Origin of the sequence: Streptomyces lothianensis (genome assembly GCF_047779955.1) — a bacterium.
In the GTDB taxonomy this organism is placed as follows: Bacteria; Actinomycetota; Actinomycetes; order Streptomycetales; family Streptomycetaceae; genus Streptomyces.
In genome coordinates this window covers 1-57017 of the sequence record NZ_JBLMKT010000023.1, presented here as the reverse complement: position 1 = coordinate 57017, position 57017 = coordinate 1, and the positions used below count along the sequence as shown (strand labels likewise).

General features: G+C 71.6%; 54 protein-coding genes (1 of these 54 running past the window's edge). 42 read left to right on the top strand and 12 right to left on the bottom strand.

What is annotated here, in order from left to right; translation table 11 throughout:
- The 12 genes from ACLF6P_RS06250 to ACLF6P_RS06195 form a co-directional block, all read left to right on the top strand.
- Positions 1-342: the end of an SseB family protein gene (locus tag ACLF6P_RS06250; protein ID WP_415948714.1), read on the top strand. 438 nt of this gene lie to the left of the window's left edge; 342 of the gene's 780 nt are visible here — the last part of the coding sequence; its start codon lies beyond the left edge, outside the window; it ends in the stop codon at positions 340-342.
- A gap of 78 nt (positions 343-420) precedes the next feature.
- Positions 421-786 (top strand): DUF1844 domain-containing protein, encoded by a 366-nt coding sequence (locus ACLF6P_RS06245; protein ID WP_415948713.1) that lies wholly within the window; start codon positions 421-423, stop codon positions 784-786.
- Between the two features lie 375 nt (positions 787-1161).
- A complete protein-coding gene (gene infC / locus ACLF6P_RS06240; protein WP_415948711.1) occupies positions 1162-1836 on the top strand; it encodes a translation initiation factor IF-3 in 675 nt (224 codons plus the stop codon).
- 100 nt (positions 1837-1936) lie between these two features.
- Positions 1937-2131 (top strand): 50S ribosomal protein L35, encoded by a 195-nt coding sequence (gene rpmI / locus ACLF6P_RS06235; protein WP_007829094.1) that lies wholly within the window; start codon positions 1937-1939, stop codon positions 2129-2131.
- Between the two features lie 124 nt (positions 2132-2255).
- Complete coding sequence (gene rplT / locus ACLF6P_RS06230) at positions 2256-2642, top strand: 50S ribosomal protein L20 (protein ID WP_093608609.1); 387 nt, start codon at positions 2256-2258, stop codon at positions 2640-2642.
- Between the two features lie 246 nt (positions 2643-2888).
- Entirely contained in the window at positions 2889-3731 is an 843-nt protein-coding gene (locus tag ACLF6P_RS06225) for a TrmH family RNA methyltransferase (RefSeq protein ID WP_415948710.1), read from the top strand.
- A 165-nt stretch (positions 3732-3896) separates the two neighbouring features.
- Positions 3897-5027: a sensor histidine kinase gene (locus ACLF6P_RS06220; RefSeq protein WP_415948709.1), complete on the top strand. Its 1131-nt coding sequence runs from the start codon at positions 3897-3899 to the stop codon at positions 5025-5027.
- Between the two features lie 216 nt (positions 5028-5243).
- Positions 5244-6383: a phenylalanine--tRNA ligase subunit alpha gene (pheS, locus tag ACLF6P_RS06215; RefSeq protein ID WP_415948708.1), complete on the top strand. Its 1140-nt coding sequence runs from the start codon at positions 5244-5246 to the stop codon at positions 6381-6383.
- Positions 6383-8911: a phenylalanine--tRNA ligase subunit beta gene (pheT, locus tag ACLF6P_RS06210; protein ID WP_415948707.1), complete on the top strand. Its 2529-nt coding sequence runs from the start codon at positions 6383-6385 to the stop codon at positions 8909-8911. Before pheS ends, pheT begins: the two co-directional genes overlap by 1 nt.
- A gap of 249 nt (positions 8912-9160) precedes the next feature.
- Positions 9161-10300 carry a PP2C family protein-serine/threonine phosphatase gene (locus ACLF6P_RS06205; RefSeq protein ID WP_415948705.1) on the top strand — a complete coding sequence of 380 codons (1140 nt, stop codon included), beginning with the start codon at positions 9161-9163 and terminating at the stop codon, positions 10298-10300.
- Between the two features lie 510 nt (positions 10301-10810).
- The gene (locus ACLF6P_RS06200) at positions 10811-12151 is read left to right on the top strand and encodes a transcriptional regulator (protein ID WP_415948704.1); all 1341 of its coding nucleotides are present in this window, start codon (positions 10811-10813) and stop codon (positions 12149-12151) included.
- Positions 12152-12242: 91 nt separating this feature from the next.
- Entirely contained in the window at positions 12243-12773 is a 531-nt protein-coding gene (locus ACLF6P_RS06195) for an NUDIX hydrolase (protein ID WP_415948702.1), read from the top strand.
- Positions 12774-12779: 6 nt separating this feature from the next.
- Here the strand turns inward: ACLF6P_RS06195 and ACLF6P_RS06190 are convergent, their stop codons facing one another.
- Positions 12780-13055: a hypothetical protein gene (locus ACLF6P_RS06190; RefSeq protein WP_415948701.1), complete on the bottom strand. Its 276-nt coding sequence runs from the start codon at positions 13053-13055 to the stop codon at positions 12780-12782.
- Positions 13056-13328: 273 nt separating this feature from the next.
- Complete coding sequence (locus ACLF6P_RS06185; protein WP_415948923.1) at positions 13329-14186, bottom strand: 3-hydroxybutyryl-CoA dehydrogenase; 858 nt, start codon at positions 14184-14186, stop codon at positions 13329-13331.
- 242 nt (positions 14187-14428) lie between these two features.
- Between ACLF6P_RS06185 and ACLF6P_RS06180 the strand changes: the two genes are divergently transcribed.
- On the top strand, positions 14429-15640 hold the full coding sequence (locus ACLF6P_RS06180; protein WP_415948700.1) for a glycoside hydrolase family 10-like protein: 1212 nt from the start codon (positions 14429-14431) through the stop codon (positions 15638-15640).
- A 118-nt stretch (positions 15641-15758) separates the two neighbouring features.
- Here ACLF6P_RS06180 and ACLF6P_RS06175 read toward each other — a convergent pair whose 3' ends face one another.
- Positions 15759-15950, bottom strand: coding sequence for a DUF1918 domain-containing protein (locus ACLF6P_RS06175; RefSeq protein ID WP_415948698.1), 192 nt, complete (start codon positions 15948-15950; stop codon positions 15759-15761).
- Between the two features lie 89 nt (positions 15951-16039).
- Complete coding sequence (locus tag ACLF6P_RS06170; protein ID WP_415948697.1) at positions 16040-17065, bottom strand: DMT family transporter; 1026 nt, start codon at positions 17063-17065, stop codon at positions 16040-16042.
- Here ACLF6P_RS06170 and ACLF6P_RS06165 point away from each other — a divergent pair.
- The 4 genes from ACLF6P_RS06165 (at position 17064) to ACLF6P_RS06150 (ending at position 22114) form a co-directional block, all read left to right on the top strand.
- Positions 17064-18506: an aminotransferase-like domain-containing protein gene (locus tag ACLF6P_RS06165; RefSeq protein ID WP_415948696.1), complete on the top strand. Its 1443-nt coding sequence runs from the start codon at positions 17064-17066 to the stop codon at positions 18504-18506. The two genes, ACLF6P_RS06170 and ACLF6P_RS06165, sit on opposite strands and share 2 nt — an antisense overlap.
- Before the next feature lie 118 nt (positions 18507-18624).
- Positions 18625-19041, top strand: coding sequence for a GNAT family N-acetyltransferase (locus ACLF6P_RS06160; RefSeq protein ID WP_415948694.1), 417 nt, complete (start codon positions 18625-18627; stop codon positions 19039-19041).
- Positions 19042-19099: 58 nt separating this feature from the next.
- Positions 19100-19678 carry a histidine phosphatase family protein gene (locus tag ACLF6P_RS06155; RefSeq protein WP_415948692.1) on the top strand — a complete coding sequence of 193 codons (579 nt, stop codon included), beginning with the start codon at positions 19100-19102 and terminating at the stop codon, positions 19676-19678.
- Between the two features lie 216 nt (positions 19679-19894).
- A complete protein-coding gene (locus ACLF6P_RS06150) occupies positions 19895-22114 on the top strand; it encodes an NADP-dependent isocitrate dehydrogenase (RefSeq protein ID WP_415948691.1) in 2220 nt (739 codons plus the stop codon).
- A gap of 198 nt (positions 22115-22312) precedes the next feature.
- On the opposite strand, the gene ACLF6P_RS06145 is transcribed toward ACLF6P_RS06150, so the two are convergent.
- Both ACLF6P_RS06145 and ACLF6P_RS06140 read right to left on the bottom strand, forming a co-directional pair.
- Positions 22313-22819: a hypothetical protein gene (locus tag ACLF6P_RS06145; RefSeq protein ID WP_415948689.1), complete on the bottom strand. Its 507-nt coding sequence runs from the start codon at positions 22817-22819 to the stop codon at positions 22313-22315.
- A 3-nt stretch (positions 22820-22822) separates the two neighbouring features.
- The gene (locus tag ACLF6P_RS06140) at positions 22823-23653 is read right to left on the bottom strand and encodes a LysR family substrate-binding domain-containing protein (RefSeq protein ID WP_415948922.1); all 831 of its coding nucleotides are present in this window, start codon (positions 23651-23653) and stop codon (positions 22823-22825) included.
- A gap of 115 nt (positions 23654-23768) precedes the next feature.
- Between ACLF6P_RS06140 and ACLF6P_RS06135 the strand changes: the two genes are divergently transcribed.
- Entirely contained in the window at positions 23769-24170 is a 402-nt protein-coding gene (locus ACLF6P_RS06135) for a DUF5997 family protein (protein ID WP_415948687.1), read from the top strand.
- A gap of 206 nt (positions 24171-24376) precedes the next feature.
- Here ACLF6P_RS06135 and ACLF6P_RS06130 read toward each other — a convergent pair whose 3' ends face one another.
- Together ACLF6P_RS06130 and ACLF6P_RS06125 are read right to left on the bottom strand one after the other, a co-directional pair.
- Complete coding sequence (locus ACLF6P_RS06130) at positions 24377-25081, bottom strand: DUF6215 domain-containing protein (protein WP_415948686.1); 705 nt, start codon at positions 25079-25081, stop codon at positions 24377-24379.
- Between the two features lie 191 nt (positions 25082-25272).
- Positions 25273-25848 (bottom strand): hypothetical protein, encoded by a 576-nt coding sequence (locus ACLF6P_RS06125; RefSeq protein ID WP_415948685.1) that lies wholly within the window; start codon positions 25846-25848, stop codon positions 25273-25275.
- A 275-nt stretch (positions 25849-26123) separates the two neighbouring features.
- Between ACLF6P_RS06125 and argC the strand changes: the two genes are divergently transcribed.
- The 8 genes from argC to ACLF6P_RS06085 all read left to right on the top strand — a co-directional run bounded on the left by argC (position 26124) and on the right by ACLF6P_RS06085 (position 34810).
- On the top strand, positions 26124-27152 hold the full coding sequence (gene argC, locus ACLF6P_RS06120; RefSeq protein ID WP_415948683.1) for an N-acetyl-gamma-glutamyl-phosphate reductase: 1029 nt from the start codon (positions 26124-26126) through the stop codon (positions 27150-27152).
- Complete coding sequence (argJ, locus tag ACLF6P_RS06115) at positions 27149-28300, top strand: bifunctional glutamate N-acetyltransferase/amino-acid acetyltransferase ArgJ (RefSeq protein WP_415948681.1); 1152 nt, start codon at positions 27149-27151, stop codon at positions 28298-28300. The genes argC and argJ overlap by 4 nt, the downstream gene beginning before the upstream one ends.
- Positions 28297-29220: an acetylglutamate kinase gene (gene argB / locus ACLF6P_RS06110; protein WP_415948680.1), complete on the top strand. Its 924-nt coding sequence runs from the start codon at positions 28297-28299 to the stop codon at positions 29218-29220. The genes argJ and argB overlap by 4 nt, the downstream gene beginning before the upstream one ends.
- A complete protein-coding gene (locus tag ACLF6P_RS06105) occupies positions 29217-30416 on the top strand; it encodes an acetylornithine transaminase (protein WP_415948678.1) in 1200 nt (399 codons plus the stop codon). The genes argB and ACLF6P_RS06105 overlap by 4 nt, the downstream gene beginning before the upstream one ends.
- A gap of 21 nt (positions 30417-30437) precedes the next feature.
- Positions 30438-30971, top strand: coding sequence for an arginine repressor (locus tag ACLF6P_RS06100; RefSeq protein ID WP_415948676.1), 534 nt, complete (start codon positions 30438-30440; stop codon positions 30969-30971).
- A 191-nt stretch (positions 30972-31162) separates the two neighbouring features.
- A complete protein-coding gene (argH, locus tag ACLF6P_RS06095; RefSeq protein ID WP_415948675.1) occupies positions 31163-32596 on the top strand; it encodes an argininosuccinate lyase in 1434 nt (477 codons plus the stop codon).
- Between the two features lie 115 nt (positions 32597-32711).
- Positions 32712-33257, top strand: a complete 546-nt coding sequence (locus ACLF6P_RS06090; protein ID WP_415948674.1) for a TetR/AcrR family transcriptional regulator — start codon at positions 32712-32714, stop codon at positions 33255-33257.
- Between the two features lie 2 nt (positions 33258-33259).
- Positions 33260-34810, top strand: coding sequence for an MFS transporter (locus tag ACLF6P_RS06085; protein WP_415948673.1), 1551 nt, complete (start codon positions 33260-33262; stop codon positions 34808-34810).
- Between the two features lie 106 nt (positions 34811-34916).
- Here ACLF6P_RS06085 and ACLF6P_RS06080 read toward each other — a convergent pair whose 3' ends face one another.
- Positions 34917-35588 carry a lysophospholipid acyltransferase family protein gene (locus tag ACLF6P_RS06080; protein ID WP_415948672.1) on the bottom strand — a complete coding sequence of 224 codons (672 nt, stop codon included), beginning with the start codon at positions 35586-35588 and terminating at the stop codon, positions 34917-34919.
- 324 nt (positions 35589-35912) lie between these two features.
- Here ACLF6P_RS06080 and ACLF6P_RS06075 point away from each other — a divergent pair, with 324 nt between their 5' ends.
- From ACLF6P_RS06075 to ACLF6P_RS06065, 3 genes are all read left to right on the top strand, one after another.
- Positions 35913-37094, top strand: a complete 1182-nt coding sequence (locus tag ACLF6P_RS06075; RefSeq protein ID WP_415948670.1) for a glycerophosphodiester phosphodiesterase — start codon at positions 35913-35915, stop codon at positions 37092-37094.
- Between the two features lie 179 nt (positions 37095-37273).
- The gene (locus tag ACLF6P_RS06070; RefSeq protein WP_415948669.1) at positions 37274-37783 is read left to right on the top strand and encodes an RNA polymerase sigma factor; all 510 of its coding nucleotides are present in this window, start codon (positions 37274-37276) and stop codon (positions 37781-37783) included.
- A gap of 109 nt (positions 37784-37892) precedes the next feature.
- Positions 37893-38396 (top strand): GNAT family N-acetyltransferase, encoded by a 504-nt coding sequence (locus ACLF6P_RS06065; RefSeq protein ID WP_415948668.1) that lies wholly within the window; start codon positions 37893-37895, stop codon positions 38394-38396.
- 71 nt (positions 38397-38467) lie between these two features.
- Here the strand turns inward: ACLF6P_RS06065 and ACLF6P_RS06060 are convergent, their stop codons facing one another.
- Both ACLF6P_RS06060 and ACLF6P_RS06055 read right to left on the bottom strand, forming a co-directional pair.
- A complete protein-coding gene (locus tag ACLF6P_RS06060; protein ID WP_415948667.1) occupies positions 38468-38899 on the bottom strand; it encodes a hypothetical protein in 432 nt (143 codons plus the stop codon).
- Positions 38900-38924: 25 nt separating this feature from the next.
- Positions 38925-39284, bottom strand: coding sequence for a hypothetical protein (locus tag ACLF6P_RS06055; RefSeq protein WP_415948665.1), 360 nt, complete (start codon positions 39282-39284; stop codon positions 38925-38927).
- 541 nt (positions 39285-39825) lie between these two features.
- Here ACLF6P_RS06055 and ACLF6P_RS06050 point away from each other — a divergent pair.
- The 9 genes from ACLF6P_RS06050 to ACLF6P_RS06010 all read left to right on the top strand — a co-directional run bounded on the left by ACLF6P_RS06050 (position 39826) and on the right by ACLF6P_RS06010 (position 52872).
- Positions 39826-40899: a methionine ABC transporter ATP-binding protein gene (locus ACLF6P_RS06050; RefSeq protein WP_415948663.1), complete on the top strand. Its 1074-nt coding sequence runs from the start codon at positions 39826-39828 to the stop codon at positions 40897-40899.
- Entirely contained in the window at positions 40896-41660 is a 765-nt protein-coding gene (locus ACLF6P_RS06045; RefSeq protein WP_415948661.1) for a methionine ABC transporter permease, read from the top strand. The genes ACLF6P_RS06050 and ACLF6P_RS06045 overlap by 4 nt, the downstream gene beginning before the upstream one ends.
- Before the next feature lie 72 nt (positions 41661-41732).
- Positions 41733-42563, top strand: a complete 831-nt coding sequence (locus ACLF6P_RS06040) for a MetQ/NlpA family ABC transporter substrate-binding protein (protein WP_415948660.1) — start codon at positions 41733-41735, stop codon at positions 42561-42563.
- 179 nt (positions 42564-42742) lie between these two features.
- Positions 42743-43390, top strand: coding sequence for a GNAT family N-acetyltransferase (locus tag ACLF6P_RS06035; protein ID WP_415948659.1), 648 nt, complete (start codon positions 42743-42745; stop codon positions 43388-43390).
- A 200-nt stretch (positions 43391-43590) separates the two neighbouring features.
- Positions 43591-44823 (top strand): precorrin-6y C5,15-methyltransferase (decarboxylating) subunit CbiE, encoded by a 1233-nt coding sequence (cbiE, locus tag ACLF6P_RS06030; protein ID WP_415948658.1) that lies wholly within the window; start codon positions 43591-43593, stop codon positions 44821-44823.
- Positions 44824-45267: 444 nt separating this feature from the next.
- Positions 45268-49767 (top strand): nicotinate-nucleotide--dimethylbenzimidazole phosphoribosyltransferase, encoded by a 4500-nt coding sequence (cobT, locus tag ACLF6P_RS06025; RefSeq protein WP_415948656.1) that lies wholly within the window; start codon positions 45268-45270, stop codon positions 49765-49767.
- Between the two features lie 144 nt (positions 49768-49911).
- Positions 49912-51153, top strand: coding sequence for a uroporphyrinogen-III C-methyltransferase (gene cobA, locus ACLF6P_RS06020; protein WP_415948655.1), 1242 nt, complete (start codon positions 49912-49914; stop codon positions 51151-51153).
- A 64-nt stretch (positions 51154-51217) separates the two neighbouring features.
- Positions 51218-52036: a TrmH family RNA methyltransferase gene (locus ACLF6P_RS06015; RefSeq protein WP_415948653.1), complete on the top strand. Its 819-nt coding sequence runs from the start codon at positions 51218-51220 to the stop codon at positions 52034-52036.
- 89 nt (positions 52037-52125) lie between these two features.
- A complete protein-coding gene (locus tag ACLF6P_RS06010) occupies positions 52126-52872 on the top strand; it encodes a hypothetical protein (protein WP_415948652.1) in 747 nt (248 codons plus the stop codon).
- 70 nt (positions 52873-52942) lie between these two features.
- Here ACLF6P_RS06010 and ACLF6P_RS06005 read toward each other — a convergent pair whose 3' ends face one another.
- The gene (locus tag ACLF6P_RS06005; RefSeq protein WP_415948650.1) at positions 52943-54244 is read right to left on the bottom strand and encodes a serine/threonine-protein kinase; all 1302 of its coding nucleotides are present in this window, start codon (positions 54242-54244) and stop codon (positions 52943-52945) included.
- Between the two features lie 202 nt (positions 54245-54446).
- On the opposite strand from ACLF6P_RS06005, the gene ACLF6P_RS06000 reads away from it, so the two are divergent.
- The 4 genes from ACLF6P_RS06000 (at position 54447) to ACLF6P_RS05985 (ending at position 56904) form a co-directional block, all read left to right on the top strand.
- Complete coding sequence (locus tag ACLF6P_RS06000) at positions 54447-54737, top strand: hypothetical protein (protein ID WP_415948648.1); 291 nt, start codon at positions 54447-54449, stop codon at positions 54735-54737.
- Between the two features lie 188 nt (positions 54738-54925).
- Complete coding sequence (locus ACLF6P_RS05995) at positions 54926-55132, top strand: hypothetical protein (RefSeq protein WP_415948646.1); 207 nt, start codon at positions 54926-54928, stop codon at positions 55130-55132.
- Positions 55133-55455: 323 nt separating this feature from the next.
- Positions 55456-56532 carry an aminoglycoside phosphotransferase family protein gene (locus tag ACLF6P_RS05990; protein WP_415948645.1) on the top strand — a complete coding sequence of 359 codons (1077 nt, stop codon included), beginning with the start codon at positions 55456-55458 and terminating at the stop codon, positions 56530-56532.
- A gap of 69 nt (positions 56533-56601) precedes the next feature.
- Positions 56602-56904 carry a TFIIB-type zinc ribbon-containing protein gene (locus ACLF6P_RS05985; RefSeq protein ID WP_415948643.1) on the top strand — a complete coding sequence of 101 codons (303 nt, stop codon included), beginning with the start codon at positions 56602-56604 and terminating at the stop codon, positions 56902-56904.
- Positions 56905-57017: the final 113 nt, after the last annotated feature.

Genomic DNA, 57017 nt, shown 5'->3' with positions numbered 1-57017 from the left:
CTGTACGCGCTCGCTGAGGGCCGTACCAGCACGGATCCGCTGACGGACCCAGCCGTCACCGGGGCGGTACGCGCCGTCGTCGCCGCGGAGCCCGCAGTCCTACGGGCGCACCTCGGCGCGGCCGCGCAGTCCGACGGCACCCTGGCCCTGGTCCTCGACCCCACCGCCGCCCCCGCGCAGGTGGCCCAGCGCATCGCGCGCGCACTCGCACACGACGAAACTCTCCGCGCCCGCCTGATCCGAGGTCTCGACCTGGCACTGCTGCCGCCCGAGGCGGCACCGCCCGCGGGAGAGCCGCTGTACCTGCGCCAGGGGCCGCCAGGGGATGTCCGACGGGATTGATCCGCCGGAGACCTCTGGCCCCTACCCGGTTGTGGGCCCGGGCACGACCACCCAACCCCGGCCCGTAGGCTGAGAGGCATGACTGACGCAACCCCCGCCGGACAGACCTCCCCCGACTTCGACACCATGGCCCGAGACATCGCAGAGGTCCCGGCCGTCGAAGTCATCGTCACGGTGGCGGTGAACCTGATGAGCGCCGCCGCAGTGAAGGCGGGCCTGACCGAGGACGGCGCCGAGCACAAGGACCTCGACGAGGCCCGCAAGCTGATCCACGCCCTGGCCGGCCTTCTGGACGCCAGCGCCACGGAGATCAGCTCCTTCCACGCGGCCCCGCTCCGCGACGGCCTGAAGTCGCTGCAGCTCGCCTTCCGCGAGGCCTCCCTCGTCGCGGACGAGCCGGGCCAGGGCCCCGGCGAGAAGTACACCGGCCCGGTCTTCGGCTGAACCGCCCCGGCCCCGGCCGCCCACGGCCCAGGTCGAGAGCCCAGGCCGAGGGCCCGGCCCTCGGGCCCGGCCCCCGGGCCCGGCCCGAGGGCCCAGGCCGTTAGCAGCACCCCCGAACCTCTGCTAACCTTGTGTAACGACCGGCCGGACACCCCTGCTGCAAGCAAGGAGCCCGGCCCACAAGTGGAGGCTCCGATCTCCCACCTGGCTGCCCGTAAGGGTGGCGGGTCACCGGTCCGACGGACACCTCGCGTGTTCCCGTCGCCCTGCGCCCCGTGTACATCGCGGTGGTGCTCCGGTTTGGAGCCCCGCCTGTGATCGTCCGGGGCATTTTTCATGTACCGGCGCGGTTAGGTCTCACAACACAGACGTTACGTGGCGGTCCGCCAGACCGTCGCGTGGTGCTACCGAGGAGGATCCATCAGCGCCGAGCCCCGCATCAACGACCGGATTCGCGTTCCCGAAGTGCGACTTGTCGGTCCCAGCGGCGAGCAGGTCGGGATTGTTCCGCTTGCCAAGGCCCTTGAGCTCGCTCAGGAGTACGACCTCGACCTGGTCGAGGTGGCGGCGAACGCCCGTCCGCCCGTCTGCAAGCTCATGGACTACGGCAAGTTCAAGTACGAGTCGGCCATGAAGGCCCGTGAGGCGCGCAAGAACCAGGCGCACACGGTCATCAAGGAGATGAAGCTCCGGCCGAAGATCGACCCGCACGACTACGACACGAAAAAGGGTCACGTCGTCCGGTTCCTCAAGCAGGGCGACAAGGTCAAGATCACGATCATGTTCCGTGGTCGCGAGCAGTCCCGGCCGGAGCTCGGCTACCGACTGCTGCAGCGTCTCGCGGAGGACGTCCAGGACCTCGGCTTCATCGAGTCGAATCCGAAGCAGGACGGCCGAAACATGATCATGGTTCTCGGTCCGCACAAGAAGAAGACCGAGGCCATGGCCGAGGCCCGCGAAGCACAGGCCGCCCGCAAGGCGGAGGCGCCGACGAGCGAGAGCCGTCGTGACCGTGCCGCAGCGGACGCCGAGGAGCCTGCCGAGGCCTGATCCGGGGCGCACACCCCGGATCGCCAACCGATACAACTGACGCTCCCGCCTGCCGGTTTCATGCCGGGGGGAGCGCCACTGACGAGGAGAGAACGGCGCTATGCCGAAGAACAAGTCGCACAGCGGTGCCAGCAAGCGCTTCAAGGTCACCGGCTCCGGCAAGGTGCTCCGTGAGCGCGCCGGCAAGCGCCACCTGCTCGAGCACAAGTCGTCGCGCCTGACGCGTCGCCTCACCGGCAACGCCGAGATGGCCCCGGGCGACGCCAAGAAGATCAAGAAGCTTCTCGGCAAGTGACGTCACGGCCCCCGCTGTGACATCGGCGGCCCTGCCGCCGGCGGGGGCCGGGCGCCTGGACCGGGACCTATTCGAACTCGGGCCGTGTGAAGACAACCACGGCCCCGCTACAAGGAGTTAACAAGTGGCACGCGTCAAGCGCGCGGTAAACGCGCACAAGAAGCGTCGGGCGATCCTCGAGCAGGCCTCTGGCTACCGCGGTCAGCGTTCGCGCCTGTACCGCAAGGCCAAGGAGCAGGTCACCCACTCGCTGGTCTACAACTACAACGACCGCAAGAAGCGCAAGGGCGACTTCCGTCAGCTGTGGATCCAGCGCATCAACGCCGCTGCCCGCGCGAACGGGATCACCTACAACCGCTTCATCCAGGGTCTGAAGGCCGCGAACATCGAGGTCGACCGCAAGATCCTGGCGGAGCTCGCGGTCAACGACGCGAACGCGTTCGCCGCGCTGGTCGAGGTCGCGCAGAAGGCCCTTCCGGCCGATGTCAACGCGCCCAAGGCCGCGGCCTGAGTGTTGCGCTTCTGAGCGCCCCTGATCGGACCCGCGGACCGTTTCGGTCCGCGGGTCCGATTGCGTTTTCGGGGCACGTTTCTGCCCCTGGTCCGTTGTCTGCCGACTGCGGCTCCGTCGTGGCCGGGCGCGCCCACCCGGCGGAGCCGCACATGTATACAGTCCCCCGCCCCTGCTCGGCCCGCTTCGCGCGCCCCACTTCGCGCAGTTCCCGCGCCCCTGACCTGAGTGCCTAAGGTTGATTTCATGGTTTCCGCTCCTGAGCTGATCTCGCCCAAGTCCTCCCGTGTCGCCGCCGCGCGGCGGCTCGGGAAGCGGAACTTCCGGACGAAGGAGCGGCTGTTTCTGGCCGAGGGGCCGCAGGCCGTGCGGGAAGCGGCCGGGCACGGCGTCAAGGGGGAGGCGACGCTCGTCGAGCTGTTCGCGACCGCCGAGGCCGCCGAGCGGTACGCGGAGATCATCACGGTGGCGCGGAAGGCCGGTGCCCGGGTGCATCTGGCCGACGAGGCCGTGATCGCGGATATCTCGACCACCGTCACACCCCAGGGGCTCGTCGGGGTCTGCCGGTTCCTGGACACGCCGTTCGTGGAGATTCTCGCCGCGCGGCCCAAGCTCGTCGCCGTACTGGCGCATGTGCGTGATCCCGGGAACGCCGGGACCGTGCTGCGGTGCGCCGACGCAGCCGGTGCGGATGCCGTCGTGCTGACGGACGCGTCGGTGGACCTCTACAACCCGAAGGCCGTACGGGCCTCGGTCGGCTCGCACTTCCATCTGCCCGTCGCCGTCGGGGTGCCGGTCGAGGAGGCCGTGCGCGGGCTACAGGACGCCGGGGTGCGGATCCTCGCCGCGGACGGGGCCGGCGAGGACGATCTCGACGACGAGCTGGACAAGGGCACCATGGGCGGGCCCACCGCCTGGGTCTTCGGCAACGAGGCCTGGGGCCTGCCCGAGGAGACCCGTGCGCTCGCCGACGCGGTGGTCCGCGTGCCCATCCACGGCAAGGCGGAGAGCCTCAACCTCGCCACGGCCGCCGCGGTCTGCCTGTACGCCTCGGCGCGCGCCCAGCGCGACCGTGCGCGCAGGGGCTGAGCCGGATCCTTCCCGAAGTTCTCCGCTTCACCGGTACACGGGGCACCCCCACCGTCACCCTCAGCTAGTAGTGTGCAGGCCCTAGGGGGCCCTCCCCCGAGGACCCGGCTGTGCTGGGACAGGGGGCAACCCCCTGGGGCCAGTCGAGAGGCGGGATACGGGGATATGACTGTCGGTATCAGGGGACAGGCCGGAGCGCACCGCGCCGTGCCGCAGCCCGCCGGGCCCCGTACCGGCGCACCGCTCGCCGAGCTCGGGCTGCACCCCGACGACCTGCCCGACGGTCTGGTCGTCGCCGACGAGAAAGGGCGGGTCGTCTGCTTCAACGCGGCGGCCGCAAGGATCACCGCGATATGCGCCGACGACACCCTCGGACAGTCCATCGAGGACGCCCTGCCGCTGGAGGACCTCGAAGGCCGGCGCTGGTGGCAGCTCACCGATCCCTACGGCGGTCTCGCGATCCGGACCGGCCAGCCCGAGCGCAATCTGCTGCTTCCCGGCGGCCGCGAAGTGCTCGTCTCCGCCCGTTACGTACGGGCGTGGCCCACCGGACCGCTGCACCGGCTCGTCGTCAGCATCCGGGACACCGAGGCCCGGCGGCGCACCGAACGCAACCACGCCGAGCTCATAGCCACCGTCGCCCATGAACTGCGCTCGCCGCTGACCTCGGTGAAGGGTTTCACAGCGACGCTGCTCGCCAAATGGGAGCGGTTCACCGACGACCAGAAGAAACTCATGCTGGAGACGGTCGACGCCGATGCCAACCGGGTCACCCGGCTGATCGCCGAGCTGCTCGACATCTCGCGGATCGACTCCGGGCGCCTGGAACTGCGGCGCCAGCCCGTCGATCTGCCCGCGGCCGTGGGCCGCCACATCCAGTCGCACATCGCCGCCGGGCAGGTGCCGGACCGGTTCCTCGTACGCCTGCAGCAGCCGCTGCCCGCACTGTGGGCGGATCCCGACAAGATCGACCAGGTGCTCGGCAACCTCCTGGAAAATGCCGTGCGCCACGGGGAAGGGACTGTCACGATCGACGTGGCACCCCAGAGTGGCCCCCTGGAAGGAACGGCAGTCACCGTGAGCGACGAAGGCCCCGGCATCCCCGAGGAGTCGATGGGCCGTGTCTTCACCCGCTTCTGGCGGGGAAGCAAGCGCGGCGGCACCGGCCTGGGCCTCTACATCGTCAAGGGCATCGTCGAGGCGCACGGCGGCACGATCACCGTCGGCCGTGGACCCTCCGGTGGCGCCGAGTTCCGATTTACGTTGCCCGTGGGCACCCCGGCGTATCTGCTCTAGGCAGCAAGGCCCTTCCCACGGGCGTCACCCGCACCGTCCGCCCACGGGCGTCACCTGCACCATCCGCCCACGGGCGTCACCTGGACGCCCCCACCACGGGCGTCATCCGCCACCCTGGCACCCCGTTAGACTCGACCCTTGGCGCATTTGTGTCTGCGTGGTCGCGGTCCGCGGTCCCGGGAGAGACCAGCCAGCCAATCGGAAGCACGGGAAGAGATGTCGGCACCGAATAAGTCGTACGACCCTGTTGAGGTCGAAGCCCTGAAACCGGAAGAGATCGAGCGCATGCGGGACGAGGCGCTCGCCGCCTTCGCGGCCGCGGGCGACCTCGACGCGCTCCAGGAGGCCAAGGTCGCCCATACCGGCGGCACCTCGCCCCTCGCGCTCGCCAACCGCGAGATCGGTGCGCTGCCCCCGCACGCCAAGGCGGAGGCCGGCAAGCGCATCGGCCAGGCGCGCGGCGCGGTCAGCAAGGCGCTCGCCGCCCGGCAGGCCGAGCTGGAGGCCGAGCGCGACGCCCGCGTACTCGTCGAGGAGGCCGTGGACGTCACGCTGCCCTACGACCGGGTACCGTCCGGCGCCCGGCACCCGCTGACCACCATGATGGAGCGCGTCGCCGACGTCTTCGTGTCCATGGGATACGAGATCGCCGAGGGCCCCGAGGCCGAAGCCGAGTGGTTCAACTTCGACGCGCTCAACTTCGTGCCCGACCACCCGGCGCGCCAGACGCAGGACACCTTCTTCGTCGAGGGTACCCGCGCGGACGGCAAGCCGACCGTCGACGACGAGTCCGGCATCGTCCTTCGCACCCACACCTCGCCGGTACAGGCCCGCGCGCTGCTCGGCCGCGATCTGCCGGTGTACATCGTCTGCCCCGGCCGCGTGTACCGCACCGACGAGCTGGACGCCACGCACACCCCGGTCTTCCACCAGATCGAGCTGCTCGCCATCGACGAGGGCCTGACCATGTCGGACCTCAAGGGCACCCTCGACCACATGGTCCAGGCGCTCTTCGGCTCCGACATGAAGACGCGGCTGCGCCCCAACTACTTCCCGTTCACCGAGCCGTCCGCCGAGATGGACATGCTCTGCTATGTGTGTCGCGGCGCGTCGGTGGGCAATGCCGCCAAGCCCTGCCGCACCTGCTCCAGCGAGGGCTGGATCGAGCTCGGCGGCTGCGGCATGGTCAACCCGCGGGTGCTCGTCGCCTGCGGTGTGGACCCCGAGAAGTACAGCGGATTCGCCTTCGGGTTCGGCATCGAGCGGATGCTGATGTTCCGCCACAACGTCGAAGACATGCGAGACATGGTCGAGGGTGACGTCCGGTTCACCCGGCCGTTCGGGATGGAGATCTGATGCGGGTCCCGCTTTCCTGGCTGCGGGAGTACGTCGACCTGCCGGGCGACGCCACCGGCCGGGACGTACAGGAGAAGCTGATCGGTGTCGGCCTCGAGGTCGAGACCGTCGAGCAGCTCGGCGCGGGCCTCACCGGCCCGCTCGTGGTCGGCAAGGTCCTCACCATCGAGGAGCTGACCGAGTTCAAGAAGCCCATCCGCTTCTGCACGGTCGACGTCGGCACGGCCAACGGCACCGGCGAGCCGCAGGAGATCGTCTGCGGCGCGCGCAACTTCGCCGAGGGCGACAAGGTCGTCGTGGCCCTGCCCGGCGCCGTGCTGCCCGGCGACTTCCGGATCGCCGAGCGCAAGACGTACGGCAAGATGTCGCGCGGCATGATCTGCTCCAGCGACGAGCTGGACATGGGCGACGACGGCACCAAGGGCATCATCGTCCTGCCGCGCGAACACGAGGTCGGCACGGACGCCACCAAGCTGCTCGAGCTGTACGACGAGGTCCTGGACATCGCCGTCACGCCCGACCGCGGCTACTGCCTGTCCATGCGCGGCGTGGCCCGCGAGGCCGCCACCGCGTACGGTCTCCCGCTGCGCGATCCGGCACTGCTCGACGTGCCCGGGCCGAACTCCTCCGGCCACCCCGTGCAGATCGCCGACCCGCGCGGCTGCGACCGCTTCACCGCGCGAACGGTGGTCGGCCTGCAGCCCGAGGCCCGTTCCCCGATCTGGCTGCAGCGCAGGCTGCAGAAGGCCGGGATGCGCCCGGTCTCGCTCGCGGTCGACGTCGCCAACTACGTGATGCTGGAGCTCGGCCAGCCCCTGCACACCTACGACCGGAGCCTCATCGAGGGTCCGATCGGGGTGCGCCGCGCCGAGGCCGGCGAGAAGCTCACCACCCTCGACGGTGTCGAGCGCGTCCTGGACGCCGAGGATCTGGTGATCACCGACAACCGCGGGCCGATCGGTCTCGCGGGCGTCATGGGCGGCGCCAACACCGAGATCGCCGATGCCGAGCTCGACCCCGAGACGGGCCTCGCCGAGGGCACCCGGGACGTGGTCGTCGAGGCCGCGCACTTCGACGCGCTGTCGATCGCGCGCACCGCGCGCCGGCACAAGCTCTCCTCCGAGGCCTCCAAGCGCTTCGAGCGCGGCGTCGACCCGAAGGCCGCCTCCGCCGCGGCCCAGCGGACCGTCGACCTGCTCGTGCTGCTCGCGGGCGGCACCGCCGACCCCGGCGTCACCGAGGCCATCGCGCCGTTCGCCCCGCACACCATCACCATCCCGGCCAACCACCCGGACAAGGTGGCGGGTGTCGACTACGGCCGCGAGACCGTCGTACGGCGCCTCCAGGAGGTCGGCTGCGACGTGTACGGGCAGGACGAGCTCGTCGTCACCGTGCCGTCCTGGCGGCCCGACCTGACCGACCCGAACGACCTGGCCGAAGAGGTCATCCGGCTCGAGGGCTACGAGAACCTGCCCTCGACCCTGCCCAAGCCCCCTGCGGGCCGCGGCCTGACTGACCGCCAGCGGCTGCACCGCCGCGTCGGCCGGGCGCTCGCCGGCGCCGGGTACGTCGAGGCGCTCAGCTACCCCTTCATCGGCGAGCAGGTCTTCGACCAGCTGCAGCTGGAGCAGGACGACCCGGCCCGCCGCGTCGTCAAGCTGGTCAACCCGCTGTCCGACGAAGAGCCCGCGCTCCGGACGACGCTGCTCCCCGGCCTGCTCCACGCGCTGCGGCGCAACGACGGGCGCGGCAGCCACGACCTGGCGCTCTTCGAGACCGGGCTCGTCTTCCGGGCGGGCGACGGCGTCGGCACGGTGGACCGGCTCCCGGTCGACCGCCGGCCCACCGACGAGGAGCTGGCCGGGCTCGACGCCCAGCTGCCCGTACAACCGCGGCACGCGGCGGTCGTCCTCGCGGGCTCCCGCGAGCAGGCCGGCTGGTGGGGCAAGGGCCGCCCGGCGACCTGGGCGGACGCCATCGAGGCCGCGCGGAGCATCGCCGCCGAGGCGGGCGTGGAACTGCTCGTCGAGCAGGGCCAGTACGGTCCGTGGCACCCGGGCCGCTGCGCCCGGCTCTCCGTCCTGGCCGACGGGGACAAGACCGTGGTCGGCCACGCCGGTGAGCTGCACCCGCGGGTGGTCAAGGCCTTCGGCCTGCCTGCCCGCACCTGCGCCATGGAGCTGAACCTCGACGGCGTGGAGCGGGCCGTGGACGGCATGCTCCAGGCGCCGCGTATCTCCACCTTCCCGGTGGCCACGCAGGATGTCGCGCTCACCGTCGACCGCGAGGTGCCGGCTGCCGAGGTCGAGCGGGTGCTCCGCTCGGGCGCCGGTGCACTCCTCGAGGACATCCGCCTGTTCGACGTCTACACCGGCGACCAGGTCGGCGAGGGCAAGAAGTCGCTCGCATACGCGCTGCGCTTCCGCGCCGGCGACCGCACCCTGACCGTCGACGAGGCCTCGGCCGCCCGCGATGCGGCGGTGGCCGCGGCCGCGGAGCAGGTCGGGGCGGTGCTGCGGGGCGCGTGAGGTCCGTGCGCCCGGCACGGCGCGTGAAGGCCGTGGGCCGGGCGCGTGAACGGCGCTCGGCGGCAGCGTAGAACCCCTGGTGAGGGGCGCACTTGGAACATCAAGTGCGCCCCTCGCTCGTTCGGGTGAGAAGCGGGGAGTCCCTGGCCCGGCCGGGCCGCCCCACGGACAGAATCGATCCGGCCCGTACGCCGATGCCGTCACGTCCGGTGACCCGGTTTGCGCAGCTTCTCAGGGAGGCCGTCGGCGATGATCCGCATCACCGCCCGGGCGCCGTTCCGCGCGCGCCCGGGACAACGCGCCGCCGCATCGCAGCCGAGCCGGATCCGCCGGATGACCGCCCTCGCCCTGCCCACCCTGTGGGGCGGCGCCGCCATCCTCTACAAACTTGCCTGCCCGTTCGCCCAGCAGAACGGGCTCGCGGCGCGGATCGCCACCAGCGCCGTCTTCTTCACCGTCGGCACCGGACTGGTCATCGGTGCGCGCCGGGCCCTGGTCCGGGAACTCGCCCAGCTGCGCGAGGTCGCCGGCGCCGCCCAGCGGGTGCTGCTGCGCCCGCCGCCACCCCGCCTCGACGGGCTGGCCCTCGCCGCCGGACAACTCTGCGCTCACCGCTCCGCCAGCATCGGTGGCGATCTGTACGAGGCGATCGCCACCGATCACGGCGTACGGATCGTCATGGGCGACGTACGCGGGCACGGGCTCGCCGCCATCGGTACCGTCGCCGCCCTGCTCGGCTCCTTCCGGGAGGCCGCGCACGACGAGGCCGAACTCACCTCCGTACTGCGACGCCTTGAGCGGACGATGCAGCGTCATCTGAGCGAACGCGCCCGGTCCGAGCACCCCGCCGCCTGCGCCGGCGAACCCGAACGCCCGACCGCCGAGGAATTCGTCACCGTCCTGCTCCTGGAGATCCGTCCCGACGGCACGGTCCACGCCCTCAACTGCGGCCATCCCTGGCCCTTCCGGCTGGGCGGCGCCGCGAGCCTTCCGTCCGCCGCCCGGGGCCCGGCCCACCCCGAGGGCCCGCCCGCCGAACGCATCGCCACCGGCGAACCGCTGCCGCCGCTCGGGCCCTTCCCGCTCCCGGAGGAACTGCCCGTACAGCACTGCGGGCGGCTGCTCGGCGGCGAGACGCTGGTCCTGTACACCGACGGCGTCGAGGACGCACGGGATCCCAAGGGACGCTTCTTCCCGTTGGAGGCCGTGCTCGCCGGGCACCGGGGTGCCCCGGGTGAGGTCATCGAAGGCGTGCGCGAGGCGCTGCTGCGCCACACCGGCGGCCGGTTCACGGACGACATGGCCCTGCTCGCCGTACGCAACGAGCGCAGCAGGGTGCCACGCCGGCCGGGCGAACCGGTGGGGCGCGGGACACGGGCGGTCACCTGACCGACGGGCCGCGGCCCACGGCCACGAGTCCGCGGCCCACGGTCACGGGTCCGCGGCCCACGGTCACGGGTCCGCGGGCCGCCGCCCGCGGCCACCGGGGCCACGGGCTGCCACCCGCGGCCACCGGGTCCACGGGCTGCCACCCGCGTACCGTCCGGCCGTGTGCTCCGGTGAGGCCGACCGAAGCACACGTCCGCGCACTCCTCCCGCTCGAAGGGGAGCCGTCCACCGGTCCGGCCTGCGCCGCCCGCCTCGCCGCGGAGAGTTCGGCAGGTCGGCGAGGCGGGCGACGCGGATGGGCCGCCGTACATACGAGGGGGAGCCGGCGGCCCGGCCGCCTCTGGTGAAACCAGAAGTGCGTCCGGTCCAGGGGGTCCGGACGCATATATCCAAGCGAGTACGGCACCGGTACGGCAGGGTGCACGGCCCGTCGCCGCGGGCACTTGATTCGCACCCCGTGTGAAAGCCGCTCCACTAGCCTGGGCCGCACCGAGCCACCCGGAGGGCCCGATGCAGCCCAACACCCTGCTCGACGCGATCCTCGACGAGGCCGGAGTCTCGCACGCCGGTCTTGCCGCCCATGTCAACCAGGCCGGCAAGGCCCGCGGACTCGCGCTGCGCTACGAACACACCGCCGTAGCCCGCTGGCTGAAGGGCCAGCGCCCGCGCGGCCAGGTGCCCGACCTGATCTGCGAGGTGCTCGCCGCCCGGCTGCAGCGCCCCGTGACACTCGACGACATCGGCCTGGGCGTTCCCGGACACCAGGCCTCCGCGGCCGCCACCTCCCTGTCCGGCTTCGTGGAACGGGCCACCGCCCTGTGGCGATCCGACATGCAGCAGCGCCCGCATGTCCTCGGCGCGGCCGCCGTCACCGGGACACCCGCCGTGATGCCGGTCTGGGAGTGGGAGAACCCGCCGGAGGACGTGGACGTCTCCCGCGGTGGACGGCATCCGGTGAGCAGGTCCGATATGGAGATGCTCAGTTCGGCACGCACGCACTACGAGCAGATGTACCGCAAGACGGGAGGCGTCGCGACCCGCGCGCGCATCGTCGGCTTCCTCAACTCCGAGGCCGCCCCGCTGTTGCGCGGCAGCTACACCGATGCGCTGGGACGCCAACTGCACCGGGCCACCGGCGGCCTGGTGGCCATCGCCGGGATCTGCGCCTACGACTCCGACGCCCACGGCCTGGCACAGCGCTACTTCCACCAGGCGCTGCGGCTCGCGAAGGCGAGCGGGGACCGGGGCCTCGGAGCCTATGTGATCGCGCTGCTCGTCAACCAGTCGCTGTTCATCCGCGAATACCGGCAGGCCGTCGCCTTCGCGGAAGCCGCGCTGCGGGCCGCGGGACGGCAGATCACCCCCGCGCTCGCCGCCGACCTCTACGCGATGCAGGCCAAGGCCTACGCCCACCTCGGGGACGGCAGCAGCGCGCTGTTCTGCATCCGGCGGGCGGAGTCCGCGGCCGAGCGGATCCACCCGGGCCACGAACCCGCCGAGACCGGCTACGTACAGCCGGGCCTGGTCAACGTCCAGGTGGCGGAGGCACTGCTCAGCCTCGGCGATCTGGCGGGGGCCCGGATGCACTCGGCCGCCGCCGTGGACACCCCGACCCATGACCGGGGGCGGGTGCACCGGCTCGCGGTGCTCAGCCAGATCGAACTGCGGCGCGGGGAGGCGGAGGCGGCGGTGGCCACGGCCGTCGAGATGGCCGAGCAGGCGAGGGGAATGGAGTCACAGCGGTTACGCGACCGGCTGCGAGCCGTGCGCGAGCACCTGGTGCGCAGTGGATGTTCCGGCACCGAGGAAGCTGCCGCACTCATCGACGGGGCGCTGCGCGTACCGCTGTGAGCGCGACCGCCCGCATGGGGTCCGGCTTTCGGACAGGGTCTGGCGGGTGCGTGCGATATTGCCATCTATCTCGGCGGAAGGTGGCAGAACCGTGCAGTGGACGAACCTATGCGAAAGCACTGTGTACAAGAACCGCTGGTTCCAGGTGAATCTGGCCGATGTCGAGCTGCCCGACGGGCGGCATCTCGACCACTTCCTGATCCGTATGCGTCCGGTGGCCGTCGCCACGGTCATCAACGAGGCCAACGAGGTCCTGCTGCTGTGGCGGCACCGTTTCATCACCGGCAGCTGGGGCTGGGAGCTCGCTGCCGGTGTGGTCGAGGACGGCGAGGACATCGCGCTCGCGGCCGCGCGTGAGCTGGAGGAGGAGACCGGGTGGCGGCCCGGTCCCCTCCAGCATCTGCTCAGCGTGGAGCCCTCCAACGGCCTCACCGACGCCCGGCACCACATCTTCTGGTCGGACGAAGGGACGTATACCGGCCATCCGGTGGACGATTTCGAGTCGTCCCGCCGTGAGTGGATACCGCTCAAACTCGTCCCCGACATGGTGGCGCGGGGGGAGGTGCCGGCCGCCAACATGGCGGCCGCACTGCTGATGCTGCATCACTTGCGGCTCGGCTGACCCGTACTACCGGCCGAGCGCCTGCCATACGGCCACGGCTGTGGCGCCGACCGCGGCCACGGTCGTGACGGCCGTCAGCGGCCAGCGGTTGTGTTCGAGTGCGGCGATCCGGGTGGCGAGATCGTCGAGTTCCTTGCTGCTCTGTTCGTCGCGCTGGGTCAGCAGCGCCAGATGCCCCTCGATGCGGGCGAGCCCTACATCGAGGTTCCGGCGCAACTCTGCGTGGTCGTCGTGGATGCCGTGGATGCCGTGGATCACGGGATGCTCGGGGTCGGGGGTCACAGGTCCGCTCCCTCCTCGGCTGTACGTGGCTGGAACTTGTCCGTGCGCAGCCATCCCTGTCCTGCGCACGGACAGTCAACCGTCCAGGTGAGGGGGTGCGGGAGTGTGTGCGCCAGGCATATGCGGGCCCACGGAACACACGGGTGCGAACCCTTCGGACCCGGCGCCCGCAGACCCCGTCATACCCCGGCCTCGGCGGGTGATTCTGGCCGGAACGATACGGAGCGTGGCCGAATCGCTCCCCGGCCAGTCATCCGCCGGTCCGGCAGCCGATCAGTACGCGTAGAAGCCCGAGCCCGTCTTCCGGCCGAGGCGGCCCGCGTCGACCATCCGCTGCAGGAGCGGGGGAGCGGCGTACAGCGGTTCCTTGTATTCCGCGTACATCGAATCGGCCACCGAGTGGACCGTGTCCAGACCGATCAGATCGGCCAGGCGCAGCGGGCCCATGGGGTGGGCGCAGCCCATCTCCATGCCGTTGTCGATGTCCTCGCGGCTGGCGATCCCGGATTCGAACATCCGGATCGCGGAGAGCAGATACGGGATGAGCAGCGCGTTGACCACGAAGCCGGAGCGGTCCTGCGCCCGGATGGAGTGCTTGCCGAGCACCTTTTCGACCGCGACCTGCGCCCGGGCGATCGTGCCCTCGGAGGTGGTCAGTGCGGGGATCAGCTCCACGAGCTGCTGCACCGGGGCCGGGTTGAAGAAGTGGATCCCGATCACCTGGTCGGGCCGCGAGGTCGCCACGGCCAGCTTCACCAGCGGGATGGACGAGGTGTTGGAGGCGAGGATCGCGTCCGGGCGGGTCACGACCTGGTCGAGGACCTGGAAGATCTCCGTCTTCACCGCCTCGTTCTCCACCACGGCCTCGATGACCAGGTCACGGTCGGCGAACTCGCCGAGATCCGTGGTGAAGGTCAGCCGCGAGAGGGTCGCATCCCTCTCCTCCTCGCTGATCTTGCCGCGCTCGGCGGCCTTGGCGAGGGAGTTGTGCAGCCGGGTGCGCCCGATCTCCAGCGCCTCCCCGGTGGTCTCGGCGACCATGACGTCCAGGCCGGCGCGGGCACAGACCTCTGCGATCCCGGCCCCCATCTGGCCGCAGCCGACTACTCCTACGCGTGCGATGTCAGCGATTGACGAGGTCTCCGACACATCGTCCCTTTCGTGCTCCGGATCGGCAGGTCTGTGACGGATGTCCGTCCCGGCGTCCGTCCGGATGTCCGGCGCCTGCCCCGACGCACCGACGTTACTCCGCGTGCACTGGTGCACGGGGGGCCGGGGCGGCATGCTGTGGCACGTTCCACGGGACAACGGGTACGGTTCGGATTTTCCCGGCAGGCAGGGTGAAACGGGGCAAGGAGTGGCAAGCGGTGCGTATGACGCGCAGAGATTTCACGCTGGCCGGTGCCGCGGCCCTGCTGGCGGCGACCGCGGGAGACTCCGTCGCCACCGAGCAGCGCCGCCGGGCGCCGCGCAACACCGAGTTCCGCGGCATGTGGATCGCCACCGTCGGCAACCGGGACTGGCCCTCCGCGAGCGGCCTGTCCGCCAATGCCCAGCGGGCCGAGCTACTGGCCCAGCTCGACGAGGCGGTGCACCGGAGGCTCACCGCCGTGATCCTCCAGGTGCGCCCCACCGCGGATGCCCTGTGGCCCTCCGGGCACGAGCCGTGGTCCGCGTACCTCGGCGGAGCCCAGGGCAAGGACCCCGGCTGGGACCCGCTGGGTACCGCCGTCGCGGAGGCGCACCGGCGCGGCCTCGAACTGCACGCCTGGTTCAACCCGTACCGCGTCGCGAACCACACCGACCCGTCCCGGCTGACCGCCGGGCATCCGGCGCGCAGGCATCCCGAGTGGCTCGTCCCGTACGCCGGGAGGCTCTACTACAACCCCGGGCTGCCCGAGGTCCGCGCCTTCGTGCAGAAGGCGATGCTCGACGCAGTGGAGAAGTACCCCGTCGACGCCGTGCACTGGGACGACTACTTCTATCCGTACCCGGTCGCCGGTGAGGTCTTCGACGATGACGCGGCCTTCGAGCGCCACGGCACCGGCTTCGCCGACCGGGCGGCCTGGCGCCGGGACAACACCGACCGGCTCGTACGGGAGATGGCCGCCGCGATCCCCGGGGTGCGCGCAGGGGTGCGGTTCGGGATCAGCCCGTTCGGCGTCTGGCGCAACAGAGCGACGGATCCGCGGGGCTCGGACACCTCCGCGGGCGTGGAGACGTACGACCATCTGCACGCGGACGTACGCACCTGGGTGCGGCGCGGGTGGATCGACTACGTCGTGCCCCAGCTGTACTGGAACATCGGCTTCCCGGCCGCCGACTACGCGCGGCTCGTGCCGTGGTGGGCGGACCTGGTCGAGGGCACGGACGTGGACCTGTACGCGGGCGAGGCCCTCTACAAGGTGGCAGACCCCGCACAGCCCGCGGCCTGGCAGGACCCGGCCGAACTGTCCCGGCACCTGACGTACGCCGCCGACTTCCCGCAGGTGCGCGGGCATGTCTTCTTCGCGGCACGGGAAATGGCCGCCGATCCGATCGCAGCCGTGACACGCATGGTGGCCGAGCACTACCCGCGGGGCTGAGCACACGGGCCTCACGGGGAGGGGGCTCAGCCGTGGAATCAGTCCGGTCCGGCCCGGTGCGGTCCGGCCCGGTGCGGTTCGGTCGGGTCCGGTCCGGTGTGGTTCGGTCAGGTTCGGTTCAGTCGGACTGCGGGTGGCGTACGACGGAGTCCGGGCCCGGGGAGACCAGCGTCTCGTGGCCGTCCTCGAAGCGGACGCGGAACGGCGGATCGCCGTCCGGGCCGAGCACCTCGATGACCTCTGCCTCCCGGTCGTGCTGACCGACGATCCTGCCGTGCACCAGCAGCTTGTCGCCCACGGTTGCATGCATGAGGGGTGACCTCCTCGGCTGTTGTGCAGGTGGGGCTCCGTGGCCGCAATTCTACGGCGGAGGGTGTCGGGCGGGCACCCTGTGCGGGCTCAGTCGCGTGCCCGCTGGGTCACCGCGATGCAGATCAGGACGGCCACCGCGGTCAGCGGCGCGGCGAGTGTCATCCGCTCGCCGAGCAGCGAGACGGACCACACCAGGGTGAGCAGCGGCTGGGCGAGCTGCAGCTGGCTCGCCTTGGGGATGCCGATCGCCGCCATGCCGCGGTACCAGACGACCAGGCCCAGGAACTGCGAGCCCGCCGCCACCCAGAGGAGACCTGTCACCGCCTTCGCCGTCAGTACCCAGGGCTCGTACGCGAGGGCCACGGCCGCGAGCGGCACCGCGAGCGGCAGACAGCCCACGAGGGCCCAGCCGATGACCTGCCAGCCGGGCATCACCTTGGCGAGCCGCCCGCCCTCGGTGTATCCGGCGGCGCAGATCAGCAGGGCGCCGAAGAGATAGAGATCGGCGATGCTCAGCGCCCCGCCGCTCTGCTGCACGGTGAACGCGATCACCGCCACCGCGCCGACGCAGGCGGCCGTCCAGAAGGTGCGCGAGGGCCGCGCCCCCGTGCGCAGCGCGGAAAGGGCTGCCGTGGTGAGCGGAAGGAGACCGACGACGACCGCGGCGTGCGCGGTGGTGGAGGTCTGCAGGGCGAGGGTGGTGAGCAGCGGGAAGCCGACCACCGTGCCCGCGGCGACCATCGCCAGCGAGGGCCAGTGCCTGCGGTCCGGCGGGCTGATCCGCAGCACCAGCAGGCAGCCGCCCGCGATCAGCCCGGCGAGCACCATCCGTACGGCGACGAGCGACCAGGGGCCGAAACCGTCGAGGCCCCACGCGGTGGACGGGAAGGTGAGGGAGAACGCGGTGACGCCGGCCGCGGCCAGGAGGATGCCGGTGCGGGTGCTGTCCCGGCCCGCGCCCGGGGTGCCGGGGCTCGGTGTGCCTGTGCCCGGAGCGGCAGGGCTCGCTCTGCCCCCGCTCCGGGCGTCCGGGCTCGGAACGCCGGGACCCGGTGTGCCGGTGGTGTCGACCGCTATCGTGCTTGGGCGGGTAGCGCTATTCTCTGCTCTCATGCAAGAGCGTAGCAGTGTGGGTGAATTGGCGAGCAGCCTGCGCGGGGAGCTTCATCGCTACTCTCCGGGTGGAAAGCTTCCCTCGAGCCGGGCACTCGTCGAGCGCTTCCGGGTGAGTCCCGTGACCGTCTCCAGGGCGCTGGCCCAACTCGCGGCGGAGGGCCTCGTGGTGACGCGCCCGGGTGCGGGCGCCTTCCGTGCCGAGGCGCGGACCGCTCCTCAGGCGACGGGTGACACCTCCTGGCAGGAGGTCGCCCTCAGTGCCCAGGCCGCCGCCGAGCCGCGCACCGTCGACGCCTCCGGGGTGCTTGCCTGTCTGGCGCAGCCGCCCACCGGGGTCATCGAGTTCAACAGCGGCTATCTGCACCCCTCGCTCCAGCCCGAGCAGGCCCTCGCCGCCGCGCTCGGCCGCGCCGGGCGCAGGCCGGGCGCCTGGGGGCGGCCGCCCATGGACGGGCTGCCCGAGCTGCGCGAATGGTTCGCACGCGGCTGCGGCGGGGCCGTCACGGCCTCCGATGTCCTGATCACCTCCGGCGGCCAGACCGCGCTCACCACCGCCATGCGGGCGCTCGCCGCCCCCGGCACCCCGGTGCTCGTCGAATCGCCCACCTATCCCGGGCTCCTCGCCGTCGCCCGCGCCGCCGGGCTCCGCCCGGTGCCGGTGCCGGTGGACACCGACGGGGTGCGGCCCGAGCTGCTCGCCGCCGCCTTCCGGGCCACCGGCGCGCAGGTGTTCATCTGCCAGCCGCTCTTCCAGAACCCCACCGGCGCGGTGCTCTCCACGGCCCGGAGGGCCGAAGTCGTCCGCATCGCCAGGGAGTTCGGTGCCTTCGTCATCGAGGACGACTTCGTGCGCCGCCTCGCCCACGACGACTGCGGCCCGCTGCCGCCGCCGATGATCGCCTCCGATCCCGACGGGGTCGTGGTCCATGTCTGCTCCCTCACCAAGGCCACCTCGCCGTCCCTGCGCGTCGCCGCGCTCGTGGCCCGCGGGCCGGTCCTCGAGCGGCTGCGCGCCATCCAGATCGTCGACCACTTCTTCGTGCCGCGCCCCCTGCAGGAGGCGACCCTCGAACTCGTCGGCGCACCCGCCTGGAACCGCCATCTGCGTTCGGTCGCCGCCCAGTTGCGGGCCCGCCGCGACCGCATGGCCACGGCACTCCTGCGTGAACTGCCCGACCTCGCCCTCCCGTTCGTGCCCTCGGGCGGCTACCACCTGTGGCTCCGCCTGCCGGAGGGCACCGGCGCGGCCGCCGAATCCGCCCTGGCCTCCGCCGCACTGCGCGCGGGCGTCGCGATCAACGCGGGCCGGCCCTACTTCTGCGCCGAACCCCCCGCGGCCCACCTGCGGTTGAGCTTCGCGGGGCTCGCGGGCGAGTCGGAGATCACCGAAGGGGTGCGACGGCTGCGTACGGCCTGTGAGGAGGTGCTCGGCCTGTGAGGAGGTGCTCGGCCTGTGAGGAGGTGCACCGGGAGGACATGCGCGGCCCGCCTGCAGGCGGGCGGCCTGTGACATATCCCCTGGCCAGGTCCGGTCCCCGGATGCGAGCCTCGTCGCCATGACCGCGTACGTGATCTCCACCGACCCCGCCCGCCTCGACCACGCGAAGATCCACCACTGGCTCTCCACCGATGCCTACTGGGCACTCGGGCGCAGCCGGGAGAAGCAGGACGGTGCCATCGCCGGATCGCTGAACTTCGGTGCCTACGACCCGTTTTCCGGCGAGCAGGTGGCGTATGCCCGGGTCGTCACGGATCACGCGACCTTCGCCTGGCTCTGCGATGTGTACGTGGATCGCGCCGTACGCGGCAAGGGTGTCGGAGGCACCCTGGTCGGCGCCGTACGCGAGGAGCTCGAACCCTGTGGACTGCGGCGCATCATGCTCGCGACGCAGGACGCGCACGGGGTGTACGCGAAGCAGGGCTTCGAACCGCTCGCACACCCCGAGCGGTGGATGACACTCGGTCTGCAGTAGTCAGGTCCGCGCCGACAGGACTCTTGACCTGCGCAGTGAAGGGTTCCAACATCGCCGCATGCATGTTCGGCTCACGCTGATCGCCGCCGCACGCAGCTCCTCGCTGCTCGCCGAGCGTTTCGACGACGACCGGCCGCTCGACCAGGCCGGCTGGTACGAGCTGCAGCATGCCGCGCACACCCTCGCGCCGTACGGCAGCGCCGAGCTGCGCTACTGCTCGCCCACCCCGCGCAGCCGCGCGACCGGCGACGCGCTCGGCTTCTCCCCGATGGCCCAGCCGATGCTCAGCGACTGCGACATGGGTCGCTGGCGCGGCCGGACGCTGGCCGAGGTGACCGCGCGCGAACCGGCGGCCGTGGACGCCTGGCTCGGCAATCCGCGCTCGGCGCCGCACGGCGGCGAGTCCCTGCTCGCCTTCATCTCACGGGTCGGCCACTGGCTGGACACCCGGCCGGTCGGCGACGGCGCGAGCATCGTCGCCGTCGCCGAGCCGGGGGTCGTCCGCGCGGCCGTGGTCTACGCACTGAAGGCCCCGCCGGCCACGTACTGGAGCATCGACGTGCCCCCGCTCTCCACCGCGACCGTCACCGGCCGGACCGGGCGCTGGAGCCTCCGCCTGGCCGGTCGGGCGGCCTGACCGGCTTCCCGGGCCGTCGAGCCTGTGACCTCCCCGCGCCCGCGGGCCTGACCCGCTCCTTTCGAAGCACGGCGTGGGGCAGATCACGCGAGCGTCGGGAGGCAGGCCGTCGGAGGACCTTTCGGAAGAGGGGGCCGGAAGAGATATCTTGATGTCGAGTAATCTCGACCGACGACGCAAGCAGACGACGCACGCAGACGTGGAGCGGAGCACCCGGTGACTGACTCGACCATCATCTACACGCACACAGACGAGGCCCCGGCCCTGGCGACCCATTCGCTCCTGCCGGTGATCGAGGCCTACGCCTCGACGGCCGGTGTGCGCGTCGAGACCCGTGACATCTCGCTGGCCGGGCGGATCATCTCGCAGTTCCCCGAGTACCTCGAGGAGGGCCAGCGCATCGCCGACGCCCTCGCCGAGCTCGGTGAACTCGCCAAGACGCCCGAGGCCAACATCATCAAGCTGCCGAACATCTCGGCCTCGATCCCGCAGCTGAAGGCCGCCATCGCCGAGCTGCAGGGCCAGGGCTACGCGCTCCCCGCGTACCCCGACGACCCGAAGACCGACGAGGAGCGCGAGATCCGCGCCCGCTACGACAAGGTCAAGGGCTCGGCCGTCAACCCGGTCCTGCGCGAGGGCAACTCCGACCGCCGCGCCCCCGCCTCGGTCAAGAACTACGCGAAGAACCACCCGCACCGCATGGGCGCCTGGACCCCCGAGTCCAAGACCAACGTGGCCACGATGGGTGAGAACGACTTCGCCTCCACCGAGAAGTCCACCGTCATCACCGAGGCCGGCGCCCTGCGCATCGAGCACGTGGCCGCCGACGGCACCACGACCGTGCTGCGCGAGTCCGTACCGGTCCTGGCCGGCGAGGTCGTCGACGCCTCCGTGATGCGCGTCGCCGCGCTGCGCACCTTCCTCGACGCGCAGGTCGCCCGCGCCAAGGCCGAGAGCGTGCTGTTCTCCGTGCACCTCAAGGCCACGATGATGAAGGTCTCCGACCCGATCGTCTTCGGCCATGTGGTGCGCGCCTTCTTCCCGAAGACCTTCGCCGCGTACGGCGAGAAGCTGGCCGCTGCCGGCCTGTCGCCCAACGACGGCCTGGGCACCATCCTGAAGGGTGTCGAGGCACTGCCCGAGGCCGCGGAGATCAAGGCCTCCTTCGATGCCGAGATCGCCGAGGGCCCCGAGCTCGCGATGGTCGACTCCGACAACGGCATCACCAACCTGCACGTGCCCTCCGACGTCATCGTCGACGCCTCGATGCCGGCCATGATCCGCACCTCCGGCCACATGTGGGGCCCGGACGGCCAGGAGGCCGACACCCTCGCGGTGCTGCCGGACTCCAGCTACTCCGGCGTCTACCAGGTCGTCATCGACGACTGCCGCGCCAACGGTGCCTTCGACCCGTCGACCATGGGCTCCGTGCCGAACGTCGGCCTCATGGCGCAGAAGGCCGAGGAGTACGGCTCCCACGACAAGACCTTCGAGATCGCCGCGGCCGGCACCGTCCGCCTCGTCGACACCGCGGGCAACGTCGTCCTGGAGCAGGAGGTCGCCGAGGGCGACATCTTCCGCGCCTGCCAGACCAAGGACGCGCCGATCCAGGACTGGGTCAAGCTCGCCGTCACGCGCGCCCGCGCCACCGGCGACCCGGCCGTGTTCTGGCTGGACGCCAACCGCGCGCACGACGCCGTGCTGATCGAGAAGGTCACCAAGTACCTGGCCGAGCACGACACCACGGGCCTGCAGATCGAGATCAAGTCGCCGGTCGAGGCGACGGCGTTCTCCCTCGAGCGCATCCGCCGCGGCGAGAACACCATCTCGGTCACCGGCAACGTGCTCCGTGACTACCTCACCGACCTCTTCCCGATCCTGGAGCTGGGCACCAGCGCCAAGATGCTCTCCGTCGTCCCGCTGATGAACGGCGGCGGACTCTTCGAGACGGGCGCCGGCGGCTCGGCCCCGAAGCACGTGCAGCAGCTGGTCAAGGAGAACTACCTGCGCTGGGACTCGCTCGGTGAGTTCCTCGCGCTCGCGGTCTCCTTCGAGCACCTGGCCACGACCACGGGCAACGCCCGCGCCCAGGTCCTCGCGGACACGCTGGACCGTGCCACGGCCACGTTCCTGGAGGCCGACAAGTCGCCGACGCGCCGTGTCGGCGGCATCGACAACCGCGGCTCGCACTTCTACCTGGCGCTGTACTGGGCCCAGGAGCTGGCCAAGCAGACCGCGGACGCCGAGCTGTCGAAGGCCTTCGCGCCGCTGGCCGAGTCGCTCGCGGCGAACGAGCAGAAGATCGTCGACGAGCTGATCGCCGTGCAGGGCAGCCCGGCCGACATCGGCGGCTACTACCAGCCGGATGCCGCCAAGGCCTCCGCTGTGATGCGTCCTTCGGCGACGCTCAACGAGGCGCTGGGGACGCTGGCTTAATCCCCGCTTGCAGCACAGCCGCCCCGGCCGGAGTCCGCTTCCGGCCGGGGCGGTCCGCTTTCGGCCCGCCGTAGCGACTTGAGACGAAGCGGCTTGAGACGAGAGCGCGTTGCCGCTCCGCTCATCCGGCCGGCCACCCCGGTCGGCCCGATGAAGGGAGTGGCTTGAGCCGAGCGGCGGGCGCAGGCCTTGAAGGCATCACCAGGGGCTGGAGTCGGCGTGGGGTCTCCGCTGAGCCTTTCGCCACTCCTCGCCGCCATGCGCGGCGGCCAGCAGAAGGGCGGACCACACAAAGAGGAGAACCGCACCGGCACCGGACAGCATGGGCATCAGGGTCTGCATCACCTCGGCGAAGTCTGCCGACCGGTGGTAGCCCTGATCGATGATGTTGCTCTCCGCGTCACTCCGCATGCCTGTGCCGCCGCCGCTGGCCACGACCCAAAGGACGACCCACGCCCAGAGCGAGCCCGCGGTTGCCCGCAGCCATCGTGGCGTGTGCAGGAGAAACCAGACGAGATCTGTACGGTTGGCGAGCAGGCCGGCTCGGCAGCAGCGGACGAGCGCAGCCAGGGCCAAGCCGTCGAGGCCGAACGCCACAGCACGGGATATCGCGCTTCCCGTCAGCAGGACCCAGACCAGGACCAGCGCGGACACGCCGGCCATCAGCAGGGACAGCCGGATGCGGTTCATCAACTGGTCCGGCACCGCCTACCCCCGGCGGCGGGGCTTACCGCGACGTGCGCCGGACGGTGAACCGCCGGACCGTGTGCCGCCCTTGCCCGAGCCGGTGCGGCGCGAGGCGGAGGCGCCCTTGGCCGCACCTTTGACGGAGTTCGGCTTGCCCGTGCCGTTGCCTGTGCCCTTGCCCTTGCCCTTGCCCTTGGCTCCGCGCCCGGTCCGCCCCCGCGCCGCCTCCACCTCGGCCGGTGACTGCCCGCGCGAGCTGTTCGCCGTTCGCCCCCGGACGATGCCGATGAACTGCTCGACCAGATCGGAGGTCTCTCCCTCAGGCCACACCAGCGCCATCCGTGACTCGGGCGCATCACCGAGCGGCCGATACGTGAGGTCCTTGCGGTGGTGCAGTCGCGCGAGCGACTGCGGCACGATCAGCACGCCGATACCCGCCGCCACCAGCTCGATGGCGTCCCCGGTCGTGGCCGGACGTTCCAGCGCGGGTTTGCCCGGCAGCTGCTCCCAGCCGAGGGTGTCGTCCTGCGGGTGCAGCACGATCTCGTCGGCCAGGTCCGTGAGCGTCACCTCGTCGGCGGCCGTGAGCAGGTGATCCTTGGGTACGACGACGACCGTGGTCTCCGTGTACAACGGGATCGCGTTGAACCGCGTCCGGTCCACCGGCATGCGCAGCAGCCCCGCGTCGGCGCCACCCGAGCCCACAAGGCCGGCCGCCTCGCCGGGCTCCACGGCCACCAGGGTCAGCGGGATGGACGGCAGACGCTCCCGCCAGATCCGTACCCACTTGGCAGGAGTCGCGCCCGGCACATAGGCGAGGCGGAAGTCCGCCGGCTGGTCCGGGTCTGTCACCTGGGGTTTCGCCTCGCTGGTCACTCCGCAAGACTACCCGGCGCCGTCCGTTCCCCGCCCCGGGCCAGTCCGCCCGTGGTCGGCCGTACTCTGCGCCCTCGCTACCCTTGATCCCATGACGCAGCACCAGAACACCCAGACCATGAAGCCCGCGACCGCGGCCAAGAAGCTGGGTGTGTACCTTCCGGCCACCCCCGCCGAGTTCCAGGAGGGCGTGGTCTCGCGCGCCGAGCTGAACGCCCTGCAGGCCGAGCCCCCGCAGTGGCTCGCGGACCTGCGCAGGAATGGCCCGCACCCGCGTCCCGTCGTCGCCGCCAGGCTCGGTGTCTCCATCGCGGGCCTCGCCCGCGGCGGGGTCACGGAGGCCCTCACGACCGAGCAGATCGATGCTCTCAAGCGGGACATGCCGGAGTGGCTGCGCACGGAGCGCGCCACCCAGGCCAAGGTCCGCGAGGAATCCGCCCGCCTCAAGGAGAAGAAGGCCGCCAAGGCAGCCGCCGAGGCCCAGGACCGCTGAACCCCCGGTAGAGCGGCCAACCTTCGACGAGGCTCAGCCCTTCCGCGAGGCTCCGTCCGCCCGTACGGCGAGCCCTGAGCACCGGCCTTCCCCCTCGCGTCCTACCCCCCGTACCTAACCTTCCCGTACCTACCCCCCGGTACCTACCCCCCGTACCTGCCCCGGCGCCCCTGCCCGGGCGCCCCTGCCCGGGCGGGGGGGCACGGTCACCGACCGGCGTTCCAGCCCGGCACGTCCGGCAGCACCGTCTCGGCGACACGGAACAGGGCTTCGTCGCTCGGCAGACCGCCGTCGTTGCGCCACACGGTCACGTCGTACGAGCCCCCGCTGTCCCGGGCGTCCCGCGCCACGCTCACCGTGCGTGCGGTGACGCCCGGGCCGGACTGCACGTCCCCTCCGTCGAGCCGGAATCCGATCCGGATCGTCTGCTGCGAGTGCACGACCGCAGGGCGGCCCAGTATTTTCCGCTGTCGTGCGTCGGTGTACAGCGCCGAGGCCGCCCCGGTCACCCGGAAGTCGCTGTGGTCCACGCTCAGCTCCACGGTGTACGTCTCGAACTCGACCCGCGCCGTCGGAATCACGACCTGATCCCGTCCCTGTCCCATGGAGTGCTCGCTGCCGTAGGCATGTTTGGCCATCTCGTCAGGAGTGCCGAGCAGTCGAGCGAGATCGGGACGGTTCAGGCTCTCGCAGAGCCGGTCGCCGTTCACCCTCGCCCTGTCCGATTTCGTCGGCTCCCGCTCGTCCGCCGCATCGGAGCAGACGGCAGGGCGCCGCTCATGCCGGACGGGCGAGGACGTCTGCTCCTGCGCCCACAGGGCGAAGCCGACCCCGGGCACCAGGAGCAGCCCCGCGACCACCTGCTTCCACGTACTCGGCTCCTTCGCCCGCACCCCGTGACCACTGCTCATGTCCCCCACCTGTCGCTCTCCCCAGAGTCGTGCCGGGACACTAGCCCGTGATCGACAACCGAGCCAAGCGGGATCCGCGCAGGCCGGGTGACGTTCGGTGGCCGACGGTGGCCGAAATGGCCCCTGTGACTGAGCGCTCCAGTTGGCAGCATTCGCCACATCTGACGCTCAGCGTCTGCTGTCCGGCTCCCTCAGAGTTTGCCTTCTATGAGAACCGTGCGATGCCCCCCAAGCGCGCGGGAGAGACCTTCGAGGAACCCAGGGCTGAAGTCGGGCCAGTCCCAGAACTCGAAACCGAGATACCCGAAGGCGAAGTAGTCGTCCGACCAGGTCCACGCAGTCAGGTCACCAGGACGTCGACAACGCGGGCAGGCGACTGCCGCGCGGCCTGTGTCGCTCCAGTCGCTGATGGCCTCGCCGAAGGGTTCCCACGCACCCTCGATCTCCTCCAGCCGGTCGGTGTGGAAATCCGCCCGCCCGGCACAATGAGGGCACACCGCGAACCTGGGTTCGCCCTGACCGCAATTGAATACGGTGCGGCTGGTCTCGATCCTGAGTCCGTCGCTGGGCTCCCAGTCCTGCTGACCGACCGCCTTGGCCCAAGAGGGACCGGGAGGATGTCCCGACGGCGCCCCGAGAACACAGTCGGTGAGCTCAGCCCGAACTATCCCCTCCCTGACCAGCCAGTCGAGTCCGCTGCCTGCCATGGTGTGGGCGTCCGCCTGCGTGGCGTCGAGGTCGACGACGGTCTGGAAATAGTTCCCCATGAGGCAACAGTAGAAGCAACCACCGACAGCACGTCACTGAGCCCACTCATGGGATGCGGCAGAGCAAGGTGCCCTTACTACCGGCAGATGAAGCCGCCTCTCGACGCCTACGCCGCCCTTCACCCGAGCCGTCGACGCTGCCCGCTCAAGTCGCCAACTCGCACGCTCACTCGCCGACTGAAGCGCTCAGTCACAGCCCCGGGGACCGTTGCCCGAAGCGCTTTGCATAAGACTACGGATGGACGTATAGTCATGCCATCGAGAGGGAGGCAAGCATGGTGGTACGTGCCGCAGTGGCCGGAGCGAGTGGGTATGCGGGCGGGGAGTTGCTGCGTCTGCTGCTTGCTCATCCCGGGGTCGAGGTCGGTGCGCTGACCGGGCACTCCAATGCCGGCCAGCGCCTCGGCGCGCTGCAGCCTCATCTGCTGCCCCTCGTCGGCCGTGTCCTCGAACCGACCACGGTCGAGGTGCTCGCAGGGCATGACGTGGTCTTTCTCGCGCTGCCGCACGGACAGTCCGCCGCTGTCGCCGAGCAGCTCGGCGAGGACACCCTCGTGATCGACATGGGCGCCGACTTCCGGCTGAAGGACGCGGGGGAGTGGGAGAAGTTCTACGGCTCACCGCACGCCGGGACCTGGCCCTACGGGCTGCCCGAGCTGCCCGGTGGGCGGGAGGTGCTGGCGGGCAGCAGGCGCGTCGCCGTTCCCGGCTGCTATCCGACCGCCGTCTCGCTCGCCCTCGCCCCTGCGTACGCGGGCGGCCTCGCCGAGAACGATGCCGTGATCGTCGCCGCGACCGGCACCTCGGGTGCGGGCAAGGCCCTCAAGCCGCATCTGCTCGGCTCCGAGGTCATGGGGTCGATGTCGCCGTACGGAGTGGGCGGCGGGCACCGGCACACGCCCGAGATGGTGCAGAACCTCAGCGCGGCCGCCGGCGAGAACGTCAGCGTCTCGTTCACGCCGACCCTCGCCCCGATGGCCCGCGGCATCCTCGCCACCTGCAACGTCAGGGCCAAGCCGGGCGTGCCGGCCGATTCCGTAAGGGCGGCGTACGAGAAGGCGTACGCGGACGAGCCGTTCGTGCATGTGCTGCCCGAAGGGCAGTGGCCCGCCACCGCCTCCGTGTACGGGTCGAACGCCGTGCAGATCCAGGTCGCGTATGACGAGAGCGCCCAGCGCATCGTCGCCATCAGCGCGATCGACAACCTCACCAAGGGCACCGCGGGCGGTGCCGTTCAGTCCATGAACATCGCCCTGGGGATCGAAGAGACCACAGGGCTCACCACGATCGGAGTCGCGCCGTGAGTGTGACGGCAGCCAAGGGATTCCAGGCCGCGGGGATTGCCGCCGGGATCAAGGAGAACGGGAACCCCGACCTCGCGCTCGTCGTCAACCGCGGCCCTCGCCTGGCCGCCGCCGGCGTCTTCACCTCCAACCGCGTCAAGGCCGCCCCGGTCCTGTGGTCCGAGCAGGTGCTCAAGGGCGGTCAGGTCTCGGCCGTCGTCCTCAACTCCGGTGGCGCCAACGCCTGTACGGGGCCGAAGGGCTTCCAGGACACGCACGCCACCGCCGAGAAGACCGCCGAGGTGCTCGGGCACAACGCCGGTGAGGTCGCCGTGTGTTCGACCGGGCTCATCGGCGTGACCCTGCCGATGGACAAGCTGCTGCCGGGGGTGGAGACCGCCGCCGCCGCACTCTCCGAGCACGGCGGCGAGAAGGCCGCCATCGCCATCAAGACCACGGACAGCGTGCACAAGACCGCCGTGGCCGGCCGGGACGGCTGGACCGTCGGCGGGATGGCGAAGGGCGCCGGCATGCTCGCGCCCGGCCTCGCCACCATGCTCGTCGTCCTCACGACCGATGCGGCGCTCGACAGTGACGTACTCGACAAGGCGCTGCGTGACGCCACCCGGCTGACCTTCGACCGGGTGGACTCCGACGGCTGCATGTCCACCAACGACACCGTCCTCCTCATGGCCTCCGGCGCCGCCGAAGTGACCCCGGAGTACGCGGAGTTCGCCGCCGCCGTACGGGAGGTCTGCGACGATCTCGGGCAGCAGCTGATCCGGGACGCGGAGGGCGCCAGCAAGGACATCAAGGTCGAGGTCGTCAATGCCGCGAGCGAGGCGGACGCCGTCGAGGTCGGACGGTCCATCGCCCGCAACAACCTCCTCAAGTGCGCCGTCCACGGCGAGGACCCCAACTGGGGCCGGGTGCTCTCCGCGATCGGTACCACGCAGGCGGAATTCGAGCCGGACCGGCTGAACGTCGCCATCAACGGCGTCTGGGTCTGCAAGAACGGCGGCGTCGGCGAGGACCGCGACAACGTCGACATGCGCTACCGCGAGGTGCACATCGTCGCCGACCTCGCGGCCGGCGGCGAGACCGCCACGATCTGGACCAACGACCTGACCGCCGACTACGTCCACGAGAACAGCGCATACTCGTCATGAACCAGCCCACCGCGCGCAAGCACACCGCGCTCCCCAAGGCCCAGACCCTCATCGAGGCGCTGCCCTGGCTGACCCGCCACCGCGGCAAGACGGTGGTCATCAAGTTCGGCGGAAACGCCATGGTGGACGAGGAACTGAAGGCCGCCTTCGCCCAGGACGTCGTCTTCCTGCACCACGCCGGTCTCAAGCCGGTCGTCGTGCACGGCGGCGGTCCGCAGATCAGCAAGGCCCTCGACCGGCACGGGATCGTCAGCGAGTTCAAGGCGGGCCTCAGGGTCACCACCGAGGACGCCATGGACGTCGTACGGATGGTCCTCGCCGGACAGGTGCAGCGCGAACTGGTCGGGCTGCTCAACCGGCACGGGCCGCTCGCCGTCGGCCTGACCGGCGAGGACGCGCACACCATGACCGCGACCAAGCACCAGCCGCGGGTCGACGGCGAACTCGTCGACATCGGGCGCGTCGGCGAGATCACCGAGATCGACACCGGCGCGATCGAAGCCCTGCTCGCCGACGACCGTATCCCGGTCGTCTCCTCGATCGCCCGCTCCCAGGACGACGGTGACAAGGGGCATGTCTACAACGTCAATGCTGATACGGCGGCTGCGGCACTCGCTGCTGCGCTGGATGCCGAGACCCTGATGGTCCTGACCGACGTCGAGGGCCTCTACGAGGACTGGCCGAACTCCGACGAGGTCATCAGCAAAATCAGCGCCTCCGCACTGGAAAAGCTCCTCCCCGAGCTGGCGAGTGGCATGGTGCCCAAGATGGAGGGCTGCCTGCACGCCGTACGCAACGGAGTGCACACCGCCCGTGTGATCGACGGACGTGTGCAGCACTCCATCCTGCTCGAGATCTTCACCGACGAAGGCATCGGCACGATGGTCGTGCCCGACGAGGCCGAGGGGGCCACGACATGAGCAACGCCGCATTCGCCGAGCGGTGGCAGAACACCCTGATGAACAACTACGGCACCCCGCGCATGACCCTCGTCCGCGGCGAGGGCCTCAAGGTCTGGGACGCCGACGGCACCGAGTACCTCGACTTCGTAGGCGGCATCGCGGTGAACGCGCTCGGTCACGCCCACCCCGCGGTGGTCCGCGCGGTCGGCGAGCAGGTCGCCACCCTCGGCCAGATCTCCAACCTGTTCATCTCCGAACCGGCCGTCGCCCTCGCCGAACACCTGCTCCGCCGCTTCGGCCGCGAGGGCCGGGTGTTCTTCTGCAACTCCGGTACGGAGGCGAACGAGGCGGCCTTCAAACTCGGGCGGCTCACCGGACGCAGCCACATGGTCGCGACCGACGGCGGCTTCCACGGGCGCACCATGGGCGCGCTCGCGCTCACCGGACAGCCCGGCAAACAGGCGCCGTTCGCACCCCTGCCCGGCGAGGTCACGCACGTCCCGTACGGGGACGCGGAGGCGCTGCGGGCGGCCGTGACCACCGAGACCGCCTTCGTCATCATCGAGCCGATCCAGGGCGAGAACGGCGTCGTCGTACCGCCGCCCGGCTACCTCGAAGCCGCACGCGAGATCACCCGGGCCACCGGGACGCTGCTCGTGCTCGACGAGGTGCAGACCGGGATCGGGCGGACCGGGCAGTGGTTCGAGCACCTCGCGCACCACGGCGTCGAGCCCGATGTCGTCACCCTCGCCAAGGGGCTCGGCGGCGGGCTCCCGCTCGGCGCGGTCGTCGCCTTCGGCGAGACGGCCGAGCTGCTGCGGCCCGGCCAGCACGGGACGACCTTCGGCGGCAACCCCGTCGCCTGCGCCGCCGGACTCGCCGTCCTCGAGACCATCGAGTCCGAAGGACTGCTCGACAACGTCAAGGCCGCAAGTGCCAGGCTGTGGGCCGGAACGGAGAACTCCGGACATCCCCTGATCAGCCACGTCCGGGGCGCCGGGCTGCTGCTGGGTATGGTGCTCACCGAGCCGCTCGCGCCCCAGGTGCAGCAGGCGGCTCAGGACGCCGGGATCCTGGTGAACGCGCCCGCGCCCGATGTGATCCGCCTGATGCCGGCGCTCACCATCGGCGACGCCGAGGTGGAAGCGTTCCTCCAGGCACTGCCCGGCATCCTCGACCAGGCGCATGCGGCCGGCCGGGCCGACGGAGAGTGACGCGGGAATGAGACGACGACGATGAGTCAGGCGCAGGAGAACGAGCAGGGCGGGCCGTCGGTGCCGCAGACGCGGACCGCCCGGCACCGGCGGATCGTGGACATCCTCAACCGGATGCCCGTGCGCTCGCAGAGCCAGCTGGCGAAGCTGCTCGCGGATGACGGGCTGACCGTCACGCAGGCGACGCTCTCGCGGGACCTCGACGAGCTGGGGGCGGTGAAGATCCGCAACACCGGAGGTGAGCTGATCTACGCGGTGCCGAGTGAGGGCGGGTTCCGTACGCCGCAGGCTCCTCTTGGCGAGTCCGCCAAGGAGGAGCGGATGCGGCGGCTCGCGGGGGAGCTGCTGATCTCGGCGGAGGCGTCCGCCAACCTCGTCGTCCTGCGCACACCGCCCGGTGCGGCGCAGTTTCTGGCCTCGGCCATCGATCAGGCCGAGCTGCATCCGATTCTCGGGACGATCGCGGGGGATGACACGGTGATGCTGATCAGCCGTGATCCCTCGGGCGGCCAGGCACTGGCCGACCACCTGCTGAAGCTGGCCCAGCGGGGCTAGCGCCTGCTTGTTCCGTCTGCGGGGCCCGCTTGTTCTGTCCACGGAGCCTGCTTGTTCTGTCCACGGCCGGTCCGCGGTTCTCCGCGGGCCGGCCGTTTTCGGCGTGTGTGCGGGCCGGCTCGATTGACGAATCATGCAGGGCGCTGCATACTCATGCATACCAGAAATGCACTCCCCGAGGAGCAAGCGCAGTGAGCAGCAACAACAGCGGTGGTGACGTCCGGCTCTGGGGTGGACGCTTCGCCGACGGGCCTGCCGAGGCCCTGGCGAAGCTCTCCGCCTCCGTCCACTTCGACATGCGGCTCGCGCCGTACGACATCGCCGGTTCGCGTGCCCACGCCCGCGTCCTGCACAAGGCCGGGCTGCTCACCGCAGACGAGCTGGAGCGCATGATCGGCGGGCTCGACCAGCTCGAACAGGACGTGGCGAGCGGCGAGTTCACCGCCATGATCGCGGACGAGGACTGTCACACCGCGCTGGAGCGCGGCCTCCTTGAGCGCCTCGGTGCGGAGCTCGGCGGCAAGCTGCGGGCCGGTCGCTCCCGTAACGACCAGGTGGCCACGCTCTTCCGGATGTACCTGCGCGACCACGCCCGCATCATCGGCTCCCTGCTCGCCGAGCTCCAGGCGGCCCTGGTAGGCCTCGCCGAGGCGCACCCGGACGTCGCCATGCCCGGCCGGACCCACCTCCAGCACGCCCAGCCGGTGCTCTTCGCCCACCACGTGCTGGCGCATGTGCAGTCCCTGTCCCGGGATGCCGAACGGCTGCGGCAGTGGGACGAGCGGACGGCGGTCTCGCCCTACGGCTCCGGCGCGCTCGCCGGGTCCTCGCTCGGGCTCGACCCGGAGGCCGTCGCGCGGGACCTGGGCTTCGAGCACGGCAGCGCGGGCAACTCCATCGACGGTACGGCCTCGCGCGACTTCGTCGCGGAGTTCGCCTTCATCACCGCGATGATCGGGGTGAACCTCTCCCGGATCGCCGAGGAGGTCATCATCTGGAACACGAAGGAGTTCTCCTTCGTGACCCTGCACGACGCGTTCTCCACCGGCTCCTCGATCATGCCGCAGAAGAAGAACCCGGACATCGCGGAGCTCGCGCGCGGCAAATCCGGGCGGCTCATCGGCAATCTGACCGGGCTGCTTGCCACGCTCAAGGCGCTGCCGCTCGCGTACAACCGTGATCTGCAGGAGGACAAGGAGCCGGTCTTCGACTCCTGCGACCAGCTGGAGATCCTGCTGCCGGCCTTCACGGGCATGATGGCGACGCTCACCGTCCACCGGGAGCGGATGGAGGAGCTGGCTCCGGCCGGGTTCTCGCTCGCCACGGATGTGGCCGAGTGGCTGGTCAAGCAGGGGGTGCCGTTCCGGGTGGCGCATGAGGTGGCGGGGGAGTGCGTCAAGCTCGCGGAGTCCGAGGGCAAGGAGCTGGACGAGCTCACGGACGAGCAGTTCGCCAAGATCTCGGCTCATCTGACGCCCGAGGTCCGAACGGTCCTCACCGTGCCCGGCGCGCTTGCCTCCCGCGGTGGGCGCGGAGGCACGGCGCCGTCGGCGGTTGCGGTCCAGCTGTCCGAGGTCAAGCAGGACCTGGCGGTCCAGCGCGCCTGGGCTGACGCGAAGAAATAGGCCTTGCGCCGTAGGGGCCCGGTCGCCATCGCGGTGACCGGGCCCCTACGGCGTTCGAGGAGACGGGAGCGTCCTGAATGAGACATCGATGTCTCACTTGGGGTACAGTCGTCTCATGGCAGTCGACCGTGAGCACATCCTCCGAAGCGCCGCCGCGCTCCTGACCCGCAAGCCCACCGCCACCACCGACGAGGTGGCCAAGGCGGCAGGCATCAGCCGCGCCACCCTGCACCGCCAGTTCGCGGGCCGGGACGCGCTGGTCAGGGCCCTGGAGGAGCTGTGCCTCGGCCAGCTCGAGGCCGCCCTCGACGCGGCCCGGCTCGACGAGGGCGAAGCCACCGGCGCCGTACGCCGCCTCATCGCCGAGGTCGAACCGGTCGCCGGCTTCCTCGCCTTCCTCGTCACCGAGAACCAGCTCTTCGAGTCCGGCGGGATGAACGAGGGCTGGCGCCGCCTCGACGCCCGCATCGAGGCCCTGTTCCGCCGCGGCCAGGAGGCCGGCGAGTTCCGGATCGACCTGTCCGCCCCCTGGCTGACCGAGGCCCTGTATGGCCTCTTCGGCTCCGGCGCCTGGGCCGTGCAGGACGGCCGGGTCGCCGCCAAGGATTTCCAGTTCATGATCGCCGAGCTGTTGCTCGGCGGCGTACGACGGAGTGCATAGCCATGACCACCATCCACCCCGAGACCTCGGCCGGGAAGGCGGCCGCCCCGGTTCCTCAGCCCGGCCGCTGGCTGGCGATGGCCGTCCTGGCCCTGGCCGTGCTGCTTGTCGGCATCGATGCCACGGTGCTCGGCATCGCCACCCCGTACATCAGCGAGGATCTGCGCCCCAGCGGCACCCAGCTGCTGTGGATCGGTGACGTCTACTCGTTCGTGATCGCCGGTCTGCTGGTCTCCATGGGCAGCCTCGGCGACCGGATCGGCCGCAAGAAGCTGCTGCTCGTCGGCTCCGTCGCCTTCGGCGCGGTGTCCGTGCTCAACGCGTACGCCACCAGCCCCGAGCTGATGATCCTGGCCCGCGCCCTGCTCGGTGTCGCCGGCGCCACCCTGATGCCCTCGACCCTCGCGCTGATCCGCAACATCTTCCACGACCCGCGCGAGCGCTCCCTGGCCATCGGCATCTGGGGCGCGATGGCCTCGGCGGGCACGGCGGTCGGCCCGGTCGTCGGCGGCTTCCTGCTCGAACACTTCTGGTGGGGCTCGGTCTTTTTGATCAACCTGCCGGTGATGGCCGTCCTGGTGCTCGTCGGCATCAAGCTGCTGCCCGAGTCGAAGAACCCGGCGCCAGGACCGTGGGACCTGCCCAGCGTCGCACTGTCCCTCGTGGGCATGGTCGCCGTCGTCTACGCGATCAAGGAGGCGGCAGCCCACGGGTTCGATCTCACCGTCCTCGCCGCCGCCGTACTCGGTGCGGCCGCGCTGATCGGGTTCGTGCGCAGGCAGCGCGGCCTGGCTGCGCCGCTGCTCGACGTGGATCTGTTCCGCCACCGCGGCTTCTCCGGCGCCGTACTGGCCGATCTGCTGACCATCCTCGGACTCTCCGGGCTCGTCTTCTTCCTCTCCCAGTTCCTGCAACTGGTCCAGGGGCGCGGGCCGCTGGAGGCCGGGCTCGCCGAACTGCCCGCCGCACTGGGCGCGGTGACGGCCGGTCTGATCGCCGGGCGGGTCGCACGCCGGTTCACGGTGCGCGCCGTGGTCGCCGGCGGGCTCGCGGCCGTCGGCGGTGCGCTCGGCTTCCTGGCGCTGCTCGACCGTACGACGGGCTATCCGCTGCTCGGCGGGGTGCTCCTCGTCGTCGGCGTCGGCGCCGGTTTCGCCTTCACCGTCACGGCGGACGTGATCCTCTCCAGCGTGCCCAAGGAGCAGGCCGGTGCCGCCTCCGCGGTCTCGGAGACGGCCTACGAACTCGGCGCCGCGCTCGGAATCGCCCTCCTCGGCTCGATCGTCACCGGCATCTACCGCGGCTTCCCTGCCCCGGCCGGGGTACCGGCCGAGGTGGGCGACGCCGCCCGTGAATCGCTGGGCGGCGCCTGGGAGGCGGCGGTCGCACTGCCCGCCGAACAGGGCACGGCGCTGCTGGCCACCGCACAGGACGCCTTCGTGGACGGACTGCGGATGGCTTCGGGCGTCGGCTCCGCGGTGCTGCTCGCCGCGGCCGTCGCCGCCTGGTTCCTGCTGCGCGGGCAGGAGCTGGCGGACGACGTGGAGCATTGACGGGCGCCGCAACGGACCGGGGGCGCGCTGCCACACGGCAGCGCGCCCCCGAACGTCCAGGTCCCGAAAGATCGAACCAGCCGAAAGGCCCGAACGAGCCGATGGCTCAGGCGGCCTTCGCCTTCGTCGCATACATGTCCACGTACTCCTGCCCGGACAGCGCGAGCACCTCGGACATCACCGAGTCCGTCACGGCCCGCAGCACATAGCGGTCGCGGTCCATGCCCTCGTAGCGCGAGAACTCCATCGGCTCACCGAAGCGCACCGTCACCTTGCCCGGCCGCGGCACACCCGAGCCCCCGGGCTGGATCTTGTCGGTGCCGATGATCGCGAACGGCACCACGGGCGCGCCGGTCATCAGCGTCAGGCGCGCGATGCCCGTGCGGCCCCGGTACAGACGGCCGTCGGGGGAGCGGGTGCCCTCCGGGTAGATCGAGAAGATCTTGCCCTCCTCGAGGATCCGACGGCCGGTCATCAGCGCGGCCACACCGCCGCGGCCGCCGTCGCGGTCGACGGGGATCATGCCGGTGCCGGTGAAGAACCAGGCCATCGCCCGGCCCTTGAGGCCCTTGCCGGTCACGTACTCGTCCTTGCCGATGAAGAAGCACTGCCGCTTGAGACAGAGCGGCATGATCATCGAGTCGATGAACGTGAGGTGGTTGCCCGCGAGGATCACGGGCCCCTCGCCCGGGATGTTCTCCGCACCCTCCACCCGTGGGCGGAACATCAGGCGCAGGACCGGGCCGAGTACTGCCTTGATGAGGGTGAAGCGGGACAACGAGTCCTCCGGTGTCAAAGGCTGGCGGGTTGGTCCGAGTGGGTGTCGTGCGGGTTGTCCGTGCAGGTGAGGACGATACTCGCGGATCCGCCGTCGGTGCACGTCGGGTTCATCACGTGGATACGGAGTGTTGACACGGCTTTGCGCTGAGTTCGTGGTCCGTTGGCTTCAGGGGCTCCCCTCGGTCACATCCCTCCCCCTAGCATCGATCACTCGCGTTGACAGGTGCGGGACATCACATCCAGACGGTTACCACTCCTCACCGGGCACGTACAGCCGACCGATCCGGCGCGTACGGTCCTGTGCGACGACGGAAGGACCCCTATGACGCAGGGCAGGGCGAACGGTCAGCAGCGCAGCTCAGGACCGGGCCGGCGCGCGGTGCTCGCCACCGCGATGCTCGGCGCGGGCGGTGCGGCACTGGGCGCCGCACCCGCGGCCGCGGCCGCCGGGCGCCACGGGCGCGGCCGGGGCAACGGCCGCGGCTACCGGGCGCTTCCCGTGCCGACCGTGATCGCGCACCGCGGCGCATGCGGCTACCGGCCCGAGCACACCCTCGGCGCCTACCAGCTCGCGCTCGACATGGGCGCTCATGTCATCGAGCAGGACGTGGTGCCGACCAAGGACGGCCACCTCGTCTGCCGGCACGAGAACGACATCACGGGTACGACGGATGTCGCCGACCACCCCGAGTTCGCCGACCGCAGGACGACGAAGAGCATCGACGGGTCCTCGCACACCGGCTGGTTCACCGAGGACTTCACGCTCGCCGAGCTGAAGACGCTGCGCGCCGAGGAGCGCCTGCCCGGCAACCGCCAGGAGAACACCCTCTACGACGGCCGCTGGGAGATCCCCACCCTGGAGGAGGTGCTCCAGTGGGCCGAGCGCGAGGGCCGGGGCCGGGGCCACGAGGTTTGGCTGCACATCGAGACCAAGCACCCCACGTACTTCCGCGGCATCGGTCTCGGCCTGGAGGAGCGGCTGGCGAAGCTGCTCCGCACGTACGGCCGGCACAAGCGGCACTCGCCGAACTTCCTGCAGTCCTTCGAGCCGAGCAGCATCGAGCGCCTGAGCAAGCTGGTGGACGCCCCGCTCGTGGTGCTGCTCTGGACGGCCGACTCGCGCCCGTGGGACTTCGAGGTGGCCGGTGACCCGCGCACGGTCGCGGATCTCGTCACGCCCGAAGGGCTGCGCTGGATCGCCTCGTACGCGCAGGGCATCGGCCCGACCCTCGACCTGATCGTTCCGCGCGACGCGGAGGGCCGGCTGACCGAGGAGACCACGCTGGTGCGCGATGCGCACGCCCAGGAGCTGATCCTGCACCCGTATACGATGCGCAACGAGAACACGTTCCTGCCCGCCGACTTCCGTCGCGGCTCCGAGGCCAACGACTACGGGGACGTCTTCGGCGCCTACCGGCTCTGGTTCAAGACCGGCATCGACGGGATCTTCACTGACAACCCGGACACAGGGCTGCTCGCGGCCGCCGACTTCCGTCAAAGCTGACCGTCCCCTCGGTCTCCTGTCGGGACCGACCGCTTTCTGGCTCCGGCGGCAGGGACCGATCGTCCTCCTCGGTCCGGCAGCCGGGCCCGACCGTCAACCGTCGGGCCAGGAGCGCCTCTTGCGGGTGATCCCGTGCCGTCCCGGCAACCTTCCGCCGGGGCGGCACGGTCCTGCGGCATATGAACGATCTCGTACATTCTCTGGGGCCGCTCCTGAGTGCCGAAGCCGCAGCGGAGGCCCCGTCCGGCACCGAGCCCTCGGACCTCGAACAGGCCGTCTGGCTGCGGCTGCTCGAAGTCGTCCACGAGCACGGACCGCCGCCCGCCCCCGCCGCCTGGCTGCGCGCCGCCGTCCGCGGCGAGGCCCGCAGGCTGCGCCGCAGGGCGCGCCGCGAAGGCGGGTACGAGGCAGAACCCGCGGCCGCCGCCGAAGCCTGTCCCGAACGGATCGTGCTGCGCGCCGAACACGGCCGCAGGGTCCGGGCGGCCGTCAGCCGGCTGCCCGGACCCTGCCCCCGGGTGCTCGGGGCCATGCTGGCCCGTGAGGACCTCACCTACCGTGAGATCGCAGGGGCGTTGGGTATCTCACAGGGAAGTCTGGGGCCACAACGTTCCCGTTGCCTGGCATGTCTGCGCAGAATCCTCGCAGCGGAGGTTGCGGCACCCCACCGCAGGGGAAAGGTGCGCTAGGCCCTGTCCTCAAACTTCCGCCTGCCGCGCGGCCGCCCTTCGGCCGACGACGCAAGTTTGAAGACCGGACCTGGCAACCGGCGGACAGGTGAGCGGGAGGCGTGCACACATGGGCATGAGCGTGACCATCTCTGCGGCGACCGAGCAGGACGCCGAGCAGATCCTCAAACTGCAGTACCTCTGCTATCAGAGCGAGGCGGAGCTCTACGGGGACTACTCGATCGAACCGCTCACCCAGTCGCTCGACTCGATCAGGGCGGAAGTCACCGAGGCGACGGTCCTGGTGGCCCGGCTCGGCGCCGAGGTGGTCGCCTCGGTGCGCGGCACCGTGGACGGCGACGGCACGGCACGCATCAACAAGCTGATCGTGCACCCGCGGATGCAGCGCCACGGGCTCGGCGGCCGCCTGCTCGTCGCCGTCGAGGAGCGCCTCGGCGCGGCCGGCGGGGTCAAGCGCTTCCAGCTGTTCACGGGCCACCGCTCGGAGAACAACCTGATGCTCTACCGCAAGCACGGGTACGCAGCCGTGTCGACGGAGACGGTCAGCGAGAAGCTGACCCTGGTGACCCTCGCCAAGGAGGCGGCACCGACGGCGTATGCGGCGAGCGCCTGAGCATCTGCCGGACCGGCCGGACGGATCGCGCGGACGCGGCCGGACGGATCGCGCGGATGCGGCCCTCCGGGTCAGTCGGATGCGGCCGTACGGGAACGGCGCAGCCACATGATCGCGGTGAGCGGCAGCAGCACCGGGATGAACAGATAGCCCATCCCGAAGTCCGACCACACCGTGGCATCGGGGAACGCCGAGGGATCCACCAGTGTCCAGGTCCCCACCACGGCCACGCCCACCAGTTCGGCGGCGCAGCAGGCAAGCGCCGCCTTGCGGGCCGTCTCTCCGCCGCGGACCAGGGTGTACGTGATGAAGGCGTACACGAGCGCGGCGAGCGCCGAGAGCGAATAGGCGAGCGGGGCGCGGTCGAACTCGGTGGAGATCTGGTACGCCGACCGCGAGACCGCGCCGACCACCATCACGCCGTACAGCCAGACCAGGAGCATCCCGGGCCCGCCGATCAGCCGGGTGCGCCGCGGCCCGGTGCCCGGTGTGCGATCCGTCATATCCGCCTCCCCGGATGCCGTCATCTCAGCCACTCCAGATGTCGTAGAGCCGCACCTCGAGCACGGTGAGCACCACGGCGGCCGCGGCCACCGTGGCCGAGCCCCAGCGGCTCCGCTCGGCCAGCGACATGAACGCCGCCGCCGGGATCGCGCAGGCCGAACCGATCAGATACGCGACGAACAGCGTGGTGCCCTGCGCCGGGTCCTCGCCGCGCGCCAACTGCACGATGCCCACGATCAGTTGGACGAGCGTGAGCAGGGTGACGATGGCCATGCCGATGAAGTGCCAGTCTTTGGTGGGCTGGTCACGGAAGGCGGCATGGCCGCACCAGGCGGCGAGGGCGAGCGCGGCCGCGCCGGTCGCGATCGTCAGGGCGTCGAGCATGCTGGGAGCCTATTACGGGGCGAAAAGTACCCGGCCGCCGGGCCGGGCCCCTGCCCCGCGCGGCGGCGGATCCCGGGTCGGGTGTCCGCGGTGGGGACTGATCTGTCCGGAATGCGGACAGCCGTGATCGGCTCGTAGGTATGTCTGCTTTACTGGGGCCCATGACCACGACGAGCAGCCGCACCCTTGCGACCGAGGCGATGATGACGCCCGGTGCTCGTCGCATGTGTCGAATGCGCGCCTTCTAGAGGGCCCCCGCACCACGACTTCTCTCGCGCCCCGAAGCGAGCCCGCCGATCCGCGTTCCGGCCCCAGGCCGCAGGACGGATCCGGCCCCCCGGCGTACCTCCCGCCGCAGCACGGCCTCTGCCGTGACCGACGGTGGTGCCCGACTGCCGAAGTCTCACGATTCCTCCAGGTTCATCCGGATTCATCGAGCACCTGCCGCATCTCCCCGAACCTCCGCGAATCATCAGAAGAAGTAATGCCCCGTGCCCGGCACACCCCTGCGCCGCGCACTCGACAGTGACGGAACCCCCCAGTGATCACCACTTCCGGTCTGACCAAGACCTACCGCTCACGCGGTCGTGAAGTAACCGCCCTCGACGGAGTGGACCTCCACGTACGCGAGGGCGAGGTGTACGGCGTCATAGGCCAGTCCGGTGCCGGAAAGTCCTCCCTGATCCGCTGCGTCAACCTCCTGGAGAAGCCCACCTCCGGCACGGTGACCGTGGACGGCGTCGACCTCACCGCGCTCGTCGGACGCGGACCGCGCGCCGGCAAGGAGCTGCGCGAGGCCCGCAGCCGGATCGGCATGGTCTTCCAGCACTTCAACCTGCTGTCCTCGCGCACCGTGCAGGGCAACGTCGAAGTGCCCCTCGAGATCCTCGGCGTCCCCGGTAGGGAGCGCTCACGCAAGGCGCTCGAACTCCTCGACCTCGTCGGCCTCGCCGACAAGGCCAGGAACTACCCGAGCCAGCTCTCCGGCGGCCAGAAGCAGCGCGTCGGCATCGCCCGCGCCCTGGCCGGCGATCCCAAGGTGCTGCTCTCCGACGAGGCCACCAGCGCCCTCGACCCCGAGACCACCCGCTCGATCCTCCAGCTGATCCGCGACCTGAACCGCCAACTCGGCCTCACGGTCCTCCTGATCACGCACGAGATGGACGTCGTCAAGTCCGTCTGCGACTCCGCCGCGCTCATGGAACGCGGCCGGATCGTCGAATCGGGCACGGTCGCCGAACTGCTGGCCACCCCCGGCTCCCAGCTCGCCGACGCGCTCTTCCCGGTCAGCGGCGAGGCGGCCGACGCCGACCGCACCGTCATCGACGTCACCTTCCACGGCGAGGCCGCCACCCAGCCGGTCATCTCCCAGCTCTCCCGTACGTACAACATCGACATATCGATCCTCGGCGCGGCAATGGACACCGTCGGCGGCAGGCAGATCGGCCGGATGCGGATCGAACTGCCCGGGCACTACGAGGAGAACGTCGTCCCGATCGGCTTCCTGCGTGAACAGGGCCTCCAGGTGGAGCTCGCCGGCGAGGCGGCGGCCCCGCAGTCGGCCGCCGGGAGCACCACCGGCGCGCTGCTGCTCGAGGAAGGGGCCGCCAAGTGACCTGGAACGAGATGCAGCCGCTCCTGGAGACCGCCTCCTGGGAAACCCTGCGCATGGTCGGCTGGTCCACGCTGATCGCGATCGCCGGTGGTCTGCCGCTCGGTGTCCTCCTGGTCCTCACCGACCGCGGCGGACTGCTGCAGAACACCGCCGTGAACAAGGTCGTCGGCCAGATCGTGAACATCGGCCGCTCGATGCCGTTCATCATCCTGATGGTCGCCCTGATGCCGCTCACCCGGTCCATCACCGGCACCACCATCGGCGTCGAGGCCGCGATCGTGCCGCTCGCGATCGGCGCCATCCCGTTCTTCGCGCGTCTCGTCGAGACCTCCGTACGCGAGGTCGACCACGGACTCGTCGAGGCCGTGCAGTCGATGGGCGGCAACACCTGGGCCGTCGTGCGCAAGGTCCTCGTCCCCGAGGCGCTGCCCTCACTGATCTCCGGCGCCACCACCACCGTCGTCGCCCTCATCGGCTACTCGGCGATGGCCGGCGCGGTCGGCGGCGGCGGACTCGGCAACATCGCCATCACCTACGGCTACCAGCGCTTCGAGACCGGCCTCATGTGGGTGACCATCGTGATCCTCGCCCTCGTGATCTCCGTGATCCAGTTCGCCGGCGACTACGCCGCGCGCGCCGCCTCCCGACGCGGCCGCGGTTCCACCGCCCCCAGGCTCCGTCTGCTCCGTAACGCCCCCGCGCCCGTCGAAGTGACCGCCCCGGCACCCGTCGCGGCCGCCGAGCCGACCAAGGCCTCCTGAACCACACCTCACCGCAACGCCCCCGGCCACCTCGCGCCGGGTCGCACCACCCATTGGAGAAAGGCACTTTTCGTGCGTAACACTGCCAAGATCACCACCGCCGTCCTCGCCACCGGAGCCCTCACCCTCGGCCTCGCGGCCTGCGGCTCCGAGGACGGATCGGGCACGGCCGACGCCGACGGCCCGCTGATCGTCGCCGCGAGCCCCACCCCGCACGCCGACATCCTCAACTACGTCAAGGACAACCTGGCGAAGAAGGAGGGGCTCGACCTGGAGGTCAAGGAGTTCACGGACTACGTCCAGCCGAACATCGCGACCCAGGACGGCTCCGTCGGCGCCAACTTCTTCCAGCACAAGCCGTACCTCGACGACTTCAACAAGAAGAACGGCACCGACCTGGTCTGGGTGAACGACGTCCACCTGGAGCCGCTCGGCCTCTACTCGAAGAAGGTGAAGAACGCGGACGAGCTGGCGGACGGTGCGACCCTCGCGCTGCCCAACGACACCACCAACGAGGGCCGCGCGCTCAAGCTGCTCGACGCCCACGGCATCATCGAGCTCAAGGCCGACGCCGGACTCGACGCGACGCCCGCGGACATCGCCGAGAACCCCAGGAACCTCAAGTTCAAGGAGATCGAGGCGGCCCAGCTGCCCCGCTCGCTCGCCGATGTGGACGCCGCGGTCATCAACGGCAACTACGCCGTCGAGGCCGGCCTGAGCCCGGAGTCCGACGCCCTCGTCAGCGAGACGGCCAAGGGGAACCCGTACGCGAACGGCCTCGTGGTCAAGAAGGGCCAGGAGGACGACCCGCGCGTCAAGAAGCTCGCGAAGCTTCTCAACTCGGACGAGGTCCGCAAGTACCTCGACGACACGTTCGACGGCGCGGTCGAGTCCGCCTTCTGAGGCCCCTGGCACCAAGGGATCTGACACCGCGTCGAGGTCTTTACCACAGGGCCCGCACCTCCAAGGTGCGGGCCCTGTGGTGCAGTTATGTGCTCCGATGCTGCATGCTGGGCTCTTCAGCGGCATGACCGGCCTGATGCTGAGCACCTTTCAGCAGCCTGTAGTGACGGAGCGGCGCGATGACCACGGCTCACCCGATGTTCCCCGACATCTCCATCAGCACGGAGCGCCTCGTGCTGCGCACCCTCGAGGACGCCGACGCCCCCGGCCTCGCCGAGATGATGAACGACGAGATGGTCGGCGCCTGGACCGCCGTACCGCAGCCGTACGCCGAGGCCGACGCGGCCCGGTGGATCAGCGAGTACGCCCCCACCCAGCGCGCGGCAGGCCGCGGGATCGACCTCGCCGTCACCGAGTTCCTCACCCAGCGGCTCGTCGGCATCGTCCAGCTCGCGAAGACCAACTGGCGGGTCCGGTCCACCGAACTCTCGTACATCATCGCGCCCTGGGCCCGTGGCGAGGGCTACGCGGCCGAGGCCTCCCTCGCCACCGCGCAGTGGCTCTTCCGTGACCAGGGCATGGAGCGCATCGAACTGCGCACGGCCGCCGACAACACGGCCTCCCAGCAGGTCGCCCAGAAGATCGGCTGCATCAGCGAAGGTGTGCTCCGTGGCGCCTGCATAGCGCGTACGAGAGGTGAGGACGGCACCTGGAGCGACTTCCGCACCGACTACATCGTGTGGAGCCTGCTGCCCGAGGACCTCGAAGGCCTCACCGACCAGCTCGCCGACGCCTCCGGATACTCGGCGTACTCGGAGTGGAACTGACCCGGAACGGACCCGGAGCTGATCCGGAACCGGCCCTTCCCTGACCTGACCTGACCTGACCTGACCTGGCCCGGCTCCGACCCGGACCTGATCCGGTTCCGGCCCGGACCTGATCCGCCGCACACGGTCCCGCAGCCCGCTCACCAGGTACGCTCACCGGTGCCTCGACGAACCCCGAGTACCGCAGGAGACTGACGACCATGGCCGACCGCGTCACGGTGATCGGCTGGGACGGCTCCCCGCTGACCGACGCGGCCCGCTCCGCACTCGGTGCCGCCACCCTCGTGGCCGGCGCCGCCCACCATCTCGCACTGCCCGAGATCCCCGCGGGCGCCGAGCGGATCCGCCTCGGCAGCGTCTCCCTCGCCGGACGGCGGATCGCACGCCACCGCGGTACGGCCGTGGTGCTCGCGGACGGCGATCCGGGATTCTTCGGCGTCGTACGGACCCTGCGCGCCCCCGCGTTCGGACTCGAGGTCGAGGTGGTGCCCGCGGTCTCCTCCGTCGCCCAGGCCTTCGCGCGCGCCGGGATGCCCTGGGACGACGCCCAGGTCGTCGTCGCCCACCGCCGCACCCTGCGCCGCGCCGTCAACGTCTGCCGTGCCCACACCAAGGTCGCCGTCCTCACCTCGCCCGGTGCCGGACCCGCCGAACTCGGGCTGCTGCTCGGGCCGGTCCAGCGCACGTTCGTGATCTGCGAGGAGCTCGGCACCGCCCGCGAGCAGGTCTCCGTCGTCACCTCCGACAAGGCGGCCGACCACACCTGGCGCGATCCCAACGTCGTGATCGTCATCGGCGGCCCGGTCACCGCCGACACCGGCTGGATCGCGGGCCGCGAACCGGCCGGCGCACCGCGCGGGTGGGCGCTGCCCGCCCCCGCGTTCGGTGACGGGCTCGGCGGCGGGCCGGTCGGCAGGCTCGGCGAGGGGGAGAGCGAACGGGTACGCGCGATCCAGCTCGCCCGGCTCGGGCCCCGCGTGGGCGACCTCGTCTGGGACATCGGCAGCGGCGCCGGGGTCTTCGCCGCCGAGGCCGCACGCTTCGGTGCCGCGGTCATCGCCGTCGACCGCGACCCGGAGGCCTGCGCCCGCGCCGAGTCCCTGGCCCGCCGCTTCCGCGTCCAGCTGCAGACCGTGCACGGCACGGCCCCCCACGTACTGGAGGACCTGCCGGAACCCGATGTCGTACGGGTCGGGGGCGGCGGAGCCGCGGTGGTCTCCGCGGTCGCCGACCGTCGCCCCGAACGCATCGTCACCCACGCCGCCACCCGCGACGAGGCCGAACTCGTCGGCCGGGACCTGACAGAACACGGCTATGCGGTCGAGTGCTCGCTCCTGCAGTCCGTGGAGCTCGACACCCGCGCCTGGACCGAGCGCGAGCGCGCCGTGGCCTTCGTCATCACGGCCGAACGCCCGAGCGGGAACGGGGACTGAACCGGGACTGAAGGCGGGACCGAGGGCCGATTTCCGGCCCTCGGGGAGCGAGGCCGGTCAGGGCTGCTCAGGAGGCGTCCCAAAACCGCCCCGCGACCTTGGGGTGCCGCCGCTCGCGGTAGGCTGGCCGATCGTTGTACTGCTCCCGGCTGTTCGTCGCTTCATACGTCAATGTCCGGAAAACGCGCCCGGTTTGGGGTGCGTGTGGTACGGCGGGACCGGAGGACGCGCGACGTGGCGCAGTCCACAGCGGGCTGTGGTGGATCTGCTCGTCACGAGGGTGGTCCGGCCGCGACAATGCCTTGGGCGCCGATGCCTTTGGCGCTTTGTCGACGAGTCGTACGTGCCGCGCGGCGTGCACGCTCGTTCTTGTTCTCGGGCGGGTGCTTCACCGCCCGGGCAGCCGGCCGAAGGAGAAGTACGACCGATGGGCGAGGGGTACGCATGACCGACACCGGCCAGGTCCCGGGCGAGGGACTGCCTCAGGACGCGGGCACGGTGGGCAGGCCAGGGGTTCCCGCTCCGGGTGCGCACACCTTCCCCGAAGCCTCCGGCGGCGCTGCCGACGAGGACGATCTGCTGCTCATGCCCGGTGCGCAGGGTGCCTGGACGGAGGAACGTCCGGCGCAGGAACCCGAGGGGTATGTGGCGGAGCCCGGTACTCCTGAGGCCTCCGGCGCGCCCGGTGCGTCCGGTGTGTCCGGAGTTCCCGGTACCCCCGGTCCCCCCGGCCCTTCCGGTGCCGCCGCTGCTCCCGGGGCGCACGGCGCTCCCGTGTACGGATCGGCCGACGGCCAGGCGCCGGACGCCCGGCCGCAGGGCGGCCCGCAGGCTCCGGCAGCCGCGCAGTCCACGGGCGGGCAGGGCTTCGCCCCCGCCGCGGGAGGCGGGGCGGCGCAGACGAACGCCGCCAAGGAGACCCCGGCCCGCCGCCCGCTGCACCTCGGCCCGCCCGCGCCGGGCGCCCCCGCGATGCCCAGCCCGGTGCGGTCCCTGGCCGACCGAGGACCGGCCGGCCCCCCGCCGGAGCGCCGCAGCGGTCCGCCCACCAGCGGCCCCGAATACCTCGACGTACCGCGCGCGGTTGACCCGGCCGTACCCGGCGCGGACCCGGCCGCCTCGCTGCCCGGCCCGCAGCTCGGCGAGATCCCGGCGCAGGCCGCAACCCCCTGGCCGCAGGCCCCACAGCCGCAGCCCGCAGAAACGGTCGTCCCGCAGGGCCGCCCGGCCGGTGCCACGCCGGCCACCCCCGACGTGGAGGCGTTCCGCGCCGCGCAGGCGGCGGCGGGCCTCCAGGCGGCTCCCGTCCCGCAGGGCGCGGAACTCCTCGGGGTGCCCGAGCCGGCGCACGCCGGTGCGGGCGCGTTCCCCGCGGCCGGACTGCCCGGCGATGCCGGACAGGCGTACGCGGGGCAGATGGCCGAGGCTTCCCAGGCGCCGGCGCCCGAGGCCGCTCGGCTGCCGGTGCCCGGTGAGGGCGCGGAGCCCGCGGCGGGGCCGCAGGCGCACCTCGGTCCGGTGCAGTACGCGGGCGGTGAGCAGACCGGTGGTCCCGGCCTGCCAGGTGGCGGTGCTGCTGTGGGTGAGGTTGCCCCCGAAGCCGTCGGTGTCGATCCGGCGTCGGGTGCCGCGACCTCCGACGCATCCGGGCCGTCCGGTCCCGGCGAGGCGGCTGCCACAGGTGCCGAGGCGGGCGAGCCGCTGCCGGCCGGGCTCAACCCGCAGGACCCGGGGCCCATCGGCGAGTTCGTTCCCGTGGACGGCGTCCTCCCGTCCACGCCGCACCTCGCGCCCACGCCGCCCCAGCCGCTGCAGGTGCCGGAGGATCTCGTCGTACCGGCCGAGGAATCGGCCGTACGGGCGGAGAGCCCGTCCGGGCCGGAGCAGGAAGCTGCCGCGCACGTGCAGCAGGGCGCTGCCCAGGAGCAGCAGGCCGGGGCCCAGGCAGAGGTCCCGGCAGAGGTCCCGGCACAGGACACCGCCGCCCAGGCGCCGGAGCCCGCCGCGCCGAACCCGCAGAGCCCGGTGCCGGATGCGCAGGCCGCCGCGACCGATCCGCAGGCCGTTGCGGCCGGTCCGCAGGCCGCAGCGCCTGATCCGATGTCCGCCGCATCGGCGCCCGCGGCCGCCGGTCCGGCGCCCGAGGCCACCGTGCAGGCTGCGGCAACCGACGTACCCGCGCAGGATTCCGCCGCGCCGGCAGCGGACGCGTCCGTGGCCGCTCCGGACGCCGCTGTGGCGGCGCAGGAGCAGCCGGAGGCGGAGCTTGTGGCCGCACCCGCATCCGCTCCGGCCGGGGAGGCGGTCGCTCCGTCCGAGCCCGACCAGGCCACGGCCGCCCCCGCTGCGCAGGACCAGGCGCCCTCCGTCCCTACCACGCAGGACCAGGCGCCCGCCTCGCCCCCGGCCGCCGAGCCCGGCCCGGACGTCGCCACATCCGTACCGGCTCCTCGCGAGGGCGAGCTGGAGACGGCCGCGGAGGCGACCGAGTCGAGTCAGCAGCAGACGCAGGAGCAGGAAGGTGCCGAGGACCCGGCAGCCGGGACCGCCCCGGAGTCCGGGGCCGAGCCGCAGGCCGTAGTCGACCCGCAGACCACGGGACAGTCCGCGCCCACGGACCACACCGCCGAGGCGCAGCTCGTAACCGACCCGCAGGCCGCCCCGGATCCGCAGGCCACCCCCGGACAGCCCGTCACCGAAGAACCGACGGCCGAGCCGCAGGCGGCCGGGGAGGCCGTCGTCATGGAATCCGTCGTCGAGCCGGAGCCCGGTAGCGAGCCCACTGCCACGCCGGAAGCCGTCGTGGCGGCGAACGCCGCCGCCGAGCCCGCCCCGGCGGACATCGCCGCCGAGTCCGCCGCCCCGGCGACCCAGCCCGCGCCCGCCACCCAGTCCACCGCGCCCACCCAGCCCGCATCGACCCCGGACACGGCACCGGGCGCCGAAGGCGAGCAGGCCGTGGACGCGGGCGCCCAGGCTGGCCCGTCCGGCGAACCGGGAGGCGCGGGGGCCGGCCGGACCGCCGAGCCCGCTGCCGCCGAGCCCGCAGTGACCGAGCCCGCATCCACCGAGGACGCAACCATCCCCACCGCACCCCAGGACGACGCCCCCGAACTCCTCCACTTCCCCGCGGAACTGGACTCCCCCGAGAACATGGACGTCCCGGAGCAGCCCGAAGCCCCACAAGCCGAAGCCCCGCAGGCCCCCGAGGGCCCGGCGGCCCCCGGCTACGCCGAGGCGGAGCGCGAGGCCGTGCTGCGCGTCATGCGCGAGCGGCGCGACATCCGCAACGGTTTCCGCAGCGACCCCATCCCGCACGAGGTCCTGCTCCGCGTCCTCGAAGCGGCCCACACGGCGCCCTCCGTCGGCCACTCGCAGCCCTGGGACTTCGTCGTCATCCGCTCCGCCGAGACCCGGCGCACGATGCACGAGCTCGCCATGCGCCAGCGCGAGGCCTACGCCAAGTCGCTGCCCAAGGGCCGGGCCAAGCAGTTCAAGGAACTGAAGATCGAGGCCATCCTCGAGACCCCGGTGAACATCGTCGTCACCGCCGACGGCACCCGCGGCGGCCGCCACACCCTCGGCCGGCACACCCAGCCGCAGATGGCCCCGTACTCCTCTGCGCTCGCCGTCGAGAACCTGTGGCTCGCGGCCCGTGCCGAAGGCCTCGGCGTCGGCTGGGTCAGCTTCTTCGACGAGCGCGAGATGGTCCGTACGCTCGGCCTGCCCGAGCACCTGGACATCGTGGCGTACCTCTGCGTCGGATACGTGGACGAGTTCCCTGCCGAGCCCGAGCTGATGCAGGCGGGCTGGTCCAAGCGCCGCCCGCTGTCCTGGGTCGTGCACGAGGAGACGTACGGCCGCCGGGCGCTGCCCGGCGAGGAGCCGCACGACCTGCTCGCCGAGACCATCACCAACATCCGCCCGCTGGACGCCAAGGCGCTCGGCGAGGCCTGGGAGCGGCAGAAGCGGATGACGAAGCCCGCCGGGGCGCTCGGCATGCTGGAGATCATCTCCGCGCAGCTCTCGGGGCTGTCCCGGATGTGCCCGCCGCCGATCCCGGAGCCCGCGGCCGTCGCGATCTTCGCGGGCGACCACGGGGTGCACGCCCAGGGCGTGACGCCGTGGCCGCAGGAGGTCACCGGCCAGATGGTCGCGAACTTCCTGGGCGGCGGCGCGGTCTGCAACGCCTTCGCCAACCAGGTCGGCGCCGAGGTCTGTGTGATCGACGTGGGTGTCGCCTCCGAACTGCCGGCGACGCCGGGCCTGCTGCCCCGCAAGATCCGAGCGGGCACCTCCGACATGACCACCGGCCCCGCGCTGAGCCGCGAAGAGGTCAAGGCGGCCATCGAGGTAGGCATCGAGACGGCCCGTGACCTGGTCGCGGCCGGCAACAAGGCGCTGCTCACCGGCGAGATGGGCATCGCCAACACCACCGCGTCGGCGGCCCTGATCTCCGTGTTCACCGGCGCCGACCCGGCCGAGGTCACCGGGCGTGGCACGGGCATCAACGACGAGACGCTGGCCCGCAAGACCGATGTCGTACGCCGCGCCCTGGAACTGCACCAGCCGGACCCGGCCGACCCCATCGGTGTCCTCGCGGCCATCGGCGGCCTCGAACACGCCGCCATCGTCGGCCTGCTGCTGGGCGGCGCATCGCTGCGCACACCGGTGATCCTCGACGGGGTGAGCGCCGGCGCGGCGGCCCTGGTGGCCCGCGCCATCGCCCCCGAGGTACTCGCGGCCTGCATCGCGGGCCACCGCAGTGCGGAGCCCGGCCATGTGGCCGCCCTGAACAAGCTGGGCCTGCGCCCCCTGGTCGACCTCGACCTGCGCCTCGGCGAGGGCACGGGCGCGCTGCTCGCGCTCCCGGTGGTCCAGTCCGCCGCGCGTGCCATGCACGAGGTCGCGACGTTCGACTCGGCCGGCGTCACCGAGAAGTAGCGCCCGGGGTGGTCCGGGCCGTGCCCGGACCACCCTCCCGCGCGGTTCGCCGTAACCTGATTCCGCACCACCCACCCCACGTCAGAGCTGCTCCACCGCCGCAGCGGCTCACCCAGCCCTCCGCACGAGGAGCCGCAGAAACCCATGGCCGAACACCCCGCGTACCCCGTAGGCCTCCGCCTCGGCGGCCGCCGCGTCGTCGTCCTCGGCGGCGGCCAGGTCGCCCAGCGCCGCCTCCCGGCCCTCATCGCGGCCGGGGCGGACATCACCCTGATCGCCCCGGAGGCGAGCCCCTCCGTCGAGGCGATGGCGGACGGCGGCGAGATCCGCTGGGTGCGCCGACCGTACGAGAGCGGCGACCTCACCGACGCCTGGTACGCCCTGATCGCCAGCAGCGACCCCGCCGCCAACGAGGCCGCGAGCGCCGAGGCCGAGAGCCGCCGCGTCTGGTGCGTACGCTCCGACGACGCCTCCGCCGCCACCGCCTGGACCCCCGCGACCGGCCGCAGCGAGGGCGTGACCGTCGCGGTCCTCACCACCGACCGCCCCGACCCGCGCCGCACCGCCGCCATCCGCGACGCCGTCGTCGAGGGCCTGCGCGACGGCACGCTCGTGGCACCCCACCAGCGCACCAGGACCCCGGGCGTGGCGCTCGTGGGCGGCGGGCCCGGCGACCCCGACCTGATCACCGTCCGCGGCCGTCGGCTGCTCGCCGAGGCGGACGTGGTGATCGCCGACCGGCTCGGCCCGCGCGATCTGCTCGCCGAACTCCCGCCGCACGTCGAGGTGATCGACGCCGCGAAGATCCCGTACGGCCGTTTCATGGCCCAGGAGGCCATCAACAACGCGCTGATCGAGCACGCCAAGGCGGGCAAGTCCGTCGTACGGCTCAAGGGCGGCGACCCGTTCGTCTTCGGGCGCGGCATGGAGGAGGCGCTCGCGCTCGCCGCCGAGGGCATCCCGTACACGGTGGTCCCCGGCATCTCCAGCTCGATCTCGGTGCCCGGCGCCGCCGGCATCCCGGTCACCCACCGGGGCGTGGCCCACGAGTTCACGGTCGTCAGCGGCCATGTCGCGCCCGACGACGAGCGCTCCCTCGTGAACTGGGAGGCGCTCGCCCAGGGCACCGGCACCCTCGTCGTCCTGATGGGCGTCGACAAGATCGGAAAGATCGCCGAGACCCTGATCGCTGGCGGCCGCGCCCCCGCCACCCCCGTGGCCCTCGTCCAGGAGGGCACGACCGCCGCCCAGCGTCGCGTGGACGCCACGCTGGAGAGCGTCGCCGAGACCGTGCAGCGCGAGGAGGTCCGCCCGCCGGCCGTCATCGTCATCGGCGAGGTCGTCTCGGTCGGCGCGGGGACCCTCCCGCCGGGCCGAGTCGGGTAACCAGCGGTAACGGACTTTCCCCCACCCCGTTGGCACCGCTCCGAGGACAAGGCAGTATCACCCTGTGGCCGATCTCATCACAGTCGACGACCCCGACGACCCGCGCCTGCGCGACTACACGGGACTCACCGACGTAGAACTCAGGCGCAGGCGCGAGCCGGCCGAAGGGCTCTTCATCGCCGAGGGCGAGAAGGTGATCCGGCGTGCCAAGGACGCGGGTTACGAGATGCGCTCGATGCTGCTCTCCGCGAAGTGGGTCGACGTCATGCGCGACGTCATCGACGAACTGCCCGCGCCCGTCTACGCGGTGAGCCCCGACCTCGCCGAACGCGTCACCGGCTACCACGTCCACCGCGGAGCCCTCGCCTCGATGCAGCGCAAGCCGCTGCCGACCCCGGAGGACCTCCTCACGACGGCCCGCCGTGTGGTGGTCATGGAGGCCGTCAACGACCACACCAACATCGGCGCGATCTTCCGCTCCGCCGCCGCCCTCGGAATGGACGCGGTGCTGCTCTCGCCGGACTGCGCGGACCCGCTGTACCGCCGGTCGGTCAAGGTGTCGATGGGCGCGGTCTTCTCCGTCCCTTACGCGCGCCTCGAATCATGGCCGAAGTCCCTGGAGACCGTACGGGAGGCGGGCTTCAAACTCCTCGCCCTCACACCGGACGAGAAGGCCGCCGCGCTCGACGACATGGCGCCGCACCGCATGGACCGGGTCGGCCTGATGCTCGGCGCGGAGGGCGATGGCCTCTCCACGCAGGCGCTGGTGGCGGCCGACGAATGGGTCCGTATCCCGATGGCGCACGGCGTCGACTCCCTCAACGTGGGAGCGGCCGCGGCGGTGGCGTTCTACGCGGTCACGGCAGGGCGGCCGCAGCACTGACCCGGCGCCACCCCGCTCCGGCCGGTGCCCGGCGTGGTGCGGTGGGATGCTGGATGTGACGGTGCACTGGCCCGATCGGGGTGACTGTCATGATCGACCTCGAGTCCCGGCTGTCCGGCCTGCCTGAATCCCGCGGAGACCCACCCTGGCCGGGACACGAGTACGCCAGGGGCTGGGGCGTGTTCGGCCTGCCGTTCTCCTCCGGGCACGTGCTTGCGCTGCGGGTCTTTCCGGAGAGCTCCTTCGGCCCGTACCGCACCTTGTGGCACCGCACCCCCGACGGCCGTTGGTCCATCCACGTCGACGGTCCGCGCCTGGACGCCGCCTGTCCCCGGTATTTCGGGCCGGCCTGCGAGCACACCGGATTCGCCCGTATCCATGTCACCTGGACCGGCCCCGCCTCGCTACGGGTGACGACGGACTCGCCGTCCCTCGACTGGTCCCTCACCGCGTACTCCACGCCCGTGCTCACCGCGATGAACGCGGTGAGCACGCTGCTCCCCCTGGCGAGCTGGCGCCCGAGAGCGTTGGTGCGCGGCCGGGAACTGATGGCCCGTGCGCTCGGCCTTGGCAGAGTGCAGATGGCCGGTGTGATGCCCAGCGGGCACAACGGCATCCTGATGCCCGCGCGGATGTACTGCATCTCCGAGGCCCGCGCCGTCCTCGACGGCACCGACCTCGGGCACCCGGTCCGGCTGCACCGCAACCCCGACATCGGCGGGGTACCGCTGCCCGCCCGCGGAATCCTGGCCATCGGCCAGGGGGCCTGGCGGATCCAGGACCCCGCCGAGTACGAACGCATCCGGGCCGAGACCGTCCGGAAGGACACGCCCTAGCCGCGGGCAGCCGTGGACCCGCACCGCAAGCTCCACTGCACGCGCGCCACCGAGCACACGCACACCGGGATCAGCCCGATGTGCCGGGCCCCTCGACCACAACGGCGACCCCCGTCACCTGCCGCAACCCCTGAGCAGGCCCCTGACACCCTTGCGCCGCCGCGATCCCCAGTGCGACCAGCAACGTCACCACCACGAACACAAAAAGCCGCTGCCGCAGCAGCCGAGGATTCGCCGGCACCCGCCGCCCCGTCCCCGTCGTACGGGGTGCAGCCCGCCCCGCCCCACTGCGCGGCGCAGGCCGCCGCCCGGTCCCGGGTCGCGAGGCCCGAGACGTCGGCGCCGGTGCCGACGACCGCCGAACCGGAGGCCGGCCGGAGCCGGATCCGGACCCGGACGGCGGGGGAGTGGCCCCACCCCGCCGCCGCTCGGTGCCGGTGGACCGCCCCCGCGAAGCCGACTGCGGCAGCGTCCGCCCCTCCACCCGAGCCGTCGGCCGCTCGGCATCCCGCCGCGGCACCGGCGGCCGGCTGTCCGTCGGCGCCTGAGCCTCCCGCGCCGCGATCTCCTTCAGCCGCAGCGACAACTGCAGCGTGCTCGGCCGCTCCTCCGGATCCTTCGCCAGACAGGCCCGCACGAGCGGCGCCAACGCGTCCGGCACCCCCTGCAACTGCGCCTCCTCGTGCACGACGCGGTACAGCATCACCTCGGAACTGCCGTGCCCGAAAGGGGAGTCGCCCATCGAGGCGTAGGCGAGCGTCGCACCGAGCGAGAACACGTCCGTCGCCGCCGTGACGGCCTGCCCGCGCACCTGCTCGGGCGCGAGGAAACCGGGTGAGCCCACGGCCGTACCGACGTGCGTCAGCGTGGACGCACCCGTCGCCCAGGCGATACCGAAGTCGATGATCCGCGGTCCCTTGGGCGACAGGAGGATGTTGGAGGGCTTCAGGTCACGGTGCACGACCCCCGCCTCATGCACGGCGACCAGGCCTTCGGAGAGCGCCGAGCCCACCGCGGCCACTTCGGCCGCCGTGAGCGGCCCCTCTTCGGCGACCCTGTCGTGCAGCGAGGGCCCGGGCACGTACTGCGTGGCGAACCACGGCCGGTCCGCCTCCAGGTCCGCCGCCACCAGCCGCGCCGTACAGCCGCCGCGGATCCTGCGCGCGGCGGACACCTCGCGGGCGAAGCGCGAGCGGAACTCCTGGTCCTCCGCCAGATCCGGCCGGATCACCTTGAGTGCGACGCGCTGGCCGCGCCGGTCCGAGCCGAGGTAGACGACGCCCATCCCGCCGGCACCGAGCCTGCGGTGAAGCCGGAACGAGCCGACGACCCGCGGATCCTCGCGCCGGAGCCGCATCATCGCCATGTCCATCCCCGCTGCCGGCTGTCCTCTTGAATGACGAGCCACAGCTTACGTTTCCGCGCTCCTCGGCGTGCAGAGGCCGCGCCTTCGGCGGCCGATCGATTGTCAGTGCCGGGTGGGAGACTTGAAGCATGGTCAGAAGGCGCGCGGACCGGGTCCGTTCACGCGCCCCGACCGGCCAACGGGCTGTCGCAGAAGGGGGATTGGGCATATGAAGGGTGACCGAGTCGAGATAGTCGTGGACGCGGGGGACACGACGAGGACGTACGAGGTGGTGGCGAGCCGCGCGGGCCGCCGGGTGGAAACGGCGGTGCGCAGGGGAGTGGTCGAAGTGAGTGAAGTCACGAGAAGCGGCTCCGTGGTGCGTACGGCGCGGTTCATGGCCACCCGCGTGCTTGCCCTGGTCGAACAGCCGGTCCCGCGGGAGCAGGCCGCAGAGGCCGCAGAGGCCGCAGAGGCCACGGAGAAGAAGCGGCCCCTCCGGGAAGACCCCAAGTCCTGAGTCCCTGTCTCCACCCAGGGGAGTACACACGGGGCGTGGGGGTCCTCCTGCAGGAGGCCCGGCAATCGGTACGAGGGCATGACGACCGGGATGCCCCGCGCCCGTAGATTTGAGGTCAAGCGGCGGGTGCAGCACTCGTCCCCCGAGGTCAGACACCCGCCGCTGCCAGAAACGACAGGAGAGGGACCATGGCGGACACGGCAGCGCGGACGATGATCCGCACGCGGGGACGCAGGGCGTACGCCGCGTTCGGCGGCAGCCGCACCGGCCGGCGTCATCCGCTGGTGGCCACGGCCATGGTTCTTCCCCTGGCGGCCCTGCTCGTCGTCGTCTTCGGCGGCTGGGAAGCAGTGGTCACACAAGCGTCGTCCGTGGGCGTGATGCTGGGGCGCTGAGCGGCGCGCCAGGCCCGGAAGAGCGGTCCGGGCGGGGACACACGGCCATAACCCCGTGGGGACGGGGGTGCGGCGGACGGCACGAAGGGGCCCGCGCAGCTGGGGAGCTGCGCGGGCTGCTTTTGTGCCTGAACCGGCGCCGCTCTCGCGGGCCCCACTCCCGCCGTCGGGGTTCTCGAGTGATGGTTGCGGTGTGTACGGCCGGGGCTTTGGCGGACCTGTACGGCTGAGGTGGGGTGGGGGCGTCCGGGATGAACCGGGACCGGTGGGAAAGACGAGGGCGTACGCTCTCGGCTCGGGTACGTACGACCTTTGGGGGAGCCGTGTCGGCTGTGCTGAGCCGGGCGCTTGCAGCCGTGGCCCGGGAGGCGGCACATGCCGTGCCGGGGAACTGCGGCTGCCGTACGCCCGTGCTCGCCGAGCGCGCCGACGGCACCGTGGTGCGGCACGGAGACCTCGTGGCCAAGTCGCACCCCGCCGACACGGACCGTGCCCGGCTCGCCACCCGGCTTGCCGTCGCCGCCCACCCCGCGCTCGCCGGCATCCTCCTCCCGCCGATTCCCGCACCCCGCACGGAACTCGACGGCCGCCCCCTCACTGCCTGGCCGTACGGCACCCCCGTCGACCCGGAGCGCCCCGAACACGCCCCCTGGGAAGCGGCCGGTGACCTGCTGGCCCGCCTGCACCGCATCCCCCTCGCCGTACTCCCGGCGCCCCTGCCGCCGATGCGCGGCCCGGCGAAGGCAGCCCGCGCCCTGTCCCGTATGCGTGCGGCAGAACAGCGCGGAGCCACGGCCGACCACCCCGCGGCGGCGCACCGCGAGACCGCGTTCCACCACCCCGCGGCGGCGGTCGTGGAACGCGCCTGGACCACCCTCCCGCCCTGGGCCCGCGCCGAAGCGCCGCCGTCCGACCCCGAGGCGCCGCCGTCCGACCCCGAGGCGCCGCTGGTACAGCCCGGAACCCCACCGATCGGCGCCGAAGCACCACCGACCCACACCACCGCGCTCTGCCACGGTGATCTCCACCTCGGCCAGCTCGTCCGGCGCGAGGGGCGGTGGCTGCTCATCGACATCGACGACCTCGGCACCGGCGACCCCGCCTGGGACCTGGCCCGCCCCGCGGCCTGGTACGCGGCCGGGCTGCTCCCGCCCGGGGACTGGGCCCGCTTCCTCGGCGCCTACCGGGCAGCAGGCGGTCCTGCGGTCCCCGCCGAAGGCGACCCGTGGACCGCCCTCGATGTCCCGGCCCGGGCCCTCACCGTCCAGACCGCCGCCCTCGCCCTCGCGAAGGCCGCGGGTGAGGGCCGTGCGCTCGACGAGGTGGAGGAGACGATGGTGCAGTCCTGTGACCGTATCGCCGCGCTACCCGTCGAGTTGGGCCGCGGATCCGCGAAGTAGTCTGCGGGGAACCGAAGCCGGGCATCGATCCGGATGAACCGTCACCCTCGGCGAGGAGTTGAGCCCACGATGCAGTGCCCCAAGTGCCATGCACCGATGCACACGTACAACCGCAACGGCGTTCAGATCGAGCAGTGCAGCGGCTGCCGCGGCATCTTCCTCGACTATGGTGAGCTCGAGGCGCTGACCCGTCTCGAGGCCCAGTGGTCGCAGCAGGCTCCGCCGCCGGCGCCCGCCCCGCAGGCCTACCCGGCGGCTCCGCCGGCCCCGGCGGCGCCCGCCCCGGCCTGGGGCGCCCCGCAGCAGGGCCACCACGGCCACTACCGCCACCACCGCCAGAAGGGCTTCGGCCGGATGCTGTTCTCCTCCTGATCCCGATGGGGTGAGCACGAAGAAGCCCCCGGCCGATGTGGCCGGGGGCTTCCCGCTGGTGCGCGATACTGGGATTGAACCAGTGACCTCTTCCGTGTCAGGGAAGCGCTCTC

Excerpts from the sequence above, each read along its gene's own strand:
- ACLF6P_RS06065 (WP_415948668.1), top strand. The coding sequence starts at position 37,893 with ATGGGCATGAGCGTGACCATCTCTGCGGCGACCGAGCAGGACGCCGAG.
- ACLF6P_RS06105 (WP_415948678.1), top strand. The coding sequence starts at position 29,217 with ATGAGCAACGCCGCATTCGCCGAGCGGTGGCAGAACACCCTGATGAAC.
- ACLF6P_RS05995 (WP_415948646.1), top strand. The coding sequence starts at position 54,926 with ATGGCGGACACGGCAGCGCGGACGATGATCCGCACGCGGGGACGCAGG.
- ACLF6P_RS06055 (WP_415948665.1), bottom strand. The coding sequence starts at position 39,284 with ATGCTCGACGCCCTGACGATCGCGACCGGCGCGGCCGCGCTCGCCCTC.
- ACLF6P_RS06130 (WP_415948686.1), bottom strand. The coding sequence starts at position 25,081 with ATGAGCAGTGGTCACGGGGTGCGGGCGAAGGAGCCGAGTACGTGGAAG.
- ACLF6P_RS06175 (WP_415948698.1), bottom strand. The coding sequence starts at position 15,950 with ATGCATGCAACCGTGGGCGACAAGCTGCTGGTGCACGGCAGGATCGTC.
- ACLF6P_RS06245 (WP_415948713.1), top strand. The coding sequence starts at position 421 with ATGACTGACGCAACCCCCGCCGGACAGACCTCCCCCGACTTCGACACC.
- pheS (WP_415948708.1), top strand. The coding sequence starts at position 5,244 with ATGTCGGCACCGAATAAGTCGTACGACCCTGTTGAGGTCGAAGCCCTG.
- ACLF6P_RS06155 (WP_415948692.1), top strand. The coding sequence starts at position 19,100 with ATGCATGTTCGGCTCACGCTGATCGCCGCCGCACGCAGCTCCTCGCTG.
- ACLF6P_RS06180 (WP_415948700.1), top strand. The coding sequence starts at position 14,429 with ATGACGCGCAGAGATTTCACGCTGGCCGGTGCCGCGGCCCTGCTGGCG.
- cobA (WP_415948655.1), top strand. The coding sequence starts at position 49,912 with ATGGCCGAACACCCCGCGTACCCCGTAGGCCTCCGCCTCGGCGGCCGC.
- ACLF6P_RS06000 (WP_415948648.1), top strand. The coding sequence starts at position 54,447 with ATGAAGGGTGACCGAGTCGAGATAGTCGTGGACGCGGGGGACACGACG.
- ACLF6P_RS06160 (WP_415948694.1), top strand. The coding sequence starts at position 18,625 with ATGACCGCGTACGTGATCTCCACCGACCCCGCCCGCCTCGACCACGCG.
- ACLF6P_RS06090 (WP_415948674.1), top strand. The coding sequence starts at position 32,712 with ATGGCAGTCGACCGTGAGCACATCCTCCGAAGCGCCGCCGCGCTCCTG.
- ACLF6P_RS06200 (WP_415948704.1), top strand. The coding sequence starts at position 10,811 with ATGCAGCCCAACACCCTGCTCGACGCGATCCTCGACGAGGCCGGAGTC.
- argB (WP_415948680.1), top strand. The coding sequence starts at position 28,297 with ATGAACCAGCCCACCGCGCGCAAGCACACCGCGCTCCCCAAGGCCCAG.
- ACLF6P_RS06010 (WP_415948652.1), top strand. The coding sequence starts at position 52,126 with ATGATCGACCTCGAGTCCCGGCTGTCCGGCCTGCCTGAATCCCGCGGA.
- cbiE (WP_415948658.1), top strand. The coding sequence starts at position 43,591 with ATGGCCGACCGCGTCACGGTGATCGGCTGGGACGGCTCCCCGCTGACC.
- cobT (WP_415948656.1), top strand. The coding sequence starts at position 45,268 with ATGACCGACACCGGCCAGGTCCCGGGCGAGGGACTGCCTCAGGACGCG.
- rpmI (WP_007829094.1), top strand. The coding sequence starts at position 1,937 with ATGCCGAAGAACAAGTCGCACAGCGGTGCCAGCAAGCGCTTCAAGGTC.
- ACLF6P_RS06070 (WP_415948669.1), top strand. The coding sequence starts at position 37,274 with ATGAACGATCTCGTACATTCTCTGGGGCCGCTCCTGAGTGCCGAAGCC.
- ACLF6P_RS06060 (WP_415948667.1), bottom strand. The coding sequence starts at position 38,899 with ATGACGGATCGCACACCGGGCACCGGGCCGCGGCGCACCCGGCTGATC.
- ACLF6P_RS06035 (WP_415948659.1), top strand. The coding sequence starts at position 42,743 with ATGACCACGGCTCACCCGATGTTCCCCGACATCTCCATCAGCACGGAG.
- ACLF6P_RS06075 (WP_415948670.1), top strand. The coding sequence starts at position 35,913 with ATGACGCAGGGCAGGGCGAACGGTCAGCAGCGCAGCTCAGGACCGGGC.
- ACLF6P_RS06165 (WP_415948696.1), top strand. The coding sequence starts at position 17,064 with ATGCAAGAGCGTAGCAGTGTGGGTGAATTGGCGAGCAGCCTGCGCGGG.
- ACLF6P_RS06205 (WP_415948705.1), top strand. The coding sequence starts at position 9,161 with ATGATCCGCATCACCGCCCGGGCGCCGTTCCGCGCGCGCCCGGGACAA.
- ACLF6P_RS06100 (WP_415948676.1), top strand. The coding sequence starts at position 30,438 with ATGAGTCAGGCGCAGGAGAACGAGCAGGGCGGGCCGTCGGTGCCGCAG.
- ACLF6P_RS06135 (WP_415948687.1), top strand. The coding sequence starts at position 23,769 with ATGACGCAGCACCAGAACACCCAGACCATGAAGCCCGCGACCGCGGCC.
- ACLF6P_RS06085 (WP_415948673.1), top strand. The coding sequence starts at position 33,260 with ATGACCACCATCCACCCCGAGACCTCGGCCGGGAAGGCGGCCGCCCCG.
- pheT (WP_415948707.1), top strand. The coding sequence starts at position 6,383 with ATGCGGGTCCCGCTTTCCTGGCTGCGGGAGTACGTCGACCTGCCGGGC.
- ACLF6P_RS06225 (WP_415948710.1), top strand. The coding sequence starts at position 2,889 with ATGGTTTCCGCTCCTGAGCTGATCTCGCCCAAGTCCTCCCGTGTCGCC.
- ACLF6P_RS05985 (WP_415948643.1), top strand. The coding sequence starts at position 56,602 with ATGCAGTGCCCCAAGTGCCATGCACCGATGCACACGTACAACCGCAAC.
- ACLF6P_RS06125 (WP_415948685.1), bottom strand. The coding sequence starts at position 25,848 with ATGGGGAACTATTTCCAGACCGTCGTCGACCTCGACGCCACGCAGGCG.
- argC (WP_415948683.1), top strand. The coding sequence starts at position 26,124 with ATGGTGGTACGTGCCGCAGTGGCCGGAGCGAGTGGGTATGCGGGCGGG.
- ACLF6P_RS06170 (WP_415948697.1), bottom strand. The coding sequence starts at position 17,065 with ATGAGAGCAGAGAATAGCGCTACCCGCCCAAGCACGATAGCGGTCGAC.
- ACLF6P_RS06005 (WP_415948650.1), bottom strand. The coding sequence starts at position 54,244 with ATGGACATGGCGATGATGCGGCTCCGGCGCGAGGATCCGCGGGTCGTC.
- ACLF6P_RS06220 (WP_415948709.1), top strand. The coding sequence starts at position 3,897 with ATGACTGTCGGTATCAGGGGACAGGCCGGAGCGCACCGCGCCGTGCCG.